Here is a 56,765-nt window from a genome sequence, read left to right as displayed (position 1 = left end):
CGTCCACGGTCGCGGTGCCGAAGGTCTCCACGAACAGGCCGACCGGCTCGGCCTTGCCGATCGCGTACGCGACCTGGACCTCGCAGCGCGAGGCGAGGCCGGCGGCGACGACGTTCTTGGCGACCCAGCGCATGGCGTACGCGGCCGAGCGGTCGACCTTGGACGGGTCCTTGCCGGAGAAGGCGCCGCCGCCGTGGCGGGACATGCCGCCGTAGGTGTCGATGATGATCTTCCGGCCGGTGAGGCCGGCGTCGCCCATCGGGCCGCCGATCTCGAAGCGTCCGGTCGGGTTCACCAGCAGCTTGTAGTTCTCGGTTTCGAGCTTGATGCCGTCCTGCAGCAGCTCGCCCAGGACGTGCTCGACCACGAACTCCCGGATGTCCGGTGCCAGCAGCGAGTCCAGGTCGATGTCCGAGGCGTGCTGGGAGGAGACGACGACGGTGTCGAGGCGGACGGCCTTGTTGCCGTCGTACTCGATGGTCACCTGGGTCTTGCCGTCGGGGCGCAGGTACGGGATGGTCCCGTTCTTGCGGACCTCCGAGAGGCGGCGCGAGAGCCGGTGCGCCAGGTTGATGGGCAGCGGCATCAGCTCGGGCGTCTCGTCGCAGGCGTAGCCGAACATCAGGCCCTGGTCGCCCGCGCCCTGCTGGTCGAGCGCGTCGCCCTCGTCGCCCTCGTCGACGCCCCCGACTCGTTTCTCATAGGCGTCGTCGACGCCCTGCGCGATGTCCGGGGACTGGGCCCCGATGGATACGGACACGCCGCAGGAGGCTCCGTCGAAGCCCTTCTTGGACGAGTCGTAGCCGATGTCGAGGATCTTGTTGCGCACGAGCGTGGCGATCGGCGCGTATGCCTTCGTCGTCACCTCACCGGCCACGTGTACCTGGCCGGTGGTGATCAACGTCTCAACGGCGACCCGCGAGGACGGGTCCTCCTTGAGGAGAGCGTCGAGGATCGTGTCGCTGATCTGGTCAGCGATCTTGTCGGGGTGACCCTCGGTCACGGACTCCGAGGTGAACAGGCGGCGGGACACATCGCTCCCTGGGGTTGCAGCGGCTGCTGGCTGATCATTGACGGACCGGTCGGGGGCTGCGCCCGACGCCGGTCCGGAGCCAGTTTATCCGGCCTTCTCCTGAGCTGGGCATCGCGTCTCGGTCTATGGGAACGTCGTGACCTGCGACACCCTCGAACGGCGCTCGATCCGCTCAGGCCAGACGGGGTGCGACCAGGCTCCAGACCGTGTCGGCCAGCGCCTCCTTGGGCCCATACGGCACGGAAGTCTCGGTTCCGTCGGCGGCGAGCACGACGGCCTCGTTCTGCTCGGAGCCAAAAGTGCGACGTTCTCCGACTTCGTTGACAACGAGCAGGTCACAGCCCTTTCGGGCGAGTTTCGCGCGGCCGTTGTCGAGTACGTCGTCGGTTTCGGCGGCGAATCCGACGATGATCTGTCCCGGACGCGCCCGGGACGCGGAGATCTCCGCCAAAATGTCAGGATTGCGGGTGAGATCGATAGGGGCGGGATCCTGGCCGTCCTTCTTTTTAATCTTCCCCTGGGCGTACTGAACTGGCCGGAAATCGGCTACCGCCGCGGCCATCACTACTGCATCAGCATCCACAGCGGCCTCCAGCACCGCCTCCCGCAGCTCCACGGCCGTGCCGACCCGCACCACATCGGCCCCGGCCGGGTCCGGCAGCCCGGAGTTGGCCGCGATGAGCGTCACCCGGGCGCCGCGCGCCACGGCCGTACGGGCGAGGGCGTAGCCCTGCTTGCCGGAGGAGCGGTTGCCGAGGAAGCGCACCGGGTCCAGCGGCTCGCGGGTGCCGCCGGCGGAGACGACCACATGGCGGCCCGCGAGGTCGGCGCGCGCGGCCTCCGGGCCGCGGGCCAGGACGCCGCGGCAGACCTCGAAGATCTCCGCGGGGTCGGGGAGGCGGCCCTTGCCGGTGTCGACGCCGGTGAGCCGGCCCACGGCGGGCTCGATGACGAGGGCGCCGCGCCGCCGCAGGGTGGCGACGTTCTCCTGGGTGGCCGGGTGCTCCCACATCTCGGTGTGCATGGCGGGCGCGAAGACGACCGGGCAGCGGGCGGTGAGGAGGGTGTTGGTCAGCAGGTCGTCGGCGAGGCCATGGGCGGCCTTGGCGAGCAGGTCGGCGGTGGCGGGGGCGACGACCACGAGGTCGGCGCCCTGCCCGATCCGTACGTGCGGCACCTCGTGCACCGAGTCCCACACCTCGGTGGAGACGGGGCTGCCGGACAGCCCCGACCAGGTGGCCTCGCCGACGAAGTGCAGCGCCGAGGCGGTCGGCACGACCCGTACCGCGTGGCCCGATTCGGTGAGGCGGCGCAGCAGTTCGCACGCCTTGTAGGCGGCGATGCCGCCGCCCACCCCCAGGACGACCTTGGGCTTGTCCTGCTTCTCCATGGCTCTTGCTTCTCCCCGCGCTTCTCGGTACCGCCTGCCGCGTGCAGGCCCCGCAGGTACCCATGACACACCACGGGCCCGGCAGTCGCGCTGCCGGGCCCGTGGATGGGACGTTCGTGCTGAGAGCTCTACTGCGCCGGGGCCTCGATGGCCTCCGAGGTCAGCAGGCCCGCGTTGATCTCGCGGAGCGCGATCGACAGCGGCTTCTCGTGGACGTGGGTGTCCACCAGCGGGCCGACGTACTCCAGCAGGCCCTCGCCGAGCTGCGAGTAGTACGCGTTGATCTGGCGCGCGCGCTTGGCGGCGTAGATCACGAGGCTGTACTTCGAGTCGGTTGCCTCAAGCAGCTCATCAATCGGCGGGTTGATGATGCCCTCGGGCGCGGTCATAGAAGAGGACACGCTCTGCCTTCCGCTGCGTCGTACTGCGGGGGTCGTCCCCCAGAGTTGTCGGGGATCACTCCCCGGAGTCATTCAGCATCAAGGCTAGCAGCTCACGGGCTACGTCCTCGACGGAGGTGTTGACAAGGGTGGTGTCGAACTCGGCCTCGGCGGCCAGCTCCACCTTGGCGGCCGCCAGCCGGCGCTCGATGACCTCGGGCGCCTCCGTGCCCCGGCCGGTGAGCCGGCGCACCAGCTCGTCCCAGCTCGGCGGGGCGAGGAAGGTCAGCCGGGCCTCGGGCATCGACTCGCGGACGAGCCGGGCGCCCTGGAGGTCGATCTCCAGGAGGACGGGCTCGCCCGCCTCCAGCCGTTCCAGGACCGCCCGCCGGGGCGTGCCGTAGCGGTTGCCCGCGAATTCGGCCCACTCCAGCAGTTCGCCGTTGGCGATGAGCTTGTCGAACTCCTCGTCGTCCACGAAGAAGTACTGCACCCCGTCCCGCTCACCCGGCCGCGGCTTGCGGGTGGTGGCGGAGACCGAGAGCCATACCTCGGGGTGGACCTTGCGCATATGCGCGACGACCGTGCTCTTGCCGACCCCGGAGGGGCCGGAGAGCACGGTCAGCCGCGGACGTCTGGCCGGAGGGACGGGGGCCGTCCCCCGGGAGACTGGTGTACTCATGCAGCGATTATCCCGGTTCCCAGGAGTGCCTGGGAACGTCAGGCCGCCTTGCCGCCGAACTCACGCTCCAACGCGGCGATCTGGTTGGAGCCGAGACCGCGGACGCGGCGGCTTTCGGAAATGCCGAGTCGCTCCATGATCTGCTTGGCGCGGACCTTGCCCACGCCGGGGAGCGACTCAAGCAGGGCTGAGACCTTCATCTTGCCGATGACGTCGTTCTTCTGTCCCTGCTCGATGACGTCATGCAGCGAGGCGCCGGAGTGCTTGAGTCGATTCTTGACCTCGGCGCGCTCCCGGCGAGCCGCGGCGGCCTTTTCTAGCGCGGCTGCGCGCTGTTCAGGGGTAAGGGGCGGAAGAGCCACGCCTACGTCACCTCGGATGTCGAACTGTCGGATACGGACCGGTGAGGAACCTAGTCGCCCCACACCTACGGAGCAACGAGCAACGCGCTTGCACGTTCGCTCTCGTCGGAGACTAGCGGCCGATCCCGCTCCAGTCAGCGAGAACAGGTGAAAACTCCTGGTCAGACTCGCTCGACCAGTACTTTTCAGGACATAACAACCAACAATTTTGACGTCAGCCGACCGCCGCGCGCACTTCTTCGGCGAACCGCGCGGCGGAAGCCCGCAGTCCGGCCGCGTCCGGGCCGTGCCGCAGCACCCCCCGGCTGACGCTCGGGACGACGTCGCGCACGGCCGCGCCGAAGACCCGCGGGAGGTCGGCGGGGGTCGCGCCCTGCGCACCGATGCCGGGGGCGAGCAGCGGACCGTTGATCGCCGGATCGACGCCGGCCGCGCCGAGCGTGTCGCCCAGCGTCGCGCCGACGACGGCGCCGTACGAGCCCATGGGCGCCGCGCCCGCGTTCTCGTCCCGCAGGTGGCCGAGCATCGTGGCGGCGACGCTCGCGCCGTCGGCCCGTACGGCGTGCTGGACCTCGGCGCCCTCCGCGTTGGAGGTGAGCGCCAGCACGAAGACGCCCGCGCCGCTCTCGCGGGCCAGGTCCAGCGCCGGGCGCAGCGAGCCGTAGCCGAGGTACGGGCTGAGGGTGACGGCGTCGGAGAAGAGCGGGCTCGCCGGGTCGAGGTAGGTCGCGGCGTACGCGGCCATGGTGGAACCGATGTCACCGCGCTTGGCGTCCATGAGGACCAGGGCGCCCGCGGCGCGGGCGTCGGCGACGGCCCGTTCCAGGACGGCGATGCCGCGCGAGCCGAAGCGCTCGAAGAAGGCGGACTGCGGCTTGAGGACGGCGACCCGGTCGGCGAGCGCCGCCACGGCCGTACGGGTGAAGGTCTCCAGCCCCGCGATGTCGTCGCCGAGCCCCCAGTCGGCGAGCAGCGAGGGGTGCGGGTCGATGCCTACGCACAGCGGGCCGCGCTCGTCCATGGCCCGGCGCAGGCGGGCTCCGAAGGGCTCCGGGGCTGTGGTCATGCGGTCACCTTCCGGTGCTCGGCGCCGACGGCGTCGGCGAGGGTGGCGTACGGGCTGGCGGCGAGGCGCTCGGCGAGGCCGCGGTGGACGGTGCGGCACCAGAAGGGGCCCTGGTAGATGAAGGCGCTGTAGCCCTGGACGAGGGTGGCGCCGGCCAGGATGCGCTCCCAGGCGTCGTCGGCGCTCTCGACGCCGCCGACCCCTATCAGGGTGATCCGGTCGCCCACCCGGGCGTACAGGCGGCGCAGGACCTCCAGGGAGCGGGCCTTCAGCGGCTGTCCGGACAGGCCGCCGGTCTCCTTGGTCAGGGCCGGGGCGGTCTTCAGGCCGAGGCCGTCGCGGGCGATGGTGGTGTTGGTGGCGATGACGCCGTCCAGGCCGAGTTCGACGGCGAGGTCGGCGACGGCGTCGATGTCCTCGTCGGCGAGGTCGGGGGCGATCTTGACCAGGAGGGGGACGCGGCGGCCGGGCACGGTGCGGTCGGCGGCCTCGCGCACGGCGGAGAGCAGCGGGCGCAGGTGGCCGACGGCCTGGAGGTCGCGCAGGCCGGGGGTGTTCGGCGAGCTGACGTTGACGACGAGGTAGTCGGCGTGGGCGGCGAGGCGCTCGGTGGAGGCGACGTAGTCGGCGACGGCACCCGCCTCCGGTACGGCCTTGGTCTTGCCGATGTTGACGCCGACGGTGGTCTTGAAGACGGGGTTGCGGGCCGCCAGGCGGGCGGAGACGGCCGCGGAGCCTTCGTTGTTGAATCCCATACGGTTGATCAGCGCGCGGTCCCGCACGAGGCGGAAGAGGCGCTTCTTGGGGTTGCCGGGCTGCGGCTGGGCGGTGACCGTGCCGATCTCGACGTGGTCGAAGCCGAGCATCGTCATGCCGTCGATGGCGACGGCGTTCTTGTCGAATCCGGCGGCGAGGCCGAAGGGGCCGTGCATCCGCCGTCCCAGGGCCTCGATGCGCAGCGCCTTGTGGCGCGGCGCGAGGAGGGCGGCGAGGAGGGTGCGCAGGACGGGGACGCGGGCGGCGCCGCGGATCCAGGCGAAGGCGAGGTGGTGGGCGGCCTCCGGGTCCATGCGTCGAAAGATCAGCTTGAAGAAGATTCGGTACATATCGGGCCTTCTAGGCATAGGGCTGCACGGGAATCACGAAGAGAGGGGGTCTCGCGAAGAGGGGGACACCGGCCGGTGTCCCCCTCTTCCGCTCTACGCCTCGCGCGCCGCGGTCAGATGTTCCGCGTGGTCCTGGAGGGAGCGCACCCCGACGTCGCCGCGGGTCAGCGCCTCGATGCCCTGCACGGCGGCGGCGAGCGCCTGCACCGTGGTCAGGCAGGGGACGCCGCGGGCCACGGAGGCCGTACGGATGTCGTAGCCGTCGAGGCGGCCGCCGGTGCCGTACGGGGTGTTGACGATCAGGTCGACCTGGCCGTCGTGGATGAGCTGGACGATCGTCTTCTCGCCGTTCGGCCCCTCCCCCTCGCTCTGCTTGCGCACCACGGTGGCCTTGATGCCGTTGCGCCGCAGCACCTCGGCCGTGCCGGAGGTGGCGAGCAGCTCGAAGCCGTGCGCGACCAGTTCACGGGCCGGGAAGATCATCGAGCGCTTGTCGCGGTTGGCGACGGAGACGAAGGCCCGGCCCTTGGTGGGCAGCGCCCCGTACGCGCCGGCCTGCGACTTCGCGTACGCGGTGCCGAAGACCGAGTCGATGCCCATGACCTCGCCCGTGGAGCGCATCTCCGGGCCGAGGACGGTGTCCACGCCGCGGCCGGAGGCGTCCCGGAAGCGCGACCAGGGCAGCACGGCCTCCTTGACGGAGATCGGCGCGTCCAGCGGCAGCGTGCCGCCGTCCCCGGTCTTCGGGAGCATGCCCTCCGCGCGCAGCTCGGCGACGGTCGCGCCCAGCGAGATGCGGGCGGCGGCCTTGGCCAGCGGCACGGCGGTCGCCTTCGAGGTGAAGGGGACCGTGCGGGAGGCGCGCGGGTTGGCTTCGAGGACGTAGAGGATGTCCCCGGCCATCGCGAACTGGATGTTGATCAGCCCGCGCACGCCGACGCCCTTGGCGATGGCCTCCGTGGAGGTCCGCAGCCGCTTGATGTCGTAGCCGCCGAGGGTGATCGGGGGCAGCGCGCACGCGGAGTCGCCGGAGTGGATGCCGGCCTCCTCGATGTGCTCCATGACGCCGCCGAGGTAGAGCTCGTGACCGTCGTAGAGCGCGTCCACGTCGATCTCGATGGCGTCGTCGAGGAACCGGTCGATGAGGACCGGGTGCTGGTCGATCAGCCCGGCGTGGCGCTCCAGGTACCCGCCCAGCGACGGCTCGTCGTAGACGATCTCCATGCCGCGCCCGCCCAGCACGTAGCTGGGGCGGACCATGACCGGGTAGCCGATCTCGGCGGCGATGTCCTTGGCCTCCGCGAAGGAGAAGGCGGTGCCGTACTTCGGCGCGGGCAGCCCGGCCTCGGTCAGCACCCGGCCGAACGCGCCGCGCTCCTCGGCCAGGTCGATGGCCTCCGGCGAGGTGCCCACGATCGGCACGCCGTTGTCCTTGAGCGCCTGGGCGAGGCCCAGCGGGGTCTGGCCGCCGAGCTGGACGATGACGCCCGCGACGGGGCCCGCGAGGGTCTCCGCGTGGACGATCTCCAGGACGTCCTCCAGGGTGAGCGGCTCGAAGTAGAGCCGGTCGGAGGTGTCGTAGTCGGTGGAGACGGTCTCCGGGTTGCAGTTGACCATCACGGTCTCGTACCCGGCGTCGGAGAGCGCGAAGGAGGCGTGCACGCAGGAGTAGTCGAACTCGATGCCCTGGCCGATGCGGTTGGGCCCCGAGCCGAGGATGATCACAGCGGGCTTCTCGCGCGGCGCGACCTCGCTCTCCTCGTCGTAGGAGGAGTAGAAGTACGGGGTGCGGGCGGCGAACTCGGCGGCGCAGGTGTCGACCGTCTTGTAGACCGGCCGCACGCCCAGCGCGTGCCGCACCTCGCGCACGACGTCCTCGCTCAGCCCGCGGATCTCCGCGATCTGGGCGTCGGAGAAGCCGTGCCGCTTGGCCTCGCCGAGAATCCCCGGCTCCAGCTTCTCGGCCGCCGCGATCTCGTCCGCGATCTCGTTGATCAGGAAGAGCTGGTCGACGAACCACGGGTCGATCCTCGTGGCGTCGAAGACCTCGCGCTGCGTGGCCCCGGCGCGGATGGCCCGCATGACGGTGTTGATCCGGCCGTCGGTGGGAATCCCCGCCTCGGCCAGCAGCTCCGCCTTCTCGCCGATGGCGCCGGGCACGTCGGAGAAGTCGAACTGCGAGCCCTTCTTCTCCAGCGAGCGGAGCGCCTTGTTCAGCGCCTCGGTGAAGTTGCGGCCGATCGCCATGGCCTCGCCCACCGACTTCATGGTGGTGGTGAGGGTGGCGTCGGCGGCCGGGAACTTCTCGAACGCGAAGCGGGGCACCTTGACCACGACGTAGTCGAGCGTGGGCTCGAAGGACGCCGGGGTCTGCTCGGTGATGTCGTTCGGGATCTCGTCCAGGGTGTAGCCGACCGCGAGCCGGGCCGCGATCTTGGCGATCGGGAAGCCGGTCGCCTTCGAGGCCAGCGCCGAGGAGCGGGAGACGCGCGGGTTCATCTCGATGACGATGACGCGGCCGTCGTCCGGGTCGATCGCGAACTGGATGTTGCAGCCGCCGGTGTCGACGCCGACCTCGCGGATGATCGCGATGCCGACGTCCCGCAGCCGCTGGTACTCGCGGTCGGTGAGCGTCATCGCCGGGGCGACGGTGATCGAGTCGCCGGTGTGCACGCCCATCGGGTCGAAGTTCTCGATGGAGCAGACGACCACGACGTTGTCGTTGCGGTCGCGCATCAGCTCCAGCTCGTACTCCTTCCAGCCGAGGATGGACTCTTCCAGGAGCACCTCGGTGGTCGGCGAGAGCGTGAGCCCCTGGCCGGCGATGCGGCGCAGCTCGTCCTCGTCGTGCGCGAAGCCGGAGCCCGCGCCGCCCATGGTGAAGGAGGGGCGGACGACGACGGGGTAGCCGCCGAGCTGCTCGACGCCCGCGAGGACGTCGTCCATGGAGTGGCAGATGACGGAGCGGGCCGACTCGCCGTACCCGATCTTGGCGTTGACGGCCTCGACGACGCCCTTGAACAGGTCGCGGTCCTCACCCTTGTTGATCGCCTCGACGTTGGCGCCGATCAGCTCGACGTCGTACGCCTGGAGCGTGCCGGCCTCGTGCAGGGAGATCGCGGTGTTGAGCGCGGTCTGGCCGCCGAGGGTGGGCAGCAGCGCGTCGGGGCGCTCCTTGGCGATGATCTTCTCGACGAACTCGGGGGTGATCGGCTCGACGTACGTGGCGTCGGCGATCTCCGGGTCGGTCATGATCGTGGCCGGGTTGGAGTTGACCAGGATGACGCGCAGGCCCTCGGCCTTGAGCACGCGGCACGCCTGGGTACCGGAGTAGTCGAACTCCGCGGCCTGACCGATCACGATCGGGCCGGAGCCGATGACCAGGACGGACTGGATATCGGAGCGCTTAGGCACGCTGGCCCTCCATGAGCTGGACGAAGCGGTCGAACAGGTAGGCCGCGTCGTGCGGTCCGGCTGCTGCCTCGGGGTGGTACTGGACGCTGAAGGCCGGCCGGTCGAGCAGCTGGAGGCCCTCGACCACGCCGTCGTTGAGGCAGACGTGGGAGACCTCGGCGCGGCCGTAGGGGGTCTCGGAGACCGCGTCGAGCGGCGCGTCGACGGCGAATCCGTGGTTGTGCGCGGTGATCTCGACCTTGCCGGTGGTGCGGTCCTGCACGGGCTGGTTGATGCCGCGGTGGCCGTACTTGAGCTTGTACGTGCCGAAGCCTAGCGCGCGGCCCAGGATCTGGTTGCCGAAGCAGATGCCGAAGAGCGGGGTCCGCCGCGCCAGCACCTCCTTGACCACGGTCAGGTCCGCGGTGGCCGGGTCGCCCGGCCCGTTGGAGAGGAACACGCCGTCGGGCTCCACCGCGTACAGCTGCTCGGCCGTGACGGTCGCCGGCAGCACGTGCACCTCGATGCCGCGCTCGGCCATCCGGTGCGGGGTCATGCCCTTGATGCCCAGGTCGACGGCGGCGACCGTGAACTTCTTGGCGCCGATCGCGGGCACGACGTACGGCTCCGCGGTCGCGACCTCGGCGGCGAGGTCGGCGCCCGTCATCCGCGGGGCCTCCCGGACGCGGGCGAGCAGCGCCGCCTCGTCGGCGACGCTCTCGCCGGAGAAGATGCCGGCCCGCATGGCGCCGCGCTCGCGCAGGTGGCGGGTGAGGGCGCGGGTGTCGACGCCGGAGATCCCGACGACGCCCTGCCCGGCCAGCTCCTCGTCCAGCGTGCGCCGGGAGCGCCAGTTGGACGGCGTACGGGCGGGGTCGCGCACCACATAGCCCGCGACCCAGATCCGCCGGGACTCGTCGTCCTCGTCGTTGACCCCGGTGTTGCCGATGTGCGGCGCGGTCATGACCACGACCTGGCGGTGGTACGAGGGGTCGGTCAGCGTTTCCTGGTAGCCGGTCATGCCGGTGTTGAAGACCGCTTCGCCGAAGGTCTCCCCCACGGCCCCGTAGGCGCGGCCGCGGAAGCTGCGGCCGTCCTCCAGGACGAGTACGGCGGGGGCCGCCCCTCGCCTCTGCGAGGCGTTCCCCGGCTTGGAGGTCGTCATCGTGCGGTGCCTTCCGTTGCGTTGATCATGGTGTTGACGGCCTCGGTCCACGCCGGGTGCTCGGTCGCCTGGTCGGAGCGGAACCCGGAGTCGAGCTCCTTGCCGCCGTGCTCCCAGGTGACGATCAGCAGGCCGCCCTCGGCGAGGACCTTGCCCGCGATGCCCTTGTCGAGCCGGGCGCCGCGCAGCCGGTCCGCGGGGATGAAGAAGTCCTGCGCTCCGGGGCGCACGACGTCCAGGCCCGCGTCCGTCAGGGTGAGCTCGACGCGGCTGCGGGTGCCCAGGCCCCGGGCGACGATGCGGTCGAGCCACTGCCCGGCCGTGGTCGAGCCGTGGTAGCGGCCGGTCATGGCCAGCCGGGGCTCGCCCGGCGCCTCGGGCGCGACGGGCAGCTCGGGCAGGTCGCCCTGGAGCGAGCCGCGCCACTTCCAGCCCTCGCGCATCAGCCAGTAGACGAGCGAGATGAAGAGCAGCAGCCCGACGACCCAGCCGATCCGTCCGGCCCAGTCGGTGACCTCCTGCGACTTCTGCTCCGCAGCGAGGATTGTCGAAAGTCTCACGTCAGCTTCCCGTCCACGACCGTTGCCCGGCCCCGCAGGAAGGTGTGGGTGACGCGCCCCGGCAGCTCGCGGCCCTCGTAGGGGGTGTTGCGGCTGCGGGAGGCGAAGCCCGCGGGGTCCACAGGTCCACGGTAAGCGGAATCGAGGAGGGTGAGATTGGCGGGCTCCCCGACGGCGATGGGGCGGCCGTGGCCGCGGAGCCGGCCGATGTCCGCGGGGCGCGCCGACATCCGGTCGGCGACGCCGTGCCAGTCGAGGAGGCCGGTGTCGACCATCGTGTGCTGGACGACGGAGAGCGCGGTCTCCAGGCCGACCATGCCCATGGCCGCGGCCCCCCACTCGCAGTCCTTGTCCTCGTGCGGGTGCGGGGCGTGGTCGGTGGCGACGCAGTCGATGGTGCCGTCGGCGAGCGCCTCGCGCAGGGCCAGCACGTCGGCCTCGGTGCGCAGCGGCGGGTTCACCTTGTAGACCGGGTTGTACGACCGTACGAGCTCGTCGGTCAGCAGCAGGTGGTGCGGGGTGACCTCGGCGGTGACGGCCCAGCCCTTGGACTTGGCCCAGCGCACGATCTCGACGGAGCCGGCCGTGGAGAGGTGGCAGATGTGCACGCGCGAGCCGACGTGCGCGGCGAGCAGCACATCGCGGGCGATGATCGACTCCTCGGCGACGGCGGGCCAGCCGCCGAGGCCCAGCTCGGCGGAGACGACGCCCTCGTTCATCTGGGCGCCCTCGGTGAGCCGGGGCTCCTGCGCGTGCTGGGCGACGACGCCGTCGAAGGCCTTCACGTACTCCAGCGCGCGGCGCATGATCACTGCGTCGTCCACGCACTTGCCATCGTCGGAGAAGACCCGCACGCCCGCGGCGCTGTCGTGCATCGCGCCGAGCTCGGCGAGCTGCTTGCCCGCGAGGCCCACGGTGACGGCGCCGATCGGCTGCACGTCGCAGTAGCCGGACTCCTTGCCGAGCCGCCAGACCTGCTCGACGACGCCCGCGGTGTCGGCGACGGGGAAGGTGTTGGCCATGGCGTGCACGGCGGTGAAGCCGCCGACGGCGGCGGCCTTGGTGCCGGTCAGGACGGTCTCGGAGTCCTCGCGGCCGGGCTCGCGCAGATGGGTGTGGAGGTCGACGAGGCCGGGCAGCAGGATCTGCTCCCGGGCCTCGACGACATGGGCGTCGGCGGCGTCCAGGTCGGGGCCGACCGCCGCGATGGTCCCGCCGTCGATCAGCACGTCCTGCGGCTCGCCGCCGAGGGGGCGCGCACCGCGGATAAGGATCTTGCTCATGGTTACTCGGTCTCCTCGGTGCGGGCGGTGTTCGAAGGGTGCGAAGGGGCTGCCGGGGCGCCGCCGAGCAGCAGGTACAGGACGGCCATCCGGATGGAGACGCCGTTGGCGACCTGTTCGACCGCGGTGCAGCGGACGGAGTCGGCGACCTCGGCGGTGATCTCCATGCCGCGGTTCATCGGGCCGGGGTGCATGACGATGGCGTGGTCGGGCATCCGGGCCATCCGCTCGCCGTCGAGCCCGTAGCGGCGCGCGTACTCGCGCTCGGTGGGGAAGAACGCGGCGTTCATCCGCTCGCGCTGCACCCGCAGCATCATCACGGCGTCGGACTTGGGCAGCACGGCGTCGAGGTCGTAGGAGACCTCGCAGGGCCACTGGCCGACGCCGATCGGGACCAGCGTGGGCGGGGCGACCAGGGTGACGTGGGCGCCGAGCGTCGTCAGCAGGTGGACGTTGGAGCGGGCGACGCGGCTGTGCAGGATGTCCCCGACGATCGTGATCCGCCGCCCTGCGAGGTCCCGGCCGGTGCCGTCGCCCGGCCCCCGGTGGTGGGTCGGGCCGCCGTCGGCCGCGCCCGCCAGGTGGCGGCGCATGGTGAAGGCGTCGAGCAGCGCCTGGGTGGGGTGTTCGTGGGTGCCGTCGCCGGCGTTGACGACGGAGCCGCCGATCCAGCCGGAGGTGGCGAGGCGGTGCGGCGCGCCGGAGTCGTGGTGGCGGATGACGACTGCGTCGGCGCCCATCGCCTCCAGGGTCAGCGCGGTGTCCTTGAGCGACTCGCCCTTGGAGACCGACGAGCCCTTGGCGGAGAAGTTGATGACATCGGCGGAGAGCCGCTTGGCGGCGGCCTCGAAGGAGATGCGGGTGCGGGTCGAGTCCTCGAAGAAGAGGTTGACGACGGTCCGGCCGCGCAGCGTGGGCAGCTTCTTGATCGGCCGGTCCGCGACCCGGGCCATCTCCTCGGCGGTGTCGAGGATCAGTACGGCGTCGTCGCGGGTGAGGTCGGCGGCCGAGATGAGGTGACGATTCATCCGGGTACTCCGTGGGTGCTTAAGGATGTGCGTGGATGCCCGCAGAGCAGGCAGGCAGACAGAGCCGCGGGCACCGGCCGGGCGGGTCCGCGGGGGTGTGTCGGCGCTACCGCTCGCCGCCGGCCTGGGCGGTGGGCTTGACGCCGAGGAGCACGCTGTCGCGGCCGTCCTCCTCGGTGAGCTGGACCTTGACCGTCTCCCGCAGCGACGTGGGGAGGTTCTTGCCGACGTAGTCGGCACGGATCGGGAGTTCGCGGTGGCCCCGGTCGACGAGGACCGCGAGCTGGACGGCGCGCGGGCGGCCGATGTCGCCGAGCGCGTCGAGGGCGGCGCGGATGGTGCGGCCGGAGAAGAGCACGTCGTCGACGAGGATCACCAGGCGGCCGTCGACGCCGTCACCGGGGATCTCGGTGCGGGCGAGGGCGCGGGCCGGGCGGAGCCGCAGGTCGTCGCGGTACATGGTGATGTCGAGGGAGCCGACCGGCATCTTCCGGCCGGTGATCTCTTCGAGCTTGGCGGCCAGCCGGTCGGCGAGGAAGACGCCGCGGGTGGGGATGCCGAGCAGCACCACGTCGTCGGCGCCCTTGGCGCGTTCGACGATCTCGTGGGCGATGCGGGTGAGGACCCGCGCGATGTCCGGGGCTTCCAGCACGGGGCGTGCCGGTTCCGGACTGCCTGCCGCGTCCGGACCGTTGGTGTCCGGGCTGTTGGTGTCCATGAGAAACGGACCTCCTTCTCCGCCTCACGGGACGGACCTTAAAGGACGTCGGGTTTACGCCATTCACGTTACCAGGGTCGTACGGGGCGGACGTCAACACCCCTGACGGGGGACGGCATGGACCGTTCGGCTTGACGAAGTGAGATTACGCTGCGTAACCTCACAGTGAGTTACCAGTCTTCGTCCGGGGAGCTTTATGTCCAGCGAATACGCCAAACAGCTCGGAGCCAAGCTTCGCGCCATCCGCACCCAGCAGGGCCTCTCGCTGCACGGCGTCGAGGAGAAGTCCCAGGGCCGTTGGAAGGCCGTGGTCGTCGGTTCGTACGAGCGCGGCGACCGAGCCGTCACCGTGCAGCGCCTGGCCGAGCTGGCCGACTTCTACGGCGTCCCGGTGCAGGAGCTGCTGCCCGGCACCACGCCCGGCGGAGCCGCCGAGCCGCCGCCGAAGCTGGTGCTCGACCTGGAGCGGCTGGCCCACGTGCCGGCCGAGAAGGCCGGTCCCCTGCAGCGGTACGCGGCCACGATCCAGAGCCAGCGCGGCGACTACAACGGCAAGGTGCTCTCGATCCGCCAGGACGACCTGCGCACCCTCGCCGTCATCTACGACCAGTCGCCGTCGGTGCTGACCGAGCAGCTGATCAGCTGGGGCGTGCTCGACGCCGACGCACGCCGCGCCGTGCAGCACGAAGACCTCTGAAGCCCCTCAGGCCTCGATCGTCTCGCCGCACCCCTGCAGAAACGTGCCGCCGCCCTCGGCGGAACCCCTTCCGGGTTCCGCCGAGGGCGGCGGTCCTGCATGGTGCTGCCGTGCTACCGCGTATCGCGCCGCAGGCTCGGCTTGAGCTCCTTGAAACGGCCGAGAAGGCCGTTGACGAACGCGGGCGAATCGTCGGTGGAGAACTCCTTGGCGAGCTGCACCGCCTCGTCGATCACCACCGCGTCCGGCGTCTCGTCCTCCCAGACCAGCTCGTACGTGCCGAGCCGCAGGATGTTCCGGTCGACCACCGGCATCCGGTCGAGCGTCCAGTCGACCGCGTAGTCGGCGATCAGCTCGTCGATCCGGGGCGCGAACTCCGCGTACCCCTCGACGAGCTGCATCGTGTACTCGGTGACCGGCGGCTGCCGGTCGTCCGAGCGGGAATGCCGTATCCAGTCCGCGAGCACGTTCTGCACGGACGTACCGCGCTGATCGGCCTCGAAGAGGATCTGGAAGGCGCGTTTGCGGGCCTTGTTACGGGCAGCCACGGTTAGCTGTTCACCCGACCGAGGTACTCACCGGAACGGGTGTCGACCTTGATCTTCTCACCGGTGGTGATGAAGAGCGGGACCGCGATCTCGTAGCCGGTCTCCAGTTCGGCCGGCTTGGAACCACCGGTGGAGCGGTCGCCCTGCACACCGGGCTCGGTGTACTTGATGACGAGCTCGACGGAGGCCGGCAGCTCGACGTAGAGGGGGTTCTCCTCGTACACCGCGACGACGGCCTCGAAGCCCTCAAGGAGGAACCGCGCGGCGTCGCCGACGACCTCCGGCGCGATGAAGAGCTGGTCGTAGGTCTCCGTGTCCATGAACACGAAGTTGTCGCCGTCCTTGTACGAGAACTGCATGCCGCGCTTGTCGACATTGGCCGTCTCGACCTTGGTACCGGCGTTGAACGTCTTGTCGACGACCTTGCCGGAGAGCACGTGCTTCAGCTTGGTGCGCACAAAGGCGGGGCCCTTACCGGGCTTGACGTGCTGGAACTCGACGACGGACCAGAGCTGGCCCCCGTCGAGCTTGAGCACCATGCCGTTCTTGAGGTCGTTCGTGGATGCCACGGTTGCGGAATCTCCTGGACTGAAGCTGGTGGAACCAGGAGGCGCGCGCTAGAGCGCGAGCAGCTCCTTGGTCGTAATGGTGAGTAGCTCGGGGCCGCCGTCCGCCTCGGAGCGGACGACGAGCGTGTCATCGATCCGGACACCACCCCGTCCCGGGAGGTGAACCCCCGGTTCGACGGTGACCGGCACGCAGGCATCCAGTTTACCCATGGCCGCGGGCTCAAGCCGAGGGTCCTCGTCAATTTCGAGCCCCACCCCATGGCCGGTGCGCGCTTCGAGCCCCTCACCATGGCCCGCGGCCTGCAATACCTGGCGCGCGGCCCGGTCCACATCCCGGCACGCCACACCCGGCGCGAGCGCCTCCCGGCCCGCCCGCTGCGCCGCGAACACCAGCTCGTACAGCTCGATCTGCCAGGACGCCGGCGAGGTGCCGATGACGAACGTACGGCCGATCTCACAGCGGTAGCCGCCGTAGTCGGCCCCCAACCGGACGCTGAGGAAGTCCCCCTCCTCCACCCGGCGGTCCGTCGGCTGGTGGTCCGCCGAGCCCGAGTGCGGCCCCGCGCCCACCGAGGTCGCGAAGGCCGGCCCGGCCGCGCCGTGGTCCACGAGGCGGCGCTCCAGCTCCAGCGCCAGGTGCCGCTCGGTGCGGCCGACCAGAATCGATTCGAGGAGTTCGCCCAGCGCCTGGTCGGTGATCTCCGCGGCGATGCGCAGGCAGGAGATCTCCTCCTCGTCCTTGACGACCCGCTGCTGCTCCACCGCGCGGCCGAGGTCGGCCAGCCGCATCCCCGGCACGACCGAGCACACCGCCCGGTACTGGGCGACGCTCAGATGGTGCTCCTCGACGGCGAGCGAGCCCGTGCCGGCCGCCGTGGCGCGGGCCGCGGCGGCGACGGCGGGGTCCGCGTCCGGGGCGGGCAGGACGGCGACCCGCAGCCCCTCGGCGGGCCGGCCCGCCGGCCGCGGGTCCCCGAAGGGGTCCTGGGGGCACATCAGCAGGTCCTGGTCGCTGCCGGGCGGACCGAGGAGGAGGACGGCTCCGGCCGGCACGCCGCCGGCCAGGTAGCGGACGTTGGCGGGACGGGACACCAGGGCGGACTCGCTGCCGGCGGCGGCGCACCGGTCGCGCAGACGGGTGCGTCGGGCCTCGTACACCTCGGACATGCGCCGAGCCTACGATCACCGGCCCGGGTCGGCCGGTTCAGCGCGTCCGACCGGGCGGCGGCCCGCCGCCCGGGGCTACCAGCTGGGCGGGGAGGCCAGTGAGCGGGCCACCACGTCGTCCAGGAGGCGGGCGGTGGTCGCCACGTCCTGCTGGGTGTTGTCGATGATGGGCAGCCCGGAGCCGTACCAGCCGGCCATCCGGCCGTGGATGCGGGCGACCTCCTCGTCGCTGAGGCGGCGGTTGCCGGACCGGGCGGCGTTGCGCTCCAGGACGACCTCCAGGCCGGGCAGCAGGACGACGGGCAGCAGGCCGGGGCCGACGTGGCGCTTCCAGCCGCCGAGGCCGACGACGGGGCGGTCCGGAAAGACGGCGTCGTCCAGGACGCAGGAGATGCCGTTGGCGAGGAAGTTTCGGGCGGCGAAGCCGCAGGTGCGGCGCGCGAGCCGGTACTGGGCCTCGGAGTGCTCGTTCCATCCGGACTGGGGGTCGGCGAAGCCCGACCGCACCCATTCGCGGACGTCGTCGAGGCTGATGTGGGCCGTGGGGACGCGTCGGGTGTCCGCCCAGTGGCGCGCCACGGTGGTCTTGCCCGCCCCGGCGGGCCCGATCAGCAGCACCGCCACGGCAGCGTGCGCGGCGTCCGCCGCGGCCGTGCCGGGCACCGGCACCAACGCGCCGGTCGGGAGCCGGACCTGACCGCCCGGCTCGGTCGGCGGCTGGTGGGCCTCCCAGCCGGGCGCCGCGGGGGGCGCAGGCACTGCCGGCGGTATGGGCGCGGCGGGAGGCGCGGGAGGCGGTACGGGCGCGACCGGAGGCGTCGGCGGCGGTACGTGCCCACCGGGGCCCGCCGCGACCGGGCCGGGCGGCGGCGGGGCGGGGTGTACCGCGTCGCCGTGCCCGCCGGCGCCGGTTCCCTGCCCGGGGGCCGGGGGCTGCGGAGCTCCCACTGCGTACTGCATTCCGGTGGCACTCCGTCTCGTGCGGGCGTCTGGCGCCGTGTCAAGCGGCCGCGAGGCCGGGCCGGTACCGGAGAGTACCCGCCGCGGCCGTCGGAGTGTGAACGGCCCGGGAGCCCGCCGCGTGCCCGCGTACGCCGTCAGCCTGCGAGTTCGTCGGCGAGGGCGCGCAGCGCGAGGCGGTACGAGCCGATGCCGAAGCCCGCGACGGTGCCGCTGGCGACGGCCGCGATGACGGAGTTGTGCCGGAACTCCTCGCGGGCGTGCGGGTTGGAGATGTGCACCTCGATCAGGGGCGCGGTGCGCTGGGCAGCCGCGTCGCGCATTCCGTACGAATAGTGGGTGAAGGCCCCGGGGTTGATGACCACCGGAAGGCGGCCGTCCGCGGCCTCGTGGAGCCAGCGGATCAGCTCCCCCTCGTCGTTGGTCTCGCGGACGTCGACGTCGAAGCCGAGCTCCGCGCCCAGCGCGGTGCAGGTCTCGACGAGGCCGGCGTACGAGGTCGCGCCGTAGACGTCGGGCTCGCGGGAGCCGAGGCGGCCGAGGTTGGGGCCGTTGAGGACCAGCACCCGGCGCGGGTTCGTACCCTTCGCGCCCATCTCGCTCACGCCGCTCACGCTGCGATCTCTGAGTGTGCGGCCAGCAGCATCGCCGGATCGGGCCCTTCCAGCACGGTCGGCTTGGCCAGCCCGTCGAGCACGATGAAGCGCAGCAGGTCACCGCGCGACTTCTTGTCGACCTTCATGGTGTCCAGCAGCTTGGGCCACTGGTCGCCGCGGTAGGTCACCGGCAGTCCGACGGACTCCAGGACCGCGCGGTGCCGGTCGGCGGTGGCGTCGTCCAGCCGCCCGGCGATCCGGCCGAGTTCGGCGGCGAAGACCATGCCCACGGAGACGGCCGCGCCGTGCCGCCAGTTGTAGCGCTCGTTCTTCTCGATCGCGTGGGCCAGGGTGTGCCCGTAGTTGAGGATCTCGCGCAGCCCGGACTCCTTGAGGTCCGAGGAGACGACCTCGGCCTTGACCCGGATGGAGCGTTCGACGAGCTCGGCGGTGTGCGGGCCGCCGGGGGTGCGGGCCGCCGCCGGGTCCGCCTCGATGAGGTCGAGGATGGCCGGGTCGGCGATGAAGCCCGCCTTGATGATCTCGGCGAGGCCGCTGACGTAGTCGTGCACGGGCAGCGAGTCCAGCGCCGCCAGGTCGCACAGCACGCCGGCCGGCGGGTGGAAGGCGCCGACGAGGTTCTTGCCCTCGGCGGTGTTGATCCCGGTCTTGCCGCCGACCGCCGCGTCGACCATGCCCAGCACGGTGGTGGGCACCGCGATCCAGCGCACCCCGCGCAGCCAGGTCGCGGCGACGAACCCCGCGACGTCGGTGGTGGCGCCGCCGCCGACGCCGACGATGGCGTCGGTGCGGGTGAAGTTGGTCTGGCCGAGCGCCTTCCAGCAGTACGCCGCGACCTCGACGGTCTTGGCCTCCTCGGCGTTCGGCAGCTGGATCGCGATGGCCTCGTACCCCTGGGCGGCCAGGTCCTCGCGCAGCACCGCGCCGGTCTCGGCGAGCGCCTCGGGGTGCAGGATCGCGACGCGCTTGGCCGCGGGGCCGATCAGCGAGGGCAGTTCGCCCAGCAGCTGCCGGCCGACCAGGACCTCGTACGGCGCGCTGCCCGCGCTGCCGGCGACCTGGATACGGGTGGGTGCCTCGGTCATACGTTCCTCACTGCGTGCTGCCTCGTGCCCGCGGCCGTGTGCGGTCGCGGGTCAGTCCTTGGGAGCAATTCGGAGCTCCAGGGCGTCGAGGACCGCCTCGGCGACGTCCTCGGGGGTGCGGCCGTCGGTGGTGACGACCGCGCGGGCGACCTCGGTGTAGAGCGGGCGGCGCGCCTCCATCAGCTCGCGCCAGCGCTGCCGCGGGTTGACGGCGAGCAGCGGGCGCGGCGCGTCCAGGCCGACCCGGCGCACGGCGTCGGCGAGGGAGACGTCGAGGAAGACGACCGGCAGCCCGGCGAGCAGGGCGCGGGTCCCCTCGTCCATGATCGCGCCGCCGCCGAGGGAGAGCACCCCGGCGTGGCCGGCGACGGCGGCGCGTACGGCCTGCCGCTCCAGCTCGCGGAAGTGCGGCTCGCCCTCGTCGATGAAGATCTCGGAGATCGGCTTGCCGGCGGTCCGCTCGATGTCGGCGTCGGTGTCCCGGTATTCGGTGCCGAGCCGTTCGGCGAGCAGCGCGCCCGCGGTGGACTTGCCCGCTCCCGGCGGGCCCACGATGACGACGGCGGGCGGCGTCACTTGATGGCCAGTCCGTCGAGGAAGCCCCGCACGTTGCGACGGGTCTCCGGCACGCTGTCGCCGCCGAACTTCTCCGTCACCGCGTCCGCCAGCACCAGCGCGACCATCGCCTCGGCGACGATGCCGGCGGCCGGCACCGCGCACACGTCGGAGCGCTGGTGGTGGGCCTGGGTGGCCTCGCCGGTGGCGACGTCCACGGTGGCCAGGGCGCGCGGCACGGTCGCGATGGGCTTCATCGCGGCCCGTACGCGCAGCAGCTCGCCGGTGCTCAGGCCGCCCTCGGTGCCGCCGGAGCGGCCGGAGGTGCGGCGGATGCCCTCGTCGGTGGAGACGATCTCGTCGTGCGCCTTGGAGCCGGGCACCCGCGCCAGGTCGAAACCGTCGCCGACCTCGACGCCCTTGATGGCCTGAATGCCCATCAGGGCGCCGGCGAGGCGCGCGTCGAGGCGGCGGTCCCAGTGCACATGGCTGCCGAGTCCTACCGGCACGCCGTAGGCGAGCACCTCGACGACGCCGCCGAGGGTGTCGCCGTCCTTGTGGGCCTGGTCGATCTCGGCGACCATCGCCTCGCTCGCGGCCTCGTCCAGGCAGCGCACCGGGTCGGCGTCGAGCCGCTCGACGTCGGAGGGCTCGGGGAGGACGCCGTACGGGGCCTTGGCCGCGGCCAGCTCCACGACGTGCGAGACGATCTCGATGCCGGCCGTCTCCTTGAGGAAGGAGCGGGCCACCGCGCCGAGCGCGACGCGGGCCGCGGTCTCGCGGGCGGAGGCGCGCTCCAGGATCGGGCGGGCCTCGTCGAAGCCGTACTTCTGCATGCCGGCGAGGTCCGCGTGGCCGGGGCGGGGCCGGGTCAGCGGCGCGTTGCGTGCCAGCGCGGCAAGCTCGTCGGGGTCCACCGGGTCGGCCGCCATGACCTGTTCCCACTTGGGCCACTCGGTGTTGCCGATCATGACCGCGACGGGCGAGCCGAGGCTCAGGCCGTGCCGGACGCCGCCGAGGAAGGTCACCTCGTCGCGCTCGAACTTCATGCGCGCGCCGCGGCCGTAGCCCAGCCGCCGCCGCGCCAGGGCGTCCGCCACCATGTCCGTGGTGATCGGCACGCCGGCCGGAAGGCCCTCCAGCGTCGCCACCAGTGCGGGGCCGTGCGACTCCCCCGCCGTCAGCCAGCGCAACCTGCTCAACGGTGCTCCTCTTGCTCGCGCCTTGGACCTGAGTCGGCGCGGCCCGGTGCGCGGCCCTGACCCGCCGCCCCCGATCCTCCCACGGTTCGCGGGGCGGTCCGGACGCCGGTCCGGGACGTGGACCGGCGTGAGGCGCTCAGGCCGTACGGGCGGCCAGTGCCGCCTCGCCCGCGGCGCGCATCGCGGCCAGCGGGCCCGGGGCCCGGCCGGTCATCTGCTCGGCCTGGAGCACGGCCTGGTGGATGAGGAGGTCCAGGCCGCCGATCACGGCGCCGCCGCGGTCCGCCCAGGCGGCGGCGAGCGGCGTCGGCCACGGCTCGTACAGCACGTCGAAGAGGGTGCCCGCGCCGTCCGGCACGGCGCCCGCGAGGGCGTCGGCGGTGCCGGCCGGGGTGGTCGCGATGACGAGCGGCGCGGTGAGGGCCGCCGCGGCGTCCGCCCAGTCGGCGGTGCGCACCGGCACCCCGAGCCGCTCCCCCCACTCCCGCATCTCGGCGGCGCGGGCAGCGCTGCGCACGTACACGGTGACCTCGCCCGCGCAGATCCGGGCGAGCGCGGCCAGCGCGGCGGAGGCGGTGGCTCCGGCGCCCAGGACGGCGGCGCTCCCGACCCGCTCGACGCCGCGTTCGCGCAGCGCGGCGATCATGCCGGGGATGTCGGTGTTGTCGCCGAGCAGCCGGCCGTCGGCGGTGCGGACGACGGTGTTGACGGCCTCGACGGCGGCCGCGGTGTCGCTGACCTCGTCCAGCAGCGGCAGGACGGCGCGCTTGAGCGGCATGGTCAGGGACAGCCCGGCCCATGCGGCGTCGAGGGATGCGACGAACGCGGGGAGATCCGCCTCGGTCACGTCGAAGCTGTCGTACGTCCAGCCGTCGAGTCCGAGTTCCGCGTACGCGGCGCGGTGCAGCGCCGGGGAGAGCGAGTGGGCGATCGGCGAGCCGAGGACGGCCGCCCGACGGCCCTGCCGTACGTTCCGGCCGCTCCGGCCGCTCCGGTCCGGGTTCTGTTCGTCCGTCATCATGCGCCGTTCTTGTGCTTCTGGTTCGCGTTGAACTCCTGCACGAGTTTGTCGTGTTCGGCCAGGGTCTTGGCGAACTTGGTGACCTTGCCGTCCGTGGCGACGAAGTAGTACCAGTCACCCGGCTCCGGGTCCATCGCCGCTTCCACGGCGTCGCTGCCCGGGTTGCTGATCGGGCCGGGCGGCAGCCCCTTGATGTAGTACGTGTTGTACGGGTGGTGGAAGGCCCGGAGCTGCGCGGGGCTCAGATTGATCTTGCTCTGGTCCGTCGCGTAGTTGTACGTCGAGTCGAATTCGAGCTTGCCGTTCGTCTCGCTGTTGGTGGGCTTGAGGCGGTTGTAGACGACCCGCGACATCTTGCGGAAGTCGTCGTGCGTCATGCCCTCGGCCTGCACCAGGCTGGCCACCGTGATGACCTGGAGCGGCGACTTGAGGCCCAGCTCCTTGGCCTTGGCCTCCAGGTCGTACTTCGCGTACCGGCTCTTGGCGCGTTTGACCATCTCCCGCAGCACGTCCGCGGGCTTGGTGCCCTTGCTGACGCTGTACTGCGAGGGGAAGAGGAAGCCCTCCAGCGGGTCCTTCAGATCCGGGTCGTCGCCGGCCCAGTCGGGCAGCCCGAGGTTCTTGGCCTCGCTCTTGGCGACGTCCTTGGTGGTGCCTTCCTTGAGCCCGAGCTTCTTGTCGATCGCGGCGTAGATCTGCACGCTGCGGCGGCCCTCGGGGATGGTGAGGGCGTTGCGGGTCTTGGGGTCCGTCATCATCGCGACGGCCGCCGCGCCCGACATCCCCTTGCGCAGGGTGTACGTGCCCGCCTGGAGGCTCTTGCCCTTGGGGTTCTTGCCGACGGCCGCCGTGAAGGCGCCGACGCTCTTGACGACGCCGTCGCGCTTGAGGATGTTGCCCATGTCGATTCCGCTGGCGTCCGCCGGAATCTCGACCGTGACCTCACCGCTGCCCTCGCCGGAGAAGTCGGGCGCGGAGCCGTAGCGGCTCTGCCAGAACTGGTACGCGAAGTAGCCGCCTCCGCCGACGCCGCCGACCAGCACCACGACGACGACCATGCAGGCCATGCCGGAGCGGCGCTTGGTCTTCTTGCCGCGGCGCTCCCCGGTGTCCTTGCCGGACTTCCCGTCCTCGTCGTCCCGGTCGTCGTCGCCGCGGCCGGAGAAGAAGGGGTGCTCCTCGGGGCCGTCCGGCTCCGCGTCCCACTCCTCGACCTGTTCGGGGACCTGCGGCTGGGCCTGGGTCCGCTCCAGCGGGTTCTCGGCACCGTCCGCCGGCTCCCGCCCGTCCGCCTGCTCGCGCTGGGCCGACTGGTCCACGGGAGCCTGCTGGGGCGGCTGGCCCATAGGAGCCTGCTGGGGCGCGTACTGCTGCTGGTCCTCGTGCGGGAGCGGGGGCTGCGGCGGCGGGTAGCCGCCCTGGGAGCCGTAGTAGTCCGGGTGCCCGCCGCCGTAGGGGTCGGCGGGCCGGCCGTACGGATCCTGGGGGTTCATCCCGTACTGGGCGGGCGCCCCCTGCAGGGGATCCCAGCCGTACTGCTGCTGCGGGTCCCCGAAGTGCTGGACCTCGTACGGCTGGTTCTGGTACTGCTGGTGCTGGTACTGCTGATCCTGCTGCTGCCCGTAGCCCTGTTGCTGCCCGTACTCCGGAAATTGCTGGCCCTGGTACGGCTGACCGGGGTATTGCTGCTGCTGATCGGGGTACTGCTGCTGTCCGTACTGCTGGGGGTGTTGCTGCGCGTACTGCTGGTACTGCGGCTGCTGTGACTGGTCCGCGTACTGCTGCGGATGGCCGCCGTAGGGGTCCTGCCGGCCGCCGTACGGGCCCTGGGCGCCCGTCGGCTGATGCCCGCTGTAGCCCTGGTCCCCGTAGAGGGGGTCCTCGGGATGCCACGGTTGGGGCTCAGGACCCCGGCCATACTCAGTCATCGATCCCCTAGAGCCGCGTGTCGGCTGCCGACCGGCGCTCCATGGAGCTGGCTGCCGGCCGCCTGGTTCCTTTACGGCCGGCGTTCGAACGGCTGCCGTTTCGCGCGGAACGTTACCGTACCTCCATCAGTCGTCCACTTCGACGGCCTCCCCGGGCGCCTCCCCCGAGGTCCGTTCGGTCTCCAGCGCGTTCTGCAGGATGATCACCGCCGCCGCCTGGTCGACGACGGAGCGGCCCTTCTTCGCGTTCACCCCGGAGGCGCGCAGCCCCTGCGCCGCCGTGACCGTGGTCATCCGCTCGTCCACCAGCCGGATCGGCACCGGGGCGACGCGCCCCGCCAGCTCCCGGGCGAACGCCCGCACCTTGGCCGCGGCCGGGCCCTCCCCGCCCTTCAGGGGGCGGGGCAGGCCGACGACGACCTCGATCGGCTCGTACTCGCCGACGATCGCCGCGAGCCGCCGGTACGCCGCCGGGAGGTCGCGCCCCGGCACGGTCTCGACGGGGGTGGCGAGGACCCCGTCGGGGTCGCACGAGGCGACCCCGATCCGGGCGTCCCCGACGTCGACGGCGATGCGTCTGCCGCGTCGCACGGCGCTAGGCCGCTTCGGCGACGAGACGCTCGACGGCGGCGATGGCCTCGTCGACCGCTTCGGGGTTCTGGCCGCCGCCCTGGGCGACGTCCGGCTTGCCGCCGCCGCCCCCGCCGAGCGTCTTGGCGGCCGTACGGACCAGGTCGCCGGCCTTGAGGCCGCGGTCGCGGGCGGCGTCGTTGGTGGCGATGACGGTCAGCGGCCGGCCGTTCGCGACGGTGAACAGGGCCACGACGGCCGCCCGGCCGCCCTGGATGCGGCCGCGCACGTCGAGGACGAGCTTGCGCAGGTCGTCCGCGGAGGTGCCATCGGGCACCCGGCCGGCGGCCAGCGCCACGCCGCGTACGTCCTTGGCGCCCTCGGCCAGCCCGGCGGCGGCCTGGAGCACCTTCTCGGCGCGGTACCGCTCGATCTCCTTCTCCGCGTCCTTGAGCTTGGCGAGCATGCCGGAGATCTTCTCCGGCAGCTCCTCCGGCCGCCCCTTGACCAGGTCGGTCAGCTGGGCGACGACGGTGTGCTCCTTGGCCAGGAAGTTGTACGCGTCCGCGCCGACCAGCGCCTCGACGCGGCGCACCCCGGAGCCGATGGAGGACTCGCCGAGCAGCTTCACCAGCCCGAGCTGGGCGGTGTTGTGCACGTGGGTGCCGCCGCACAGCTCCTTGGAGAAGTCGCCGATGGTCACCACCCGCACCCGCTCGCCGTACTTCTCGCCGAACTCGGCGATGGCGCCCTGCTTCTTGGCGTCGTCGATGCTCATGACCTCGGCCTGGACGTCGAGTTCGCGCGAGAGCACATCGTTGATCCGCTGCTCGACGTCGGTGAGGACGGTGCCGGGCACGGCGTTGGGCGAGCCGAAGTCGAAGCGGAAGCGGCCGGGCGAGTTCTCCGAACCGGCCTGGGCGGCGGTCGGGCCGAGCGCGTCGCGCAGCGCCTGGTGGGTCAGGTGGGTGGCGCTGTGGGCGCGCGCGATGGCGCGGCGGCGCTTCACGTCGATGGCGGCGTGCGCGGCGGTGCCGACCACGACCTCGCCGACCTGGACGACGCCCTTGTGGACGTGGACGCCGGGCACCGGCTTCTGGACGTCGCGGACCTCGATCACGGCGCCGGTCTCCAGCCGGATGCGGCCGGTGTCGGCGAGCTGGCCGCCGCCCTCCGCGTAGAACGGGGAGCGGTCGAGGATGACCTCGACCTCGTCGCCCTCGGCGGCGGCGGGCGAGGGCACGCCGTCGACGAGCAGGCCGACGACGGTCGACTCGTTCTCGGTGGCGGTGTAGCCGGTGAAGTCGGTGGCGCCGGAGTTGTCGGCGATCTCGCGGTACGCGGAGAGGTCGGCGTGGCCGGTCTTCTTGGCCTTGGCGTCGGCCTTGGCCCGCTCCCGCTGCTCCTTCATCAGGCGGCGGAAACCGTCCTCGTCCACGGACAGACCCTGTTCGGCGGCCATCTCCAGGGTGAGGTCGATCGGGAAGCCCCAGGTGTCGTGGAGCAGGAACGCCTTCTCGCCGGCCAGCACCCGGCCGCCGGCGGCCCTGGTCTCGGTGACGGCGGTGTCGAGGATGTTGGTGCCGCCCTTGAGGGCCTTGAGGAAGGCGGCCTCCTCGGCGAGGGCGACGGTCTCGATGCGCTTGCGGTCCGTCAGCAGCTCGGGGTACTGCTGCCCCATCGTCTTGAGGACGGTGTCCACCAGCTCGGCGGCGACCGGCTCGGTGGCGCCGAGCAGGCGCATGTTGCGGATGGCGCGGCGCATGATGCGGCGCAGCACGTAGCCGCGGCCCTCGTTGCCGGGGGTGACGCCGTCGCCGATGAGCATGACGGACGTACGGAGGTGGTCGGCGACCACGCGCAGCGAGACGTCCGAGGCCGGGTCGGCGCCGTAGGCCACGCCGGTCAGCTCGGTGGCCTTGTCCATGACGACGCGCAGGGTGTCGGTCTCGTACATGTTCCGGACGCCCTGGAGGATCATCGCGAGGCGTTCGAGGCCGAGGCCGGTGTCGATGTTCTGGCTGGGCAGGTCCCCGAGGATCGGGAAGTCCTCCTTGCCGTCGCCCGCGCCGCGCTCGTACTGCATGAAGACCAGGTTCCAGATCTCCACGTAGCGCTCGTCGTTGACGGCCGGGCCGCCCTCGGGGCCGAACTCGGGGCCGCGGTCGTAGTTGATCTCGGAGCAGGGGCCGCAGGGTCCGGGGACGCCCATGGACCAGTAGTTCTCCGTCTTGCCGAGGCGCTGGATGCGCTCGGCGGGGACGCCGACGACGTCCCGCCAGATCCGCTCGGCCTCGTCGTCGTCGAGGTAGACGGTGATCCAGAGCTTCTCGGGGTCCAGGCCGTAGCCGCCGTCCGCCACGGAGCTGGTGAGCAGCTCCCAGGCGAACGTGATGGCGCCTTCCTTGAAGTAGTCGCCGAAGGAGAAGTTGCCGCACATCTGGAAGAAGGTGCCGTGCCGGGTGGTCTTGCCGACCTCTTCGATGTCCGGGGTGCGGACGCACTTCTGCACGCTGGTGGCGCGCTGCCAGGGGGCCTTGACCTCGCCGAGGAAGTACGGCTTGAAGGGGACCATGCCCGCGGGGACCAGGAGCAGCGTCGGGTCGTCCGCGATCAGCGACGCCGACGGCACGACATGGTGCCCACGCTCCTCGAAGAAGCGCAGCCAGCGGCGGCGGATTTCAGCCGACTCCATCAGTGGTCCTCATTCCGGTTGTACGGGTGCTTCGTCTGCTGCGGGTCCAGGGCGGCGAATCCGTGCCGTGCGGGGAGCGCTTCCCGCACGGGGCCGCCCGCCGGCGTGGTGAGGCCGAGCGCGTCCTTCAGGGCCGCCTCCCGGTCCGCCATGCCGTCGCGCACGTCGAGGGCGAAGAGCTTGGCCTTCCGGCCTGCGATGACGGCGCGGTCGGCCGCCTGCATGGCCAGGCTCTCCGGGGTGAGCTGGTTCAGCTTGCGGTTGACCTTGGTGGTGGCCCAGACGCCGGCTGCGACACCGGTCGTGAACCAGAAGGTGCGGCGGAACATTCCTCGGGTCAGCCTTTCCCACGGTTGCGGCGGCTGCCGCGCCGGGCGGACGGCAGGCTCTTTCCGATGACGACGGTGCGCTCGGGCGCGGGCGCCGGGGCCGGCTTGCGGCCGATGGCGCGGCGGACGCCGTAGCCGAACGCGGCGACCTTGACCAGGGGTCCGCCGAAGGCGGAGGAGACGGTCGAGGAGAGCGCGGAGGCGTTCGCGGTGACTTCCTGGACGTCCGCCGCGATCGAGTCGACGCGGGCGAGCTGGCTGTTGGCGGACCGTACGGTCGCGGACGCCTCGGACAGCAGCGGCACGGCCTGTTCGGAAACGTCCGAGACGAGCTTGGTGGTCGCCTTCAGGGTCTGCGCGAGCCTCACCAGCACCAGGGCGATGAAGGACACGAGGATCGCCCAGAAGACGGCCACGAGGATCCCGGCCACCTCTCCACCGGACACGTTGCACCGCTCCCTGCTGGTCGTAAACGTCGGGTACCGACCTTATCGCGCCGGGGCGAAGGGCCCGTACCGGATTGCCGTCCGGCGTCAACGGCCGCCGCGGCACGGGTGTTTACGGTCCGCTTACTTATGAGTACGCTACGTGTCTCATGCGACGCTCTCCGCGCCCCGGTCTCTTCTCCGGCTCCAGCTCTGTACACCTCGGCAGGCCGGGCAATCTGCCCGCGGAGCTCAACCGCTTCATCGGGCGGGAGGGCGAGCTGGCCGCGCTGGCGCGAGAGTTGGACGACGCGCGGCTGGTGACGGTGGTCGGCGTCGGCGGCGTCGGCAAGACGCGCTTCGCGACGCACGCCGCGGCGCGAGTGCAGGATCGCTTCTGCGACGGTGTGTGGCTGGTCGAGCTGGCCACCGTCCACGACCCGGCGCTGGTGGACCACACGGTCGCGGAGGCGCTGGGGATCGCCGACGCCACGGACCGCGCGCCGCGCGCCGCGCTCGCCGCCCATCTCGCCGGCCGGCAGCTGCTGCTGGTGCTCGACGGCTGCGAGCAGTTCGTCGAGGAGTGCGCGGCGCTCGCCCGCGAGCTGCTGCGGCGCTCGCCCGGGCTGCGGGTGCTGGCGGTGGGCCGGCGGCCGCTGGGCGTCGCGGGCGAACGGCGCTTCCCGCTGGGGCCGATGCCGGAGCCGGCCGCGATCACGCTGTTCGAGGACCGGGCGGCGGCCGTCGTCCCGGGATTCGCGACCCGGCCGGGGACCGCGGACCGCGCCACCGTCGCCGAGCTGTGCCGGCGGCTCGACGGGATTCCGCTGGCGCTGGAGCTGGCGGCCGGCCGGCTCGGCGCGCTCTCCGTGGGGCAGGTGCTGCACCGCCTGGACGACCGCTTCGAGCTGCTGACCGGCGGGGCGCGCGGCGAGCTGCCGCGCCATCAGGCGCTGCGGACGGCCATCGGCTGGAGCCATGAGCTGTGCACACCCGGCGAGCGGCTGCTGTGGGCGCGGCTCACCGTCTTCGCGGCCCACTTCGACCTGGAGGCGGCCGAATACATCTGCTCGGGGCCGGATCTGCCGGAGCGCGAGGTGCTCGACGTGCTCACCGGGCTGGTGGCGCAGTCCGTGCTCAGCCGGGAGGAGCACCCGACGGGGGTCCGCTACCGGCTGCTGGACACCGTGCGGATGTACGGGGCGGGGTGGCTGGATTCGCTCGGTGACACCGAGCGGATGCGCCGTCGGCACCGCGACTGGTACATGGGGCTGGCGACGTGGTGCGAGCTGGAGTGGTTCAGCCCCCGGCAGGCGGAGGTCGCCGCGCGCATCGACGTGGAGCTGCCGAACCTGCGGGCGGCCCTGGAGTGCGGCCTGACGCAGGAGGACGCCCATCTCGGCCAGTATCTGGCGGGCACGCTGTGGTTCTTCTGGGTCGGCTGCGGGCGGCTCACGGAGGGGCGGCTCTGGCTGGACCGCGCGCTGGAGCTGGACACCGGCCATGACGAGGCGCGGCTGAAGGCGCTGTGGGTGGCGGGCTATGTGTCGCTGCTCCAGGGGGACACGGTCGCCGCGCTCGGGGCGCTCCAGGAGTGCGGCGACGAGGCGGAGCGTACGGGCAGCGAGTCCGCCGGGGCGTACGCGCTGCACCGCATGGGGTGTCTCGCGCTGGTCTCCGACGACATGGCGCGCGCCGAGGAGCTGCTGCGGGCGGCGCTCGCGCGGTATCGGGAGATCGGCGAGCTGAACAGCAATGTGCTGATGAGCCAGGTGGAGCTGGCGATGGCGGTCGCCTTCCAGGGCGATGTCGCGGGCGCGGTCGACCTGTGCCAGGAGGTCCGGGAGATCTGCGAGGACCACGGCGAGCGGTGGACCCTGGCGTACGCGCTGTACGTGCTCGGGTTCGCCGCCTGGACCCGCGGCGAGCCGGCCCGGGCCCGGGCGTTCCTGGAGGAGTGCCTGGTCATCGACCACGCCTTCAACGACCTGGTGGGCACGGTGCTCGCCGTCGAGCTGCTGGCGCTGCTCACCGCGGAGGGCGGCGATCCGGCGGAGGCGGCGGTGCTGCAGGGGGCGGCGGGGCGGATCTGGCGGTCGGTGGGGCTGCCGCTGTTCGGTTCGCGGTTCTTCAACGCGCCGCACGCGCTGTGCGAGGAGGCGGTGCGGGGGCGGATCGGCGCGGAGCGGTACGCGCGGCTGGTGCGCGAGGGGGCGGCGATGGAGCCGGACGCGGCGGTGGCGCGGGCGCTGCGCGGTTGCCGGGCGAGGCCGGCGGCGCCCGGCGTACGCGGCGCGGTGGAGCCGGTGCCCGCGCCGACGCAGCAGCCCGCCGCCTCCCCCTCCGCGAGCGGCGGGGAGACGGCGGGCTGAGGAGCCGGGGTCGGAACCCCGGCTCCGGGAGCGCTGCGGACCGCTGGATCAGCGGGCGTAGTACTCGACGACGAGCTGCTCGTCGCAGATCACCGGGATCTCCTTGCGGTTCGGGTCCCGGTCCAGGCGGAAGGCCAGCGCCGGCAGGTTGACCTGCAGGTAGCGCGGGGTCTCGCCGTCGGTGTCGTAGCCGCCTTCGCGCGCGACCTGGAAGGGGTGCTTCTCGCGGCTGCGCTCGCGGACCATCACGACGTCGTCGGGACGGACGCGGAAGGAGGGCTTGTCGACCTTGCGGCCGTTGACCTCGATGTGGCCGTGGACCACCATCTGGCGGGCCTGGTAGATCGTGCGGGCGATACCCGACCGCAGGACGAGCGCGTCCAGACGGCGCTCAAGCTCGACGATCAGGGCCTCGCCCGTCTTGCCTTCGACCTTCCGAGCGCGGTCGTAGGCACGGGCCATCTGACGCTCGCTGATGTCGTACTGCGCGCGCAGACGCTGCTTTTCGAGCAGACGGACCTTGTAGTCGCTGTTCTGCTTGCGACCGCGGCCGTGCTCGCCGGGCGGGTAGGGACGGGCCTCGAAGTACTTGACGGCCTTGGGCGTCAGCGCGATGCCGAGCGCGCGCGACTTCTTGACCTTGGGACGCGACTGGTTCACGTGGAACGGACCTCCGTGTAGGTTAGGTTAGGCTTACCTTAGCGGAGGAGAACGCATGTTTCGACCTGGGAGTCCCCTGCCCAGCACCGACAGCACCGAGTCGAGTCAGCCGCGCCCCGTGGAAGACGCCCAGCGGCCGGACGCCGCCGAGCGCGTACGCACCCTCGCCGAATCCAACGCTACGGCCTCTCTCTCGATTCCGGGAATCGAGGACGGCCCGGAACCCGCTCTCGGCTCACCCGCGGCGCGAACTGTCACCCCTGAGGGTGACGTGCTACTGCTGCTTCCTGGCGACTCTCCGGCGGCACGAGCCGCCGCGCACGCCCAGGACGACGACCTCGCCGCCGTGATGGAGATCACCGACGTGGCCCCCGTCTCCGTGCCGCACCGCATCCGCGGGCGCGCCTGGATCGCGGGCTGGCTCACGCCCGTACGCGGCGAGCAGCGGGCCGCCTACGCGATGCTGCTCGCCGAGCGCCACCCGGTCGGCGAGCTGCTGGGCATCGACGAGGCGCTCCAGCCGGACCCCGTGCCGGGGCACTTCGGCCGGCCGGCCTGGATGCTGCTGCGCCTGGAGGTCGGCGAGGCGTGCGTGGACGACCTGTGGGGCGCGCAGAACGTCGAGCCCGACGAGTTCGCCGCGGCCGTCGCCGACCCGCTCGTGGCCCACGAGGCGGACCTGCTCCAGCATCTGCACTCCGCCCACGGCGACCAGGTGCGCGCGCTGTGCGGACTGCTCGGCGAGCGCGCCGCCGGGATCTGCGGTACGCGCGACCGGGCCGTGCCGGTGGCCCTGGACCGCTTCGGGCTCCGGGTGCGCTTCACCGACCCCGCGGACCGCTCCTTCGACGCGCGGTTCGACTTCCCGGAGCCGGTGCGGGACATCGCGGAGCTGCGGCGGGCCATGCACACGCTCTTCGACGCCGCGGCCGGGTGACGGACGCGGCCGCGGGCGGCGCGGCCCGGAGAACGGCCCGCAGGCGGCGTCGGCGCCGTCAGGACGTCCCCTCCCCGGCGGGCGGCGGCTGCTCCCCGCGCAGCCGCGCGCGGACCCGCTCCACCACATCCGCGTACCGGGCCTCGGCGCCGTAGCGCGTCGGCTCGTAATAGCGCTTGCCGTGCACCGCGTCCGGCGCGTACTGCTGGGCGGCGATGCCGCCCGGGAGGTCGTGCGGGTAGAGATAGCCCTGCGCGTGGCCGAGCTTCTGAGCGCCCTTGTAGTGCCCGTCGCGCAGATGCGGCGGCACGGGGCCGGCCAGCCCGGCCCGTACGTCCGTGAGCGCCGCGTCGATCGCCAGATAGGCCGCGTTGGACTTGGGCGCGAGGGCGAGCGCGACGGTCGCCTGGCCGAGGATGATCCGGGCCTCGGGGAAGCCGATCAGGGCGACGGCCTGCGCGGCGGCGACGGTGGTCTGCAAGGCGCCGGGGTCCGCGAGGCCCACGTCCTCGCTGGCCGAGATCATCAGCCGCCGGGCGATGAACCGCGGGTCCTCCCCCGCCTCGATCATGCGCGCCAGATAGTGCAGCGCCGCGTCCACGTCCGAGCCGCGGATGGACTTGATCAGCGCGCTGGCGACGTCGTAGTGCTGGTCGCCGTCGCGGTCGTACTTCACCGCCGCCTGGTTGACGGCGTCCGACAGGGTCTCCAGGGTGATCTCGCCCTCGCCGTTGGCGATGGCCGAGCCCGCACCCGCCTCCAGCGCGGTCAGCGCCCGGCGCGCGTCGCCGCCCGCGATGCGCAGCAGGTGCGCCTCGGAGTCCGCGGGCAGCGTGACGGCGCCGCCCAGCCCCCGCTCGTCCGTGAGCGCCCGGTGCACCAGGCCGCGCAGGTCGTCGTCGGTCAGCGGCTCCAGGGTCAGCAGCAGCGACCGGGAGAGCAACGGGGAGATGATCGAGAAGTAGGGGTTCTCGGTGGTGGCCGCGATGAGGGTCACCCAGCGGTTCTCGACGGCGGGCAGCAGCGAGTCCTGCTGGGCCTTGCTGAACCGGTGGATCTCGTCGAGGAAGAGCACGGTCTCCTTGCCGTACCCCCCGGAGGCGCGGCGGGCGCCGTCGATGACGGCCCGCACCTCCTTGACGCCCGCGGTGATCGCGGACAGCTCCACGAACCGCTTGTTCGTGGCCTGGCTGACGACGTAGGCGAGCGTCGTCTTGCCGATGCCCGGCGGGCCCCAGAGGAGCACCGAGGACGGCCCGGCCGGGCCGCCGCTCCCCTCGCCGACCAGGCGGCGCAGCGGCGAGCCCGGCTTCAGCAGATGCTGCTGGCCCACGACTTCGTCGAGGACGCGCGGGCGCATCCGGACGGCCAGCGGACTGCTGGAGGGCTCCTTCTCCTGGCGGTCCTCGGCGGCGGCGGTGAACAGGTCTGGTTCCACACCGAAACCCTATGCCACCCCACTGACAACGCCGTCATACGGCGCTGACCTGCGACGGTCAGGCGCTGCCGCCGGTCCAGAACGACCACCACCGGGTGAGGATCAGCATGCCGATCACGCCGACCCAGAGCACCGGGACGACCCAGTGGAACTCCAGCAGACCGCGGCGCAGCCCGGCCGGGAGCGGGATGAAGCCGTGCCGGATGTTGTTCAGGGTGACGTACCAGAACATGAAGATGGTGGCGACCCAGGCCAGGCAGCACCAGAGGCAGAGCGAGCCGATGACGTACAGCGACTGGTACTGGAGCCAGGTCACGAAGCCGACGCCGAAGAGGCAGCCGGCCTCGAACCCGAGCCAGTACCAGCGGCGGCAGCGGGCGCCGGCCAGCAGCCCCAGCCCGATCGAGATCACGATGCCGTACGCGACCAGGCCCAGCATCGGGTTGGAGAACCCGAACGCCTTGGCCTGCGCGCTCTCCATGATATTGCCGCAGGAGACGATGGGGTTGAGGCTGCAGCCGGGGGTGAACGTGCGGCCGTCGACCTTGGCTTCAAGGATCTTGGTCTTGTCCAGCGTGATGACCCAGGCGGCCAGCAGCCCCATGGCGCCGGTGATCACGAGCGTGAGGGCGAACGCACGGCTGCCGCCCACGGCGCCCGTGCCCGCCTCCTCCTCGTCCGCTTCCGTGCGGTCAAGTGCCTCAGTCGTCATAGCGCCGTTCGTCCCGTCAGTCGGTCGTGGACCGCCCATTCTGCACCAGCCTCGGGCAATCAGCCCCGCTTGGCGAGCAGTTCACCCACAACGGTTTCGAACGCGACCGGCGCCTGTTCGCCGCTCTCCAGGTCCTTGAGCTGCACGACTCCCTCGGCGAGGTCCCGTTCGCCCGCCACCACGGCATACCGGGCGCCGGAACGGTTCGCCGACTTCATCGCGTTCTTCAGGCCCTTGCCGCCGTACGCGAAGTCCGCGGCGACCCCGGCCCGGCGCAACTCGGTGACCACCCCGAAGAGCGCCCGCCGGGCCTCCTCGCCGAGCGGCACCGCGAAGACCTCGGTGGCCGCGGGCAGTTCGAGCTCGACGCCCTCCGCCTGCAGCGCCAGGACCGTGCGGTCGACGCCGAGCGCCCAGCCGACCGACGGCAGCTCCGGCCCGCCGATCATCTCGGAGAGGCCGTCGTAGCGGCCGCCGCCGCCGACCGCGGACTGCGAGCCGAGGCCGTCGTGGACGAACTCGAACGTGGTGCGGGTGTAGTAGTCCAGCCCGCGCACCAGCTTCTCGTCGTCCTCGAAGGCCACGCCCGCCGCCGTCAGCAGCTCGCGCACCTGCTCGTGGTACTCCTTGCACGCCTCGCACAGGTGGTCGCGGAGCATCGGCGCGCCCACGAGCTGCTTCTGGACCGCGTCGCGCTTGTCGTCGAGGACCCGCAGCGGGTTGATGTCGATGCGGCGGCGGGTCTCGTCGTCGAGGTCGAGACCGCGCAGGAAGTCCTGGAGCGCCGCGCGGTACGCCGGGCGGCACTCCTTGTCGCCCAGCGAGTTGAGCAGGATGCGGAAGTTCCGCAGCCCGAGCGAGCGGTACGCGTCATTGGCCAGGATGATCAGCTCCGCGTCGAGCGCCGGGTCCTCGGCGCCCAGCGCCTCCGCGCCGACCTGCGAGAAGTGGCGGTAGCGCCCCTTCTGCGGCCGCTCGTAGCGGTAGTACGAGCCGGAGTACCAGAGCTTCACGGGGAGGCCGCCGCGGTGCAGGTTGGCCTCCAGCGCCGCGCGCAGCACGGACGCGGTGCCCTCGGGGCGCAGCGCCAGTTCGCTGCCGCCCTTGGTGGTGAGGGTGTACATCTCCTTGGTCACGATGTCGGTGGACTCGCCGACGCCGCGCGAGAAGAGCTCGACGCTCTCGAAGCCGGGCGTCTCGACATAGCCGTAGCCGGAGCGCTTGAGCGGCGCGGAGATCGCCTCGCGGACCGCGAGGAACGCCGCGGAGTCCGGCGGGATCAGGTCGTACGTGCCCTTGGGTGCCTTGAAGGTGCTCACGGGATGAAGATTCACATTCCTCGTCGTGGAGCCGGGGTGTCGGCTCCGAGGCCGGCGGCCACGTCCCGCAGGAACGGGTTGGTGGCGCGCTCGCGGCCGATGGTCGTCTGGGGGCCGTGGCCGGACAGCACCACGGTCGAGTCGTCGAGCGGCAGGCACACGCGGGCCAGCGAGTCGAGCATCTCGGCGTGGTCGCCGCCGGGCAGGTCGGTGCGTCCGATGGAGCCGGCGAACAGGAAGTCGCCCGCGAAGAACACCGACGGCACGTCGGCGGTCTCGGGCGTCCTGAAGGTCACCGACCCCTTGGTATGGCCGGGCGCGTGCACGACGGAGAACTCCAGCCCCGCGAGGCGCAGCGCCGCGCCGTCCGTCAGCTCCTCGACGTCGTCCGGCTCCCCCATGGTCAGCTCGCCCATGAGCGGCTGCCCGATGGAGCGGCCCAGCGCCTTCTCCGGGTCGCTCAGCATGTAGCGGTCCGCGGGGTGGATCCAGGCCGGCACGTCGTGGGCGCCGCAGACGGGGACGACCGAGGCGACGTGGTCGATGTGCCCATGGGTGAGGACGACGGCCACGGGCTTCAGCCGATGCTTGGCGAGCGTCTCCTCGACCCCGGGGGCCGCCTGGTGGCCCGGGTCGATGATCACGCACTCCTCGCCGGCGGCGGGGGCGACCAGATAACAGTTGGTCCCCCAGGCCCCGGCGGGGAACCCGGCAATGAGCACGTTCGTCCTTAAATCGTCCGGAGGCAGATCACGAGGGAAGATCTCGGCTGCCCAAAGCCTACCGGCGGCACTCCTGCCGCCGCGAACCCATATACCGTACGGCCAGGCTCAGGTCATGGCTGGTACGACGGCAGGAGGAGATGACCCGGTGGTCAACAACGAGCAGCGGCGGCGGCAGCTCGCCCGGGAGAAGTTCGAGCGGCAGCAGCAGCGGCGCGAGGCGGCCCGGCGCAAGGCGCGCCGCCGCAATGTGGTGATCGCCGCGGGTCTCGCCGTGGTGCTGGCGGCGGGCGTCGCCGCGTACGCGTCGACATCGCTGACGGACGACTCCAGTTCCGACAAGTCCGACAGCGCCGAGAAGGCGGCCGCCACCGGCTCCCCCGCCGCCGACCCCTGCAAGGCGAAGCCCGCGCCGGGCTCGCCCGCGACGGCGACGTGGAAGAAGGAGCCGGACATGTCGGTGGACACGTCGGCCTCGTACACGATGAAGCTCGACACGACCTGCGGCGCCATCGGGCTGAAGCTCGACGCGAAGAACGCCCCGCACACGGTCAACTCCTTCAAGTTCCTCGCGGACAAGGGGTTCTTCGACCACACCAAGTGCCACCGGCTCACCACGAGCGGTATCTACGTGCTCCAGTGCGGCGACCCGAAGGGCACCGGAAGCGGCGGCCCCGGTTACACGCTGCCGGACGAGAACCTCAAGTCCCCCTCGCTCAAGGGCGGGGTCTACCCGGCCGGGACCGTGGCGATGGCCAACACCGGCAAACCGCACACCGGGGGCAGCCAGTTCTTCCTCGTCTACCAGGACAGCAAGCTGCCGCCGCAGTACACGCCCTTCGGGACGATCGACGCCGACGGCATGAAGGTCCTCAAGAAGCTCGCCGCCGCTGGTGAGAGTTCCGGCCAGGGAGACGGTGCTCCGAACGCCTCGGTGGTGATCGACAAGGCGGCGGTGACCGGCTCCTGACCTCCGCCCCACTGCCCGTACCGCGAAATTTCGGTCGCGCGAGCTACGGACAGCCGGGCCGCCGGTCGCCTATGTTGGCCTTGTGCAGGGTGCCTGCTCCGACGGCCGTCACCCTGCGAGGCGCGAACGAAAGCCGGCAACTTCAAGCCGTCGGACCGGCCAGGGCGCTGCCCGGCCGGAAGAAACTGTGGACGATGCCCGCGGGCCGCACGCCCGCCCGGCATCATGTGGAGGAGGCGCTGTGAGCAGCGACCCATGGGGCCGCGTCGATGAGACGGGGACCGTGTACGTGCGTACCGCCGACGGCGAGCAGGTCGTCGGGTCATGGCAGGCGGGGACCCCCGAGGAGGCTCTCGCCTACTTCGAGCGCAAGTACGAGGGCCTGGTCGTCGAGATCGGCCTCCTCGAACGCCGGGTGCGGACCACCGACCTGTCGGCGAAGGACGCGACGACCGCCATCGACCATCTGCGCACGCAGCTCGACGAGCACCACGCGGTCGGCGATCTGGACGCCCTGCGCAAGCGGCTCGACAAGCTGGTCGCCGATGTCGACGCGCGGCGCGAGGAGCGCAAGGCCGCCAAGGCCCGCCAGTCCGACGAGGCGCGCGGCGCCAAGGAGGCGCTCGTCACCGAGGCCGAGGAGCTGGCCGAGAGCGAGCAGTGGCGGTCGGCCGGCGAGCGGCTGCGGGCCCTGGTCGACACCTGGAAGGGGCTGCCGCGTCTCGACCGCAAGACGGACGACGAGCTGTGGCACCGCTTCTCGCACGCCCGGTCGGCGTTCTCGAAGCGGCGCAAGGCGCACTTCGCGTCGCTGGACGCGCAGCGCGAGGAGGCCCGCAAGGCGAAGGAGAAGCTGGTCTCGGAGGCCGAGGCGCTCTCCGGCTCCACCGACTGGGGCCCGACGGCCGCCCGTTACCGCGAGCTGATGGCTGACTGGAAGGCCGCCGGGCGTGCCCAGCGGGAGGCCGAGGACGATCTGTGGAACCGCTTCCGCGGCGCGCAGGACGTCTTCTTCCACGCCCGCAGCGAGGTGTTCGCGGAGCGCGACGCCGAGCAGCAGGGCAACCTCACGCGCAAGGAGGAGCTGGTCATCGAGGCCGAGAAACTCCTGCCGGTCGCGGACCTCAAGTCCGCGCGCGCCGCCTTCCGCTCGATCAACGAGCGCTGGGAGGCCATCGGCCATGTGCCGCGCGACGCCCGGCCCAAGATCGAGGGCCGGATGCACGCGGTGGAGCGCGCGATCCAGGAGGCCGAGTCCACCGAGTGGCGTCGTACGAACCCGGAGGCGCGGGCCCGCGCGGCGGGGCTCACCGGCCAGTTGCAGGCGGCGGTGGACAAGCTCCAGGAGCAGATCGACAAGGCGCGCGCGGCGGGCAACACCGCCAAGGCCGACAAGCTCGCGAAGGAGCTCGACGGCCGTCAGGCGCTGCTGGACCAGGCCCTCAAGGGACTTGAGGAGTTCGGCGGCTGACGCCTGGCAGCGGATCGCGGAACGGCCCGGCGGGAGATCTCCCGCCGGGCCGTCGCCGTTCCCGACGCCTTTACCCGTTTACGCGCTCAGGGCCTGCGGGCCGAGGTCACGCGGTAGACGTCGTACACGCCCTCCACCGTGCGGACCGCCTTGAGGACGTGGCCGAGGTGCTTGGGGTCGCCCATCTCGAAGGTGAACCGCGAGGTGGCGACCCGGTCGCGGGAGGTCTGGACCGCGGCGGAGAGGATGTTGACGTGCTGGTCCGAGAGGACCCGCGTGACATCCGAGAGGAGCCGGGAGCGGTCGAGGGCCTCCACCTGGATGGCGACGAGGAAGACCGAGGACTGGGTGGGCGCCCACTCGACCTCGATGATCCGCTCCGGCTGCTGCGAGAGCGAGTCGACGTTGACGCAGTCCGCGCGGTGCACCGAGATGCCGTTGCCGCGGGTGACGAAGCCGATGATGGGGTCGCCGGGCACGGGCGTACAGCAGCGCGCGAGCTTGACCCACACATCGTCGACGCCCTTGACGACGACGCCGGGGTCCGCGTTGGAACGCCGCTTGGAGCGGCCGCGGATCGGGGTGGACTCGACGATGTCCTCGTTGGCCGCCTCCTCGCCGCCGAGCGCCTGGACGAGCTTCTGCACGACGCCCTGCGCGGCGACGTGCCCCTCGCCGATGGCCGCGTACAGGGAGGAGATGTCGGGGTAGCGCATCTCGTGGGCGAGGGTGACGAGCGAATCGCCGGTCAGGATGCGCTGGATGGGCAGGTTCTGCTTGCGCATCGCCCGCGCTATGGCGTCCTTGCCCTGCTCGATCGCCTCCTCCCGGCGCTCCTTGGAGAACCAGGCGCGGATCTTGTTGCGGGCCCGCGGGGACTTGACGAAGCCGAGCCAGTCGCGGGACGGCGCGGCGCCGGCCGCCTTGGAGGTGAAGACCTCCACCAGGTCGCCGTTGTCCAGGGTCGATTCGAGCGGTACGAGCCGTCCGTTGACGCGGGCGCCTATGGTGCGGTGGCCGACCTCGGTGTGCACCGCGTACGCGAAGTCGACCGGGGTGGCCCCGGCCGGAAGCGCTATGACGTCGCCCTTCGGCGTGAAGACGAAGACCTCGTTGCGGGAGAGGTCGAAGCGCAGCGATTCGAGGAACTCGCCCGGGTCCTCGGTCTCCTTCTGCCAGTCGAGCAGCTGGCGCAGCCACGCCATGTCGTTGACGGTGTCCTGGCCCTTGCCCGCGTTCTTGGGCACGTCGGTGCGGACCTTGGAGGCGCCGGCGACGGCCTCCTGCTTGTACTTCCAGTGCGCGGCGATGCCGTACTCGGCGCGGCGGTGCATGTCGAACGTGCGGATCTGGAGTTCGACCGGCTTGCCGCTGGGCCCGATGACCGTCGTGTGCAGCGACTGGTACATGTTGAACTTGGGCATCGCGATGTAGTCCTTGAACCGCCCCGGCACCGGATTCCACCGGGCGTGCACGGTGCCGAGCGCCGCGTAGCAGTCGCGGACGGTGTCGACGAGGACGCGGATGCCCACCAGGTCGTAGATCTCGGCGAAGTCGCGGCCGCGCACGATCATCTTCTGGTAGACGCTGTAGTAGTGCTTGGGCCGTCCGGTGACGGTGGCCTTGATCCGGGCGGCGCGCAGGTCGGTCTGGACCTCGTCGGTGACGATCGCCAGGTATTCGTCGCGCTTGGGGGCCCGCTCGGCGACGAGCCGCACGATCTCGTCGTACATCTTGGGGTAGAGAATCGCGAAGGCGAGGTCCTCCAGCTCCCACTTGATGGTGTTCATGCCCAGCCGGTGCGCCAGCGGGGCGTAGATCTCCAGGGTCTCGCGGGCCTTCTTCTCCTGCTTCTCCCGCTTGAGGTAGCGCATGGTGCGCATGTTGTGCAGCCGGTCGGCGAGCTTGATGACCAGGACACGCGGGTCCTTGGCCATGGCGACGACCATCTTGCGCACGGTCTCGGCCTGGGCGGCCTCGCCGAACTTGACCTTGTCGAGCTTGGTGACGCCGTCGACGAGGAGGGCGACCTGGTCGCCGAAGTCGCGGCGCAGGGTGTCGAGCCCGTACTCGGTGTCCTCGACGGTGTCGTGCAGCAGGCCCGCCATCAGCGTGGCGGGGTCCATGCCCAGCTCGGCGAGGATGGTGGTGACGGCGAGCGGGTGGGTGATGTAGGGATCGCCGCTCTTGCGCTTCTGGCCGCGGTGCCAGCGCTCGGCGACCTGGTACGCCTTCTCGATCTGGCGGAGCGTCGCGGCGTCGGCCTTGGGGTCGTTGCCGCGGACGATGCGCAGCAGCGGTTCGAGGACCGGGTTGTACGGGCTGGAGCGCTGCACGCCCAGGCGGGCGAGGCGGGCCCGGACCCGGTTGGAGGAGCCGGAGCGGGCGGTGGGGCCGGGGGCCGGGCGGGCGGAGGTGGCGCCGAGGGCGGGGCGGTCCGCCGGAGGGGTCGGCTGCTGCTCGGGGGCGGGCTTCGGCCGGTCCGCCGGGGTCGGGGGCACGGCCTCGGCCGCCGTCTTCGGGGCGGTCGTCGGCATGGGCTGCGGTGCGGGCTCGGGCCCGGCCTTCGCCTCGGGCTCCGCCGCGGTGCGCGCCGCGGCGTCACCTCGGTCCCGGGGCGTGTTCGCGGCCGCCGCGGCCTCGGGTGCGGGCTGCTGCGGCTGCGCGGCGGTGAGCGGCTGGGCCTCGTCTGGCAAGAGCACTCTCCTCATGCGGGTCCGGCCCCCCGGTCAGGTCCGGACTGCCATGGTAACGATCCCGGCCACCTCGCTCTTCCGCAGGCGTCCGGCCTGTGGATAACGGAAGGCGGGCACCGGGGTCTTCCCCGGTGCCCGCCCGCGTTCTGTGCGGCTGGGCCGCGTCGCTGGTCAGACCGTGATCAGGGTCTCCAGCGGGGCGCCCGCCAGCGCCGGCGCCAGCCGTTCGCGGCCGGGCAGGAAGCCCAGCTCCAGCAGGACGGCCACCCCCGCGACCTCCGCGCCCGTACGGCGGATGAGCTGGACGGACGCCTCGGCGGTGCCGCCGGTGGCCAGGACGTCGTCGATGACCAGGACCCGGTCGCCGGGCCGCAGCGCGTCGGCGTGTATCTCGATCTCGGCGCTGCCGTACTCCAGCTCGTACGACTGGGCGAGCGTCGCTCCGGGGAGCTTGCCGGCCTTGCGTACGGGCACGAAGCCGAGCCCCGCGCGGACGGCGACCGGGGCCGCCAGGATGAAGCCGCGCGCCTCCAGGCCCACGACCTTGTCCGCGCGGTGGCGCTCGCAGAGCTCCACGAGCGCGTCGGTGAGCGCGCCGAACGCCTTGGCGTCGGCGAGCAGCGGGGTGATGTCCTTGAACACCACGCCCGGCTTCGGGTAGTCCAATACGTCCGCGATGCGGCTGAGCAGCAGGGAGCGCAGCTCCTCAGTGTCGTTCACCGGCGTTTGCCCGACGGACGGCCGCGACCGCGGTTGCGGGCGGCGGGCTGGCGGCGCGGTCCGACGACGCCGGCCGCGGCCGTGTCGTCGTCTTCGTCGGCGTCGGAATCCTCGTCGTCGATGTCGTCGGCGGCGTCCCGATCATCCGCCTCCGCGCCCGATTCGGCCTTGGCCGCGGCGGCGGCGCGCTTGGCGCGCACCCGCTTGGCCAGGGCCTTCATCTGCGGGTCGCGTTCCTTGAAGTCGGCGACGAGCGGGGTGGCGATGAAGATCGAGGAGTACGCGCCGGCCGCGAGGCCGACGAAGAGGGCCAGCGAGATGTCGTTGAGCATGCCCGCGCCGAGGAATCCGCCGCCGATGAAGAGCAGGGCGGCGACCGGCAGCAGCGCCACGACCGTGGTGTTGATGGAGCGCACCAGGGTGCCGTTGAGGCTGCGGTTGGCGATTTCGCTGTAGGTGTTGCGGCTCTGCTTGGTGATGCCCCGGGCGCTCTCCTTGAGCCCGTCGAAGACGACGACGGTGTCGTAGAGGGAGTAACCGAGGATGGTCAGCAGACCGATCACGGTGCCCGGCGTGACCTCGAATCCGACGAGCGCGTAGACGCCGACGGTGATGGAGAGGTCGTGGATCAGGGCGATCAGGGCGGCGATGGCCATCCGCCACTCGAAGGCGATGGCGAGATAGATCACCACCAGGACCATGAAGATCCCCAGGCCCATCCATGCCTTGTTGGCGATCTGGTCGCCCCAGCTCGGACCGATGATGTCCGTGTTGATCTTCTCGGTCGGCACGTCCAGCTTCTTGGCGAGCGCCTCCTGCGTCGAGCGGGAGTCGCTCGTGCTGAGTTCGCTGACCTGGATGCGCAGGGACTTGTTGCCGAGCTTCTGGACGATCGCGGTGTGGCCCGACGCCTTCTTGGCGGTCTCCTCGGCCTGCTCGGCCGAGACGGAGGTGGTCGGGGTGGTGAAGACGGCTCCGCCGGAGAAGTCGATCCCCATGTTCAGGCCGCGCACCGCCAGGCCGACGATGGCCGTGATGGTGATGAGGATCGAGATGCCGTACCAGATCTTCCGCTTGGCCACGAAGTCGTAGCCGACCTCACCGCGGTAGAGCCGGGCGCCGATGCTGCCGAGTTTCGACATCTCACGCCTCCTTGGGGTCGACGGGGGCGGAGGAGCGGCGGCGGGCGGCCCGTAGCGGCGGTTTCACGCCGAGGCGCTTGGGGTCCAGCCCCGACCACGGGTGTCCGCCGGCGAAGAACTTGTGCCGGGCCAGGATCGTCATGAGCGGCTTGGTGAAGAGGAAGACCACCACGACGTCGAGGAGCGTGGTCAGGCCGAGCGTGAACGCGAAGCCCTGCACCTTGCCGACGGTGACGATGAAGAGCACCGCGGCGGCGAGGAAGGACACGAAGTCGGAGACCAGGATGGTGCGCCGGGCGCGCGGCCAGCCGCGCTCGACGGCCGGGCGCAGGGTCCGGCCGTCGCGGATCTCGTCCCGGATGCGTTCGAAGTACACGATGAAGGAGTCGGCGGTGATGCCGATGGCCACGATGGCGCCGCAGACGGCCGGCAGGTTCAGCGCGAAGCCGATGGCCGGGCCGAGCAGGGTCATGATCGTGTAGGTCAGGACCGCGGAGACCCCGAGGCTGGCCAGGGCGACGAGCGCGAGGCCGCGGTAGTACGCCACCAGGTAGATGATCACCAGCACGAGGCCGATGGCGCCCGCGAGCAGACCGGCGCGCAGCTGTTCGCCGCCGAGCGCCGCGGTCACGGTGGTCTCGGTGACGACGTCGAAGGAGAGCGGCAGCGCGCCGAAGGACAGCACGTTGGCGAGGTCCTGGGCGCTCTGCTGGGTGAAGCTGCCGGAGATCTCGGCCTCGCCGCCCGCGATGGACTGGCTGACCGACGGGTCGGAGACGACCTCGCCGTCGAGGACGATCGCGAACTGGTTCTGCGGCGGCTGCTGGCCGGCCAGCTTGCCGGTGACGGCCGCGAACTTCTTGGAGCCGCCGGAGGTGAACTTCAGCTGGACGATCCAGCCCTGGCCGCGCTGGCTGTCGAAGACCGCGGAGGCGCCGTTGACGTCGGTGCCCTCGACGGCGACCGGGCCCAGGATCTCCTTGGCGGAGCCGTCCTTCTTGCACGCGACGACCGTGTCCTTGGGGGCCGCGCCCGCTGCCTTCTCGCGCGCCTTGGCCATCCCCTCCTTGGTGGTGCAGTCCAGTTCGGCGAGCTGCTTCTGGAGGGCGGCGACGTCCGGGGAGCCGGGGGGCGTCTGGGAGGGCTTCGGGTCCTTGCCGTCCTTGGCGTCCTTGGAGTCCTTCCCCTTGCCCGTGGTCTTGGGGTCGGGGGTCGCGTCGGCCTTCAGGGCGTCGGTGACGGCCCTGCCCTGCGTCTTGGACGTCGGGGTGCCGGTGGGCGTGGAACTGCTGCCGGACGGGTCGGCCTTGTCGCCGCCCTTGCCCTTGTCCTTACCGTCCTTGTCGCCCTTACCGTCCTTCTTGTCCTTCGCGGTGGAGGAAGGGCTGGTGGACGGCTGCGGGGACTTGCTGACGGGCGTGGTGCTCAGCACCGGGCGGAAGCCGAGCTGGGCGGTGGTGCCGACCTGCTGGCGGGCCTGTTTCGCGTCCGTCCCCTTGGGGATGTTCACGATGATGTGATTGGCGCCCTGCGTCTGGACCTCGGCCTCGGTGACGCCCAGACCATTGACACGCCGGTTGATGATGCCCACGGCGGTGTTCATGTTGGTCGTGTTGATGGCGTTGGGCTTGCCCGGCTGGTTCTTGGCCTCCAGCGTGAAGCTCGTACCACCGGCGAGGTCGATGCCCAACCGCGGCGTGGTGTGCCCGGAGGTGAACATCCCGCCCACGAGCGCCACCATGGCGATCAGGATCAGGGCGAGAATCCGCCCCGGCCTGCCCTGGCCGCCCGGGGACCTACGGCCCTTCTTCGGTGCTGCCACCTTGTCGTATCTCCCTGTCCAACCGCCCGGCGTCGGGTGTGCGCCGGGCGGCCACGAAGTGTTGTGGGGACGTGCCCCCGCCGGAGCCTAGACCGTCAGGGAACCGCGGCGCACCGCTCAATGGGCGCTCCGCGGTTCGTCGTACGGGGCCTTACTTCGCGTCGGTGTCGCCGTCGCGCTTGCCGTCCTTCTTGACGTCCTCGGGCTTCGCGTCGTCCGCCGACGCGCCCGCTTCGTCCGCCTTGCCCTTGCCGAGGTCGATCTTCTTCTCCTCGGCGGCCGGCTCGATGTCCTCGGTCAGCGAGGAGGCGTCGTCCGGGACGACCGGCGTCTCGGTGCCCTCGGGCTCGATCCCGTGCACGATGCGGTTGTACTCCGAGTCCTCAAGGACGGCGCCGATGGAGTTCTTCGCGTAGATCGCGTGCACGCCGGGGGCGATCTCAAGGCTGACCGCGTCGTCGTGGACCTCCTTGACGGTGGCGTACATGCCCCCGATCGTGCGCACGCCGGAGCCTGGCTGCATCTGGTTCCGCATCGTGGCGGCCTGGCGCTGCTTGTTCTTCGCCGACCGGGTCATCAGGAACATGGCCCCGATGAGCACGATGAACGGGAGGAGAGTCACGAGATTCACGGGACGGGTTTCCTTCACACGACCGCCGGGGAGCGGCCTGGACTACGGGGGTGGTATGCCGGACCGAGACGGACGGCATCGGCGGAGTCTAAGCGAGTCCGCACCTATGGAACAACGCCCAGCATGGCACCGGGGTTCCTGAGCCGACCAGTCCCCGCGCCGTCAGCCGTCGAACAGGCCGCTCTGTCCCGGCTGCCCGGGGCCGCCCGCGCCCTGTCGCGGCGGCAGGAGTCCGAGGTGCGCCCAGGCGGCCGGGGTGGCGACCCGGCCTCTGGGCGTACGGGCCAGCAGCCCCTCCCTGACCAGGAACGGTTCGGCGACCTCCTCGACCGTCTCGCGCTCCTCCCCCACCGCCACGGCGAGGGTGGAGAGGCCCACCGGCCCGCCGCTGAAGAGCTTGAGGAGGGCGGTGAGGACCGCGCGGTCGAGCCGGTCCAGGCCGCGGGCGTCCACCTCGTACACGTCGAGGGCCTGCGCGGCGATCTCGGCGGTGATCAGCCCGTCCGCCTTGACCTGCGCGTAGTCGCGGACGCGGCGCAGCAGCCGGTTGGCGATGCGGGGGGTGCCGCGGGACCGGCCGGCGATCTCGCTTGCCCCGTCCCGCTCGATCTCCACGTCGAGGAGGCGGGCGGAGCGGTGTATGACGCGCTCCAGCTCGGCCGGCGCGTAGAACTCCATGTGGCCGGTGAAGCCGAAGCGGTCGCGCAGCGGCGGCGGCAGGAGTCCGGCGCGGGTGGTGGCGCCGACGAGGGTGAAGGGCGGCAGTTCGAGGGGGATGGCGGTGGCGCCGGGGCCCTTGCCGACGATGACGTCGACCCGGAAGTCCTCCATGGCCATGTACAGCATCTCCTCGGCGGGCCGCGACATGCGGTGGATCTCGTCGAGGAAGAGGACCTCGCCCTCGGCGAGGGAGGAGAGGATCGCGGCGAGGTCGCCGGCGTGCTGGATGGCGGGGCCGGAGGTGATCCGGATGGGGGCGCCCATCTCGGCGGCGATGATCATCGAGAGGGTGGTCTTGCCGAGGCCGGGCGCGCCGGAGAGCAGGACGTGGTCGGCGGTGGCGCCGCGCTGGCGGGCCGCGCGCAGCACCAGGTCGAGCTGTTCGCGGACGCGCTCCTGGCCGACGAACTCGTCGAGGTCCTTGGGCCGCAGGGCGGCCTCGACGGCCTGGTCGTCGCCGTCGGCTCCGACGGCGGCGTCCACCAGCCGCCCGCCCGGCCCCGCGGGGCCGTCGAGGTCGGCGTCGGGTGTGGCCGCTGCGGGCTCGTCCCAGTTCATGGTGGGTCTCTCGGGTAGGCGGTGGCGTGCGGGGCCGGTCGTCAGCGGGCCCGGTTGAGGGTCTGCAGCGCGGCGCGCAGCAGCTGCGGTACGGCCGGCTGAGCGCCCTCGGCCATGGCCGCCTCCGCCTGCGGGGCCACGGCCACGACCGCCTCGTCGGCCTCCCGGGTGGCGTAGCCGAGGCCGATCAGGGCGGCGGTCAGCTGCTCGCGCCAGCCGGGGCCGGCGGCGCTGCCGACGCCCGTGCCCGCGCCGGGGCCGACCGGGTCGCCGAGGCGGTCCTTCAGTTCGAGCAGCAGCCGCTGGGCGCCCTTCTTGCCGATGCCGGGCACGGCCGTCAGGGCCTTCTCGTCGCCGGTGGCGACGGCGCGCCGCAGGGCGTCGGGGGCGTGCACGGCGAGCATGGCCTGGGCCAGCCGCGGGCCGACGCCGCTCGCGGTCTGGAGCAGCTCGAAGGTCTGGCGCTCGTCGTCGTCGGCGAAGCCGTAGAGGGTCAGCGATTCCTCGCGGACGACGAGGGAGGTGGCGAGCTTGGCGGGCTGTCCGACGCGCAGGGCGGCGAGCGTGCCCGGGGTGCACTGGAGCGCCATGCCGACGCCGCCGACCTCGACGACTGCGGTGTCCGGGGCGAGGGCCGCGACCCGGCCGGAGACGAAGGCGATCATCGGGTGCCTTTCGGGAGACGTGCTGGGGCGAGGGTGCGGCGGTGGGCCGCGACGGCTTCTTGGAGGCGGTTGGTCGCCGGCGCGCGCCAGATGTGGCAGATGGCCAGGGCGAGGGCGTCGGCGGCGTCCGCCGGCTTCGGCGGCGCGTCCAGCCGCAGCAGCCGGGTGACCATGGCGCCGACCTGGGCCTTCTCGGCGCGGCCGGAGCCGGTGACGGCGGCCTTGACCTCGCTGGGGGTGTGCAGCGCGACGGGCAGTCCGCGGCGGGCGGCGCAGAGCATGGCGACGGCGCTGGCCTGGGCGGTGCCCATGACCGTGCTGACGTTGTGCTGGCTGAAGACGCGCTCCACGGCGACGCATTCGGGCCGGTGCTCCTCCAGCCACGCCTCTATGCCGCGCTCGATGAGGACGAGCCGCTCGGGGACGGGGGCATCGGCCGCGGTCCGTACGACCCCGACCCCGGCCATCCGCAGGGGGCGGCCCGCCACGCCTTCCACCACGCCGATCCCGCACCGGGTCAGCCCCGGGTCCACGCCGAGTACGCGCACCGTGCCCCCCTTTCCTCGGCCGACTGCCGACTGTTCACGCAGGTTACCGGCTGCCACTGACAACGCTCGGGCACGGGCACGCCCGCGGGCCCGACCGGAGGTGACGCGGCGTCGGGCCCGGCCGCCCGGGCCGTGCGCCGGAACGCCGGAGCACCGGAGGGCCGACATGACGAACGGGCCGACGGAGCATCCCCGTCGGCCCGCCCGTACGCGGTCAGCGGCTCAGGCGTCCACCTTGGCCATGACGTCGTCGGAGACGTCGAAGTTGGCGAAGACGTTCTGCACGTCGTCGCTGTCCTCCAGCGCGTCGATCAGCTTGAAGATCTTGCGCGCGCCGTCCTCCTCCAGCTCCACCTGCATGGTGGGGACGAAGTTGGCGTCGGCCGAGTCGTAGTCGATGCCGGCGTCCTGGAGGGCGGTGCGGACCGCGACCAGGTCGGTGGCCTCGCTGAGCACCTCGAAGGAGTCGCCGAGGTCGTTGACTTCTTCGGCACCCGCGTCCAGGACCGCGCCGAGCACGTCGTCCTCGGTCAGCTCGGCCTTGGGGACGATGACGACGCCCTTGCGGTTGAAGAGGTAGGACACCGATCCCGGGTCGGCCATCGAGCCGCCGTTGCGGGTCATCGCCACGCGGACGTCCGAGGCGGCGCGGTTGCGGTTGTCGGTGAGGCACTCGATGAGCACCGCGACGCCGTTCGGGCCGTACCCCTCGTACATGATCGTCTCGTAGTCGGCGCCGCCGGCTTCGAGACCGGCGCCGCGCTTGACCGCGGAGTCGATGTTCTTGTTCGGCACCGAGCTCTTCTTCGCCTTCTGGATGGCGTCGAAAAGGGTCGGGTTGCCCTCCACGTCGGCGCCGCCCGTGCGGGCCGCGACCTCGATGTTCTTGATCAGCTTCGCGAAGAGTTTGCCGCGCTTGGCATCGATCACGGCCTTCTTGTGCTTCGTCGTAGCCCATTTAGAGTGGCCGGACATCCGCGTGTCTCCTTCGCGTAACCAAATCTTGAATGAACGCCTGAGATCCTACCGGGGCGAGCTCACAGCGTGGCGCGCACCATGTCGACGAAGAACGCGTGCACCCGGTGATCTCCAGTGAGTTCGGGGTGGAACGACGTGGCCAGGACACGGCCCTGCCGGACGGCGACCGTATGGCCGTCGTGGACGGCCAGCACCTCGACGCCGGCGCCCGTGGACTCGACCCAGGGCGCGCGGATGAAGACGCCCTCGACCGGCCCGCCGGCTATCCCGGCGACCTCGACGGCCGCCTCGAACGACTCGTTCTGCCTGCCGAACGCGTTGCGGCGCACGATCATGTCGATGCCGCCGAGCGTCTCCTGGTCCTCTCGGCCGTCGAGCAGCTTGTCCGCGACCATGATCATTCCGGCGCAGGACCCGTAGACGGGCATCCCGGCCCGTACCCGCGCGCGCAGCGGTTCGAGCATCCCGAAGGCGACGGCGAGCTTGGAGATGGTGGTCGACTCGCCGCCGGGGATCACCAGGCCGTCGGCCTCGGCCAGTTCCTCGGGACGGCGGACCGGGCGGGCGCGGACGCCGGTCTCGGCGAGGGCGGCGAGGTGTTCGCGGACGTCGCCCTGGAGGGCGAGCACCCCGATCACGGGGGCGGGCTCGGGGTGGGACACGGACACGGACACGAAGTGGATACCTCTCAGGGGTCGGCTCCCGGTGGGCGGCCGGGGATCGCGGGGGCCTCGGGGCGTTGATCACGCGAGCCACGGGGACTGCCGGTCACCTGGACCAACGGGGGCTCGAAGCAATCGGGCCCGTGGAGGCTCGGAGCACCTGGGCCGCAGGGGCTCCGATCACTCGGGCCGTGGGGCTCGGGTCAACCGGCCGCAGGGGCTCGGATCACCCAGCCCGTGGGCCCCGAACCCGGGTCGCGCGGGCCCGAATCGTGCGGGTCGCGCAGGCCCGGATCACGCGGGTCACACGGGCCGCCAAGCCCCGGCCGCGGGGACCGCCCACCGGTCGGCGCGGTCTACCAGCCGCGGTTGGCGTAGCGCTCGGACTCGGGGAGGGTGTCGCAGTTGATGCCGACCATGGCCTCGCCGAGGTTGCGGGACGCGTCCGCGATGATCTTGGGGTCGTCGTAGAAGGTCGTGGCCTTCACGATCGCCGCGGCCCGCTTCGCCGGGTCGCCGGACTTGAAGATCCCGGAGCCCACGAAGACCCCCTCGGCGCCGAGCTGGCGCATCAGCGCCGCGTCGGCCGGGGTGGCGACGCCGCCCGCGGAGAACAGCACGACCGGCAGCTTGCCGAGCTCGGCGACCTCCTTGACCAGCTCGTACGGGGCGCGCAGCTCCTTGGCCGCGGCGAACAGCTCATGCGAGTCGAGGGCGCGCAGCCGGCCGATCTCGCCCTTGATCTGCCGCATGTGGCGGACGGCCTCGACCACGTTGCCGGTGCCGGCCTCGCCCTTGGAGCGGATCATGGCCGCGCCCTCGGCGATCCGCCGCAGCGCCTCGCCGAGGTTGGTGGCGCCGCAGACGAAGGGCGTGGTGAACGTCCACTTGTCGCTGTGGTTGACCTCGTCGGCCGGGGTGAGCACCTCGGACTCGTCGATGTAGTCGACACCGAGCGACTGGAGGACCTGGGCCTCGACGAGGTGGCCGATGCGGGACTTGGCCATGACCGGGATGGAGACGGCCCCGATGATGCCGTCGATCATGTCCGGGTCGGACATCCGGGCCACGCCGCCGTCCTTGCGGATGTCGGCCGGGACCCGCTCCAGGGCCATGACCGCGACGGCGCCCGCGTCCTCGGCGATCTTCGCTTCCTCAGGCGTGACCACATCCATGATCACGCCGCCCTTCAACTGCTCGGCCATGCCGCGCTTGACGCGCGCAGTGCCGGTCTCGGGGCTTCCCGCGGTGGTGGTGGACACGTGATGACCTCGCTATCAAGGGCTGAGACGCTGCATGACCCACCGAACCTCACGCGTACGACCTGCGGAAAGAGCCAATCCGAGGCCGGTGGCCCGTACGGGCGGTCAGCGGCCGTACGAGCGTCGGCCGCCGTGCGAGCGGCAGCGGCCGTACGGGCACAGGAACCTCGCGAGCACCTGCACCAGCACCAGCACCAGCACCAGCACCAGCACCGTACGAACGACAGCAGCCGTACGGACACCGGCACCGTACGAACAACAGCGCTCCACAGGCATCAGCAGCCGCACCGCCCCCGACCCCGATTCCGGCCCCAGAACCCCCGCCCGCCCCCGTACGAGCGTCAGTGCGCCGCGTGCTCCGTCAGCGCGGCCGGGGGCTCGTCGTCCATCTCGAAGGCCAGCGGGAACGGCGCGTGGCCGGCCAGCCGGAACCAGCGCACCACCCGGTGCTCGCGCACCGCCCGCGCCGCCCGCACCGAGTCGTTGTGGAAGCGCCGCGCCATCGGCGCCCGGCGCACGGCCTCCATCAGCTCCCGCACCGACTCCTCGCCGCCCGGCGCCTCCCGTACCGCCTCGACCTGCGCCGGCTCGGCGAACACCGCGCGCAGCGCCTGGCTCAGCTCGCTCTCGGCGACCTCCCGGTGCTCCTCCTCGGCCTGCCGGGCGGCGTGCGCCGCCTGGTAGAGCACGATGGACGCCGCCGGGTCGAGGACCCCCGAGGTGCCGAGTTCCTGCGCCACCGACGCGCGCCGCAGGAGCTGTGCGTCGAGCGCGGCCTTGGCCGCGTCGATGCGGCTGTGCAGCCGGTCCAGGCGCCCCGCGGTCCAGCTCAGGTAGACGCCGATGACGACCAGGGCCGCCGCGATCCAGATGAAAGTGGTCACGCCGGGCCACAGTACCGGCCGCCCCGGTCCACCCCCCGGTGGAGACGCGGGTGGAGGCGCAAGGGAACGCAGGGGTGGAGAGGCGCCGCCGAGGACCGACCCTGACTCCGATCCGCGCGGCCGCCCCGCTTCCTAGCGTGTCGGTGAAGGACACCGGACCCGACCGGACCGGCCCGACCGGCCGGTCCATGACCAGGGGGCACCCATGGACCGGCAGACACGGCGCTCAGTCGCCGCCTCGATCGCCGTCAACATCGTCTTCCCGCTCGGCATCTACTATCTGCTCCGCGCCCAGGGCGCCGCGCAGTGGCTGGCGCTACTGCTCAGCGGCGCGGCCCCGGCGGTGCGCGCCGCGTACACGCTGGCCGTCCGCCGCCGCGTCGACGGCTTCGACCTGTTCGTCGTCGGCATGCTCGCCCTCTCCGCGGGCACCTCGCTGATCAGCGGCGAGCCGCGGGTGCTGCTGCTCAAGAACGTGGCGCTGTCGCTGGGGCTGGCCGGCTGGATTCTGGGCACGCTGTACGCGCCGCGGCCGTTCGTCTTCCAGTTCTCGCGGCGGTGGCACGGCGAAGCGGCCAGGGCGGAACGCGACCTGCTGTGGACGGAGTCGGCCGAGTTCCGGCGTGCGCTGCGGCGGGTGACGATGCTGTGGGGCGGCGCCCAGCTCGTCGACGCGGCCCTCAGTACGATCACCGCCCTGACGCTGCCCGTCGACGCCGTTCCGGCGATCGAAAAGGTGCAGAGTTACGGGCTGCTCGGCCTGCTGGCGGCCGCGACCCTCGTCTACGGGCGCCGCTTCCGCGCCCGCCACGGCGTGTCCCTGATCGGCTACCGCCGGGGCGCCGCCGTGCCGGAGCCGGCCACGAGCGCGGCCTGAGCGGAGCTTGAACGGTTCTGAACGATCCGGCCCGGCCGCCGACGGACACCCGCGGCCGGGCCGTCGGCCGTGCCCGCCGAGCCTTGGACGGCCGCCCCCGCCCGTAGGCCCATCAGCCCCTCAGCCCCTCAGAACCGAAATGCGTCAGTCCCGAGCCAGCCCGAACCGCGCGCGCAGCCCCGCCCGCTCGTCCGCCGCCACCGAGGCCGCGCCCGCCGTGACCATCTCGTACACGGCGAGGATCTCCGCGCCCACCGTCGACCAGTCGAAGCGGCGTACGTGCCGGCTGCCGTGCTCGCTCAGCTCGGTGCGCCGCTTGGGGTCGCCGAGCAGCCGCACCGCCGCGGCCGCGAGGGCGTCGGCGTCCTCGTTGGCGAACAGCTCGCCCGCCGTGCCCTGGTCGAGGACCTGCACGAAGGCGTCGAGGTCGCTGGCGAGCACCGGCGCCCCCGCCGACATCGCCTCGACCAGGATGATCCCGAAGGACTCGCCGCCGGTGTTGGGGGCGACGTACACGTCGACGCTGCGCAGCAGCCGCGCCTTGTCCTCGTCGCTGACCATGCCGAGGAACTCGACGCGCCCGCGCATCTCCTCGGGCAGGCTCGCCACCGCCTCCTCCTCGTCACCGCGCCCGGCGACCAGCAGCCTGGCCTCCGGGCACTCGGCGAGGATCTTCGGCAGCGCCCGCATCAGGACCGGCAGGCCCTTGCGCGGCTCGTCGATGCGGCCGATGAAGCCGATGGTGGAGCCCTGCCACTCCGCCTTGGGCTCGGCGTCGGCGAAGAAGCCGACGTCCACGCCGTTGGGGATGACGACGGCGTCCCCGCCGAGGTGCTCGACCAAGGTCCGGCGGGCGTACTCGCTCACCGCGATGCGCGCGCTGATCTTCTCCAGGGCGGGCTGGAGGATCGGATACGCGGCGATCATGAAGCGGGAGCGCGGGTTGGAGGTGTGGAAGGTCGCCACGATCGGGCCCTGCGCCGCCCAGCAGGCGAGCAGGCCGACGGACGGGGTGCCGGGCTCATGGATGTGGATGACGTCGAAAGCACCGTCGTGCAGCCACCGGCGCACCCGGGCGGCCGACAGGAATCCGAAATTGAGCCGCGCTACCGAACCGTTGTAGGGCACCGGTACGGCACGTCCGGCGGAGACCACATACGGCGGCAGCGGTGTCTCGTCGTCCGCCGGGGCCAGTACGGACACCTCGTGGCCCAGCCGGATCAGGTGCTCGGCGAGGTCGCGGACGTGGAACTGGACGCCGCCGGGGACGTCCCACGAGTACGGGCAGACGATCCCGATCCTCAAGGCTTCTCCGTTCCGGAGCTGTCATCGGAGTGGGGCTCAGGTCTGGAGCCCGCGCCGGAGCGCGGCTCGGGACCGCCGTCCGCCCGCGGTTCGAGGTCGGCGAGCCACAGGCGCTGGAGCATGTGCCAGTCCTCCGGGTGCTCGGCGATGCCCGAGGCGAACGCGTCGGCCAGCTGCTGCGTCATGGCGGCGGCCTGCTCGGTGCGGGTCCCGGTCTCCGGAACCTCGACCTCCGGGTGCACCCGGCCGCGCATGACCGGTGTCCCGTCGTACCAGAGCGTGACCGGCAGCAGCAGCGCACCGGTCTGCCGCGCCAGCATGGCAGGGCCCGCGGGCATCCGCGCGGTCTCGCCGAAGAACTTCACCTCGACGCCCGAGGCGGACAGGTCCCGGTCGGCCACCAGGCAGACCAGGCCGCCGGCGCGCAGCCGCCGGGCCAGGGTGCCGAACGCGCTGCCGCCGGAGTGCGGCAGCACCTCCATGCCCAGCCCCTCGCGGTAGGCGACGAACCGGTCGTACAGCGTCTCGGGCTTGAGCCGCTCGGCGACCGTGGTGAACGGCACGCCCAGCTTGGTGGTGACCCAGGCCCCGGCGAGGTCCCAGTTGCCCAGGTGCGGCAGGGCGATGATGACGCCCCGGCCGCTGGCCAGGCCGTTCTCCAGGTGGTGCACGTCCTGCGGGTCGAAGCCGCCCCGGATGCGCTCCTTGCTCCAGGCCGGCAGCCGGAAGGACTCCATCCAGTAGCGCAGGTACGAGCGCATGCCGGCCCGCGACAGCTCGGCGAGGCGCTCCGGGCCGGCGTCGGGGACGACCCGCGCGAGGTTCGACTCCAGGCGCAGCACGCTCTTGCCGCGCCGCTTCCAGGCGGTGTCGGCGATCCCCTGCCCGAGCCGTACGGCCACGGGTTCGGGCAGCTTCTTGACGGTGCTCCAGCCGAGCCCGTACAGCGCGTCGGTCAGCTGGTCCTTCATGCGGTCCCGCTCCCCTGCGCGTCCGCCTCGGCGGCCTCGCGGCGTACGGTCACCACCCGCTGCACCAGTGTGACGAGGCTGCCTGCGGCCACGGCCCACAGGGCGATCGGCAGCAGCACCTGGATGCCGGGCACGCCGAACTTGTGCAGCCCGGAGAAGCCGCAGGCGACCAGCGAGATGACCAGCCGCTCGGCGCGCTCGACGAGCCCGTTGACGTTCACCGGCAGGCCGATCGCCTCGCCGCGCGCCTTGGTGTACGAGACCACCTGGCCGCTGGCGAGGCAGAAGATCGTCACCGCGCAGAGCGTGAGGCTGTCGCCGCCTCCCGCGTACCAGAGCGCGAGGCCGCCGAAGATCGCGGCGTCGGCGACCCGGTCCAGCGTGGAGTCGAGGAACGCGCCCCAGCGGCTGGAGCGGCCGAGCTGGCGCGCCATGTTGCCGTCGACCAGGTCCGAGAAGACGAACAGGGTGATGACGACGGTGCCCCAGAAGAACTCGCCCTGGGGGTAGAAGACCAGCGCGCCCGCCATGACACCGCCGGTCCCGATGAGGGTCACCGCGTCGGGGCTGACACCGAGCCGGATGAGCAGAGCGGCGAACGGCGTGAGAACACGCGTGAAGAAAGCACGCGCGTACTTGTTCAGCATGGCCTTCCCGGAGGTCGAATCGGGCCGGATGGTCAAGGGGCCACCGGCTGGCCCATCGTAGTCACGCGACATGCGCGCACCGCGAACGCATCGCGTCCGGCGACCATGGCGCTCGTCACGGCCGGCCGGCGACCGGGACCCTGGCGGGCCGCGCCGCACGTCCACGCACCGCCCGCCCGTACAGAACCCGCCCGTACGGACCGCCCGGGCCAGACCGCTCCCGCCCGACCGCGCGCACCGTCGCCCGTACGCGTGCGACTGCCCCGGCCCGCCCCGGCCCGTACGGACAGATCGCAGCCCCAACCCGTACGAACGCCCCAGCCCCCGCCCGTACGGACCGCCCGGGCCGGACCCCTCCCGCCCGACCGCGCACACAGGTCGTCGCGGCACCACGGCCGCGGGCCCGAAGACCGGCCGAGCGGCCGACGGCTCCCGCGTCCGTATCGGCCGATCGGCCGACCCCGGGCCGGCCGCCGCTCCGTAGCCTGGGAGCTGTGAAAGATCGCGCACCGCTCCCCCGTCTCCGCGCCCGGCACTTGGCC

At 71.9% G+C, this 56,765-nt stretch carries 54 protein-coding genes (2 of these 54 only partly in view); 7 read left to right on the top strand and 47 right to left on the bottom strand.

Translation table 11 applies throughout. From position 1 onward, the window contains the following. The 13 genes from metK to pyrR all read right to left on the bottom strand — a co-directional run. A protein-coding gene (gene metK, locus AB0I22_RS07695; RefSeq protein ID WP_363129736.1) for a methionine adenosyltransferase crosses the window boundary here: on the bottom strand, positions 1-1,033 show its 5' portion. It extends 191 nt beyond the left edge of the window; the window shows 1,033 of its 1,224 coding nt (coding positions 1-1,033); its start codon is at positions 1,031-1,033; its stop codon lies beyond the left edge, outside the window. A gap of 172 nt (positions 1,034-1,205) precedes the next feature. Further along, a complete protein-coding gene (gene coaBC, locus AB0I22_RS07690; protein WP_363129735.1) occupies positions 1,206-2,423 on the bottom strand; it encodes a bifunctional phosphopantothenoylcysteine decarboxylase/phosphopantothenate--cysteine ligase CoaBC in 1,218 nt (405 codons plus the stop codon). A 128-nt stretch (positions 2,424-2,551) separates the two neighbouring features. Then, entirely contained in the window at positions 2,552-2,824 is a 273-nt protein-coding gene (rpoZ, locus tag AB0I22_RS07685; protein WP_030879741.1) for a DNA-directed RNA polymerase subunit omega, read from the bottom strand. Positions 2,825-2,879: 55 nt separating this feature from the next. After that, positions 2,880-3,485, bottom strand: a complete 606-nt coding sequence (gene gmk / locus AB0I22_RS07680) for a guanylate kinase (RefSeq protein WP_363129734.1) — start codon at positions 3,483-3,485, stop codon at positions 2,880-2,882. Between the two features lie 38 nt (positions 3,486-3,523). Continuing rightward, on the bottom strand, positions 3,524-3,847 hold the full coding sequence (locus tag AB0I22_RS07675; RefSeq protein ID WP_363129733.1) for an integration host factor: 324 nt from the start codon (positions 3,845-3,847) through the stop codon (positions 3,524-3,526). Positions 3,848-4,061: 214 nt separating this feature from the next. Beyond that, positions 4,062-4,913, bottom strand: a complete 852-nt coding sequence (gene pyrF / locus AB0I22_RS07670; protein WP_363129732.1) for an orotidine-5'-phosphate decarboxylase — start codon at positions 4,911-4,913, stop codon at positions 4,062-4,064. Further along, on the bottom strand, positions 4,910-6,019 hold the full coding sequence (locus AB0I22_RS07665; protein WP_363129731.1) for a quinone-dependent dihydroorotate dehydrogenase: 1,110 nt from the start codon (positions 6,017-6,019) through the stop codon (positions 4,910-4,912). The genes pyrF and AB0I22_RS07665 overlap by 4 nt, the downstream gene beginning before the upstream one ends. 93 nt (positions 6,020-6,112) lie before the next feature. After that, positions 6,113-9,433 (bottom strand): carbamoyl-phosphate synthase large subunit, encoded by a 3,321-nt coding sequence (gene carB, locus AB0I22_RS07660; protein ID WP_363129730.1) that lies wholly within the window; start codon positions 9,431-9,433, stop codon positions 6,113-6,115. After that, positions 9,426-10,577 (bottom strand): glutamine-hydrolyzing carbamoyl-phosphate synthase small subunit, encoded by a 1,152-nt coding sequence (gene carA / locus AB0I22_RS07655; RefSeq protein WP_363129729.1) that lies wholly within the window; start codon positions 10,575-10,577, stop codon positions 9,426-9,428. Before carA ends, carB begins: the two co-directional genes overlap by 8 nt. Continuing rightward, positions 10,574-11,137, bottom strand: a complete 564-nt coding sequence (locus AB0I22_RS07650; protein WP_363129728.1) for a hypothetical protein — start codon at positions 11,135-11,137, stop codon at positions 10,574-10,576. The genes carA and AB0I22_RS07650 overlap by 4 nt, the downstream gene beginning before the upstream one ends. After that, a complete protein-coding gene (locus AB0I22_RS07645) occupies positions 11,134-12,420 on the bottom strand; it encodes a dihydroorotase (protein WP_363129727.1) in 1,287 nt (428 codons plus the stop codon). Before AB0I22_RS07645 ends, AB0I22_RS07650 begins: the two co-directional genes overlap by 4 nt. A 2-nt stretch (positions 12,421-12,422) precedes the next feature. After that, a complete protein-coding gene (locus tag AB0I22_RS07640; RefSeq protein WP_363129726.1) occupies positions 12,423-13,448 on the bottom strand; it encodes an aspartate carbamoyltransferase catalytic subunit in 1,026 nt (341 codons plus the stop codon). Between the two features lie 106 nt (positions 13,449-13,554). Then, positions 13,555-14,166: a bifunctional pyr operon transcriptional regulator/uracil phosphoribosyltransferase PyrR gene (gene pyrR, locus AB0I22_RS07635; protein WP_363129725.1), complete on the bottom strand. Its 612-nt coding sequence runs from the start codon at positions 14,164-14,166 to the stop codon at positions 13,555-13,557. Between the two features lie 196 nt (positions 14,167-14,362). On the opposite strand from pyrR, the gene bldD reads away from it, so the two are divergent. Continuing rightward, positions 14,363-14,863: a transcriptional regulator BldD gene (gene bldD / locus AB0I22_RS07630; RefSeq protein ID WP_030879716.1), complete on the top strand. Its 501-nt coding sequence runs from the start codon at positions 14,363-14,365 to the stop codon at positions 14,861-14,863. Positions 14,864-14,976: 113 nt separating this feature from the next. On the opposite strand, the gene nusB is transcribed toward bldD, so the two are convergent. The 14 genes from nusB to AB0I22_RS07560 form a co-directional block, all read right to left on the bottom strand. Then, a complete protein-coding gene (gene nusB, locus AB0I22_RS07625; protein ID WP_363129724.1) occupies positions 14,977-15,411 on the bottom strand; it encodes a transcription antitermination factor NusB in 435 nt (144 codons plus the stop codon). Positions 15,412-15,413: 2 nt separating this feature from the next. Further along, positions 15,414-15,980, bottom strand: a complete 567-nt coding sequence (gene efp, locus AB0I22_RS07620; protein WP_363129723.1) for an elongation factor P — start codon at positions 15,978-15,980, stop codon at positions 15,414-15,416. A 48-nt stretch (positions 15,981-16,028) separates the two neighbouring features. Further along, a complete protein-coding gene (locus AB0I22_RS07615; RefSeq protein ID WP_363129722.1) occupies positions 16,029-17,147 on the bottom strand; it encodes an aminopeptidase P family protein in 1,119 nt (372 codons plus the stop codon). A gap of 75 nt (positions 17,148-17,222) precedes the next feature. Next, on the bottom strand, positions 17,223-18,107 hold the full coding sequence (locus tag AB0I22_RS07610) for an AAA family ATPase (RefSeq protein ID WP_363129721.1): 885 nt from the start codon (positions 18,105-18,107) through the stop codon (positions 17,223-17,225). A 137-nt stretch (positions 18,108-18,244) separates the two neighbouring features. Then, complete coding sequence (gene aroQ, locus AB0I22_RS07605) at positions 18,245-18,703, bottom strand: type II 3-dehydroquinate dehydratase (protein ID WP_363129792.1); 459 nt, start codon at positions 18,701-18,703, stop codon at positions 18,245-18,247. A gap of 14 nt (positions 18,704-18,717) precedes the next feature. Beyond that, a complete protein-coding gene (aroB, locus tag AB0I22_RS07600) occupies positions 18,718-19,809 on the bottom strand; it encodes a 3-dehydroquinate synthase (RefSeq protein ID WP_363129720.1) in 1,092 nt (363 codons plus the stop codon). 51 nt (positions 19,810-19,860) lie between these two features. Then, entirely contained in the window at positions 19,861-20,385 is a 525-nt protein-coding gene (locus AB0I22_RS07595; RefSeq protein WP_363129719.1) for a shikimate kinase, read from the bottom strand. Further along, entirely contained in the window at positions 20,382-21,566 is a 1,185-nt protein-coding gene (aroC, locus tag AB0I22_RS07590) for a chorismate synthase (protein WP_363129718.1), read from the bottom strand. Before aroC ends, AB0I22_RS07595 begins: the two co-directional genes overlap by 4 nt. A gap of 136 nt (positions 21,567-21,702) precedes the next feature. Then, a complete protein-coding gene (locus AB0I22_RS07585; RefSeq protein ID WP_363129717.1) occupies positions 21,703-22,584 on the bottom strand; it encodes a shikimate dehydrogenase in 882 nt (293 codons plus the stop codon). Next, positions 22,584-24,515, bottom strand: coding sequence for an endolytic transglycosylase MltG (mltG, locus tag AB0I22_RS07580; RefSeq protein ID WP_363129716.1), 1,932 nt, complete (start codon positions 24,513-24,515; stop codon positions 22,584-22,586). The genes AB0I22_RS07585 and mltG overlap by 1 nt, the downstream gene beginning before the upstream one ends. A gap of 126 nt (positions 24,516-24,641) precedes the next feature. Next, the gene (gene ruvX / locus AB0I22_RS07575; RefSeq protein ID WP_363129715.1) at positions 24,642-25,106 is read right to left on the bottom strand and encodes a Holliday junction resolvase RuvX; all 465 of its coding nucleotides are present in this window, start codon (positions 25,104-25,106) and stop codon (positions 24,642-24,644) included. Between the two features lie 4 nt (positions 25,107-25,110). Continuing rightward, positions 25,111-27,780 carry an alanine--tRNA ligase gene (gene alaS / locus AB0I22_RS07570; protein ID WP_363129713.1) on the bottom strand — a complete coding sequence of 890 codons (2,670 nt, stop codon included), beginning with the start codon at positions 27,778-27,780 and terminating at the stop codon, positions 25,111-25,113. Beyond that, complete coding sequence (locus AB0I22_RS07565) at positions 27,780-28,109, bottom strand: DUF6167 family protein (RefSeq protein ID WP_363129712.1); 330 nt, start codon at positions 28,107-28,109, stop codon at positions 27,780-27,782. Before AB0I22_RS07565 ends, alaS begins: the two co-directional genes overlap by 1 nt. Positions 28,110-28,117: 8 nt before the next feature. Then, on the bottom strand, positions 28,118-28,555 hold the full coding sequence (locus tag AB0I22_RS07560; protein WP_363129711.1) for a DUF948 domain-containing protein: 438 nt from the start codon (positions 28,553-28,555) through the stop codon (positions 28,118-28,120). A 149-nt stretch (positions 28,556-28,704) separates the two neighbouring features. Here AB0I22_RS07560 and AB0I22_RS07555 point away from each other — a divergent pair, with 149 nt between their 5' ends. Beyond that, entirely contained in the window at positions 28,705-30,906 is a 2,202-nt protein-coding gene (locus AB0I22_RS07555; protein WP_363129710.1) for a regulator, read from the top strand. A gap of 48 nt (positions 30,907-30,954) precedes the next feature. Here the strand turns inward: AB0I22_RS07555 and rpsD are convergent, their stop codons facing one another. Further along, positions 30,955-31,566, bottom strand: a complete 612-nt coding sequence (gene rpsD, locus AB0I22_RS07550; RefSeq protein ID WP_363129709.1) for a 30S ribosomal protein S4 — start codon at positions 31,564-31,566, stop codon at positions 30,955-30,957. Positions 31,567-31,621: 55 nt separating this feature from the next. On the opposite strand from rpsD, the gene AB0I22_RS07545 reads away from it, so the two are divergent. Next, complete coding sequence (locus AB0I22_RS07545; protein ID WP_363129708.1) at positions 31,622-32,503, top strand: DUF2470 domain-containing protein; 882 nt, start codon at positions 31,622-31,624, stop codon at positions 32,501-32,503. A 58-nt stretch (positions 32,504-32,561) separates the two neighbouring features. On the opposite strand, the gene AB0I22_RS07540 is transcribed toward AB0I22_RS07545, so the two are convergent. From AB0I22_RS07540 to AB0I22_RS07525, 4 genes are read right to left on the bottom strand one after another with little or no spacing between them, the layout of a single operon-like run. After that, entirely contained in the window at positions 32,562-33,941 is a 1,380-nt protein-coding gene (locus AB0I22_RS07540) for a replication-associated recombination protein A (protein WP_363129707.1), read from the bottom strand. 58 nt (positions 33,942-33,999) lie between these two features. Beyond that, positions 34,000-34,653, bottom strand: coding sequence for a vitamin K epoxide reductase family protein (locus AB0I22_RS07535; RefSeq protein WP_363129706.1), 654 nt, complete (start codon positions 34,651-34,653; stop codon positions 34,000-34,002). A gap of 59 nt (positions 34,654-34,712) precedes the next feature. After that, the gene (gene hisS, locus AB0I22_RS07530; protein ID WP_363129705.1) at positions 34,713-35,972 is read right to left on the bottom strand and encodes a histidine--tRNA ligase; all 1,260 of its coding nucleotides are present in this window, start codon (positions 35,970-35,972) and stop codon (positions 34,713-34,715) included. A gap of 11 nt (positions 35,973-35,983) precedes the next feature. Further along, positions 35,984-36,694: an MBL fold metallo-hydrolase gene (locus tag AB0I22_RS07525; RefSeq protein ID WP_363129704.1), complete on the bottom strand. Its 711-nt coding sequence runs from the start codon at positions 36,692-36,694 to the stop codon at positions 35,984-35,986. Between the two features lie 148 nt (positions 36,695-36,842). On the opposite strand from AB0I22_RS07525, the gene AB0I22_RS07520 reads away from it, so the two are divergent. Continuing rightward, positions 36,843-37,664: a peptidylprolyl isomerase gene (locus AB0I22_RS07520; protein WP_363129791.1), complete on the top strand. Its 822-nt coding sequence runs from the start codon at positions 36,843-36,845 to the stop codon at positions 37,662-37,664. 241 nt (positions 37,665-37,905) lie between these two features. After that, a complete protein-coding gene (locus AB0I22_RS07515; protein WP_363129703.1) occupies positions 37,906-39,135 on the top strand; it encodes a DUF349 domain-containing protein in 1,230 nt (409 codons plus the stop codon). Positions 39,136-39,221: 86 nt separating this feature from the next. On the opposite strand, the gene AB0I22_RS07510 is transcribed toward AB0I22_RS07515, so the two are convergent. From AB0I22_RS07510 to AB0I22_RS07455, 12 genes are all read right to left on the bottom strand, one after another. Next, positions 39,222-41,831 (bottom strand): RelA/SpoT family protein, encoded by a 2,610-nt coding sequence (locus AB0I22_RS07510; RefSeq protein WP_363129702.1) that lies wholly within the window; start codon positions 41,829-41,831, stop codon positions 39,222-39,224. A gap of 171 nt (positions 41,832-42,002) precedes the next feature. Beyond that, positions 42,003-42,551, bottom strand: a complete 549-nt coding sequence (locus AB0I22_RS07505; RefSeq protein ID WP_363129701.1) for an adenine phosphoribosyltransferase — start codon at positions 42,549-42,551, stop codon at positions 42,003-42,005. Then, on the bottom strand, positions 42,548-43,693 hold the full coding sequence (gene secF, locus AB0I22_RS07500) for a protein translocase subunit SecF (RefSeq protein ID WP_363129700.1): 1,146 nt from the start codon (positions 43,691-43,693) through the stop codon (positions 42,548-42,550). Before secF ends, AB0I22_RS07505 begins: the two co-directional genes overlap by 4 nt. A 1-nt stretch (position 43,694) precedes the next feature. Next, the gene (gene secD / locus AB0I22_RS07495) at positions 43,695-45,515 is read right to left on the bottom strand and encodes a protein translocase subunit SecD (protein ID WP_363129699.1); all 1,821 of its coding nucleotides are present in this window, start codon (positions 45,513-45,515) and stop codon (positions 43,695-43,697) included. Positions 45,516-45,666: 151 nt separating this feature from the next. Next, entirely contained in the window at positions 45,667-46,146 is a 480-nt protein-coding gene (gene yajC / locus AB0I22_RS07490; RefSeq protein ID WP_363129698.1) for a preprotein translocase subunit YajC, read from the bottom strand. A gap of 162 nt (positions 46,147-46,308) precedes the next feature. Further along, on the bottom strand, positions 46,309-47,424 hold the full coding sequence (ruvB, locus tag AB0I22_RS07485; protein ID WP_363129697.1) for a Holliday junction branch migration DNA helicase RuvB: 1,116 nt from the start codon (positions 47,422-47,424) through the stop codon (positions 46,309-46,311). A 41-nt stretch (positions 47,425-47,465) separates the two neighbouring features. Next, on the bottom strand, positions 47,466-48,089 hold the full coding sequence (gene ruvA, locus AB0I22_RS07480; protein ID WP_363129696.1) for a Holliday junction branch migration protein RuvA: 624 nt from the start codon (positions 48,087-48,089) through the stop codon (positions 47,466-47,468). Further along, entirely contained in the window at positions 48,086-48,637 is a 552-nt protein-coding gene (gene ruvC / locus AB0I22_RS07475) for a crossover junction endodeoxyribonuclease RuvC (RefSeq protein ID WP_363129695.1), read from the bottom strand. The genes ruvA and ruvC overlap by 4 nt, the downstream gene beginning before the upstream one ends. A 222-nt stretch (positions 48,638-48,859) precedes the next feature. Further along, positions 48,860-49,612, bottom strand: coding sequence for a YebC/PmpR family DNA-binding transcriptional regulator (locus AB0I22_RS07470; RefSeq protein ID WP_363129694.1), 753 nt, complete (start codon positions 49,610-49,612; stop codon positions 48,860-48,862). 62 nt (positions 49,613-49,674) lie between these two features. Beyond that, on the bottom strand, positions 49,675-50,289 hold the full coding sequence (gene pdxT, locus AB0I22_RS07465; RefSeq protein WP_363129693.1) for a pyridoxal 5'-phosphate synthase glutaminase subunit PdxT: 615 nt from the start codon (positions 50,287-50,289) through the stop codon (positions 49,675-49,677). A 344-nt stretch (positions 50,290-50,633) separates the two neighbouring features. Further along, complete coding sequence (pdxS, locus tag AB0I22_RS07460; RefSeq protein WP_363129692.1) at positions 50,634-51,539, bottom strand: pyridoxal 5'-phosphate synthase lyase subunit PdxS; 906 nt, start codon at positions 51,537-51,539, stop codon at positions 50,634-50,636. Between the two features lie 341 nt (positions 51,540-51,880). Beyond that, entirely contained in the window at positions 51,881-52,423 is a 543-nt protein-coding gene (locus AB0I22_RS07455) for a hypothetical protein (protein WP_363129691.1), read from the bottom strand. A gap of 205 nt (positions 52,424-52,628) precedes the next feature. Between AB0I22_RS07455 and AB0I22_RS07450 the strand changes: the two genes are divergently transcribed. Then, positions 52,629-53,300 (top strand): VC0807 family protein, encoded by a 672-nt coding sequence (locus tag AB0I22_RS07450; RefSeq protein WP_363129690.1) that lies wholly within the window; start codon positions 52,629-52,631, stop codon positions 53,298-53,300. A gap of 144 nt (positions 53,301-53,444) precedes the next feature. Here AB0I22_RS07450 and AB0I22_RS07445 read toward each other — a convergent pair whose 3' ends face one another. Genes AB0I22_RS07445 through pgsA form a run of 3 tightly spaced genes read right to left on the bottom strand, consistent with a single transcriptional unit; the run spans position 53,445 to position 56,223 of the window. Next, positions 53,445-54,605, bottom strand: coding sequence for a glycosyltransferase family 4 protein (locus AB0I22_RS07445; protein ID WP_363129689.1), 1,161 nt, complete (start codon positions 54,603-54,605; stop codon positions 53,445-53,447). Beyond that, entirely contained in the window at positions 54,602-55,576 is a 975-nt protein-coding gene (locus tag AB0I22_RS07440) for a phosphatidylinositol mannoside acyltransferase (RefSeq protein WP_363129688.1), read from the bottom strand. The genes AB0I22_RS07445 and AB0I22_RS07440 overlap by 4 nt, the downstream gene beginning before the upstream one ends. Then, positions 55,573-56,223: a phosphatidylinositol phosphate synthase gene (pgsA, locus tag AB0I22_RS07435; RefSeq protein WP_363129790.1), complete on the bottom strand. Its 651-nt coding sequence runs from the start codon at positions 56,221-56,223 to the stop codon at positions 55,573-55,575. The genes AB0I22_RS07440 and pgsA overlap by 4 nt, the downstream gene beginning before the upstream one ends. Positions 56,224-56,717: 494 nt before the next feature. Between pgsA and AB0I22_RS07430 the strand changes: the two genes are divergently transcribed. Beyond that, positions 56,718-56,765, top strand: the 5' portion of a protein-coding gene (locus AB0I22_RS07430) for a histidine kinase (protein ID WP_363129687.1). Its footprint extends 1,167 nt past the window's final position; the window shows 48 of its 1,215 coding nt (coding positions 1-48); the start codon lies at positions 56,718-56,720; its stop codon lies beyond the right edge, outside the window.

Origin of the sequence: Streptomyces sp. NPDC050610, from assembly GCF_040654875.1 — a bacterium.
Lineage (GTDB): Bacteria > Actinomycetota > Actinomycetes > Streptomycetales > Streptomycetaceae > Streptomyces.
The sequence above is the reverse complement of the archived record's forward strand: the minus strand, read 5'-3'. Positions and strand labels throughout refer to the sequence as shown.

Coding starts and splice junctions, on each gene's coding strand:
- coaBC (WP_363129735.1), bottom strand. CDS start 2,423: ATGGAGAAGCAGGACAAGCCCAAGGTCGTCCTGGGGGTGGGCGGCGGC.
- gmk (WP_363129734.1), bottom strand. CDS start 3,485: ATGAGTACACCAGTCTCCCGGGGGACGGCCCCCGTCCCTCCGGCCAGA.
- pyrF (WP_363129732.1), bottom strand. CDS start 4,913: ATGACCACAGCCCCGGAGCCCTTCGGAGCCCGCCTGCGCCGGGCCATG.
- AB0I22_RS07665 (WP_363129731.1), bottom strand. CDS start 6,019: ATGTACCGAATCTTCTTCAAGCTGATCTTTCGACGCATGGACCCGGAG.
- carA (WP_363129729.1), bottom strand. CDS start 10,577: ATGACGACCTCCAAGCCGGGGAACGCCTCGCAGAGGCGAGGGGCGGCC.
- AB0I22_RS07645 (WP_363129727.1), bottom strand. CDS start 12,420: ATGAGCAAGATCCTTATCCGCGGTGCGCGCCCCCTCGGCGGCGAGCCG.
- AB0I22_RS07640 (WP_363129726.1), bottom strand. CDS start 13,448: ATGAATCGTCACCTCATCTCGGCCGCCGACCTCACCCGCGACGACGCC.
- pyrR (WP_363129725.1), bottom strand. CDS start 14,166: ATGGACACCAACAGCCCGGACACCAACGGTCCGGACGCGGCAGGCAGT.
- bldD (WP_030879716.1), top strand. CDS start 14,363: ATGTCCAGCGAATACGCCAAACAGCTCGGAGCCAAGCTTCGCGCCATC.
- AB0I22_RS07615 (WP_363129722.1), bottom strand. CDS start 17,147: ATGTCCGAGGTGTACGAGGCCCGACGCACCCGTCTGCGCGACCGGTGC.
- AB0I22_RS07610 (WP_363129721.1), bottom strand. CDS start 18,107: ATGCAGTACGCAGTGGGAGCTCCGCAGCCCCCGGCCCCCGGGCAGGGA.
- aroQ (WP_363129792.1), bottom strand. CDS start 18,703: ATGGGCGCGAAGGGTACGAACCCGCGCCGGGTGCTGGTCCTCAACGGC.
- aroB (WP_363129720.1), bottom strand. CDS start 19,809: ATGACCGAGGCACCCACCCGTATCCAGGTCGCCGGCAGCGCGGGCAGC.
- AB0I22_RS07585 (WP_363129717.1), bottom strand. CDS start 22,584: ATGACGGACGAACAGAACCCGGACCGGAGCGGCCGGAGCGGCCGGAAC.
- mltG (WP_363129716.1), bottom strand. CDS start 24,515: ATGACTGAGTATGGCCGGGGTCCTGAGCCCCAACCGTGGCATCCCGAG.
- alaS (WP_363129713.1), bottom strand. CDS start 27,780: ATGGAGTCGGCTGAAATCCGCCGCCGCTGGCTGCGCTTCTTCGAGGAG.
- AB0I22_RS07565 (WP_363129712.1), bottom strand. CDS start 28,109: ATGTTCCGCCGCACCTTCTGGTTCACGACCGGTGTCGCAGCCGGCGTC.
- AB0I22_RS07555 (WP_363129710.1), top strand. CDS start 28,705: ATGCGACGCTCTCCGCGCCCCGGTCTCTTCTCCGGCTCCAGCTCTGTA.
- AB0I22_RS07545 (WP_363129708.1), top strand. CDS start 31,622: ATGTTTCGACCTGGGAGTCCCCTGCCCAGCACCGACAGCACCGAGTCG.
- AB0I22_RS07535 (WP_363129706.1), bottom strand. CDS start 34,653: ATGACGACTGAGGCACTTGACCGCACGGAAGCGGACGAGGAGGAGGCG.
- secF (WP_363129700.1), bottom strand. CDS start 43,693: ATGTCGAAACTCGGCAGCATCGGCGCCCGGCTCTACCGCGGTGAGGTC.
- ruvB (WP_363129697.1), bottom strand. CDS start 47,424: ATGAACTGGGACGAGCCCGCAGCGGCCACACCCGACGCCGACCTCGAC.
- ruvA (WP_363129696.1), bottom strand. CDS start 48,089: ATGATCGCCTTCGTCTCCGGCCGGGTCGCGGCCCTCGCCCCGGACACC.
- AB0I22_RS07470 (WP_363129694.1), bottom strand. CDS start 49,612: ATGTCCGGCCACTCTAAATGGGCTACGACGAAGCACAAGAAGGCCGTG.
- AB0I22_RS07450 (WP_363129690.1), top strand. CDS start 52,629: ATGGACCGGCAGACACGGCGCTCAGTCGCCGCCTCGATCGCCGTCAAC.
- AB0I22_RS07440 (WP_363129688.1), bottom strand. CDS start 55,576: ATGAAGGACCAGCTGACCGACGCGCTGTACGGGCTCGGCTGGAGCACC.
- pgsA (WP_363129790.1), bottom strand. CDS start 56,223: ATGCTGAACAAGTACGCGCGTGCTTTCTTCACGCGTGTTCTCACGCCG.